This is a genomic window from Spirochaetota bacterium, from assembly GCA_025061835.1.
Taxonomy (GTDB): Bacteria; Spirochaetota; Brevinematia; order DTOW01; family DTOW01; genus SKYB106.
The window spans coordinates 1-57,671 of record JANXAC010000001.1 but is presented as its reverse complement, the minus strand read 5'-3'; the positions used below and the strand labels follow the sequence as shown (position 1 = coordinate 57,671).

Genomic DNA, 57,671 nt, shown 5'->3' with positions numbered 1-57,671 from the left:
ATATGCTGAAGGAACTAAACAGTAAAGGAATAACAGTCATTATTACAACACACGATGTTGAATACATATCGGAGTATTCAAACAGGATACTCGTAATGATAAAAGGTAGGATAGTATATGATGACACTCCAAAAAACTTATTCATAGATGAAGATATTATCCATCAATCCAATCTTCGCCTACCGTTCATATCAATACTGTTTAGAAAAATCTGTAAGAAGTATAACTTGGATTGTGATAACATACCTACAACGGTTGATGAAGGATTAATGTTTATTGACAAGCTACTATCAAATCGCTCCAGTCTGTTATCACAGAGCAACAATTTCTAGACTATATTCAAACACATTTAGAATTATGCTATGTATAGAGTTGGACAGGGTTTTGATATTCATAGGTTAGTAGAAGGTAGAAAGTTATTGATCGGTGGAGTTGAAATTCCATATCACAAAGGATTTCTAGCACATTCAGATGGTGATGTTTTACTTCACGCAATTACCGACGCTTTACTCGGTTCTATCGGAGAGAGAGACATCGGATACCATTATCCAGACACTTCAGAACATACTAGGAATATGGATAGTAGGCTTATGCTACGAGAAGTTCTTGCGAAGGTTAAGGAGAAAGGTTATAAACTAATAAACATTGATGCAACGATAATAGCCAACAAACCGAAACTCCAACCTTATGTTGAACAGATAAGGGAGAGTTTATCCTCAATCGTAGGTATAAGCAAAGATAATATATCAATTAAGGCAAAGACAACAGAGGGTTTTTTCTTTGACGACGATGGTATGATGGTGTTTGCCGTTGTTCTGATAGAAGAGAGTTAAAAAACTTGTTTGGTTGATCCGTCTTTGTGAAAATGTTATAGAACTTCCTTGAAAATTAAATTTGTATGGATAAATTTGATAAACTGGTTGAAATAGTTGAGGTCTTGAGGTCACCGAATGGTTGTTCTTGGGATAGAGAGCAGACACTTGAAAGTATCGTTGAGAATATCATAGAAGAGGCTTATGAGGTAGTTCATTCTATATCGCTTAAGGATTTTGAGAAGATAAAGGAAGAAACAGGAGATTTGCTTCTTCAGAGTGTTTTCATCTCACAAATAGCGAAAGAGTTAGGTAAATTCACAATACAAGATGTTATAAGTAGTCTTAATGAACGATTGATCTACCGACACCCACATGTTTTCGCAAACGAAACCCTACCAGAAGATAGAGATGAAGCACTCAAAGTCTGGGAAAGCAAAAAGAATTCAAGTTCAAACATTCTAGATGAAATACCACAAAACCTTCCAACACTTCTATTTATCTATAAAGTCATTCAGAAGTTAAGGCGGAGAGATGCTTTGAAAATATCAGAGAGTGAGATTATGCAAAGTATAAATAATATTCTACAAAACCTTGACCTCAACGACAATAAGACTATACAAGAACTTATATTACTACTACTCGTCCTGATTTCTTACAGGAATGTAAGGAGTGAAGTTGAGTTAAGAGAGATATTATTTGACAAACTTGAATCATGGATTTTGAAAAAGTAGTAAGAGGAAGAGACAAGACCCTGTCAAGTATTACAAGGAAGTATAACATTACTTTAGAAGAATTGGTAAGAGTTTTAGAATTCTACTCAAGAGGTATCGTATTTGACTGGTTACTTGTTGATATGTATGGGTTGAGTAGATCTCTTGAAAACTGGTTTCTTTTCTCTCAAACCTTTCTCAGGTATGTTTTGCAGAATAAGTTTGAAGGCAAGGTAAACGTCGGTAGGGAAGTTGAGATAAGAGGGTGTAGATATCTGTGTAGTCTGGGAATGAGAATTGTCATTACAAATTATCGGACTAAAGTAGGTGAAATTGATATAATATGTAGTGATAATAACTTCATCAGGTTTGTTGAGGTTAGAAGTTCGTTTTCATCATTTCTACCGGAGGAGAGACTCGGTAGGGTAAAAACTAACAAAATTCTCAAGGCTTCCGAAGATTTTACCAGTAAGGTATCAACTCAAGAAGTAGGGTATGATGCTCTACTTTTTGATGGTAATAGATTTACTTACCATAGAGACTATTTAGTGTAGAAAACTAGGGAACAAGGATGTTCCTGGAAAATAAACTAAAGGAGGGACAAGGATGTCCAGAGTGAGAGTGAGGCAGTCTAAAAATCGCCTCCGTTCAAGGCTCACGGAGGAGGAGATCAGGGAACTGCGGAGTAAAATACGTGACCCATCTTACATTGATTATGTAACATCTCAACTTGCTTCAATAATTTTTACAAAAATCCGTGGAGACCCAGAAAATCAAGAAGAAAAAAATGAAGAAGATCAAAGAAGTAATTGTTCGCACCAAAACTACTAATTCCCTACCGCTTGTATAAATTCCTATAAAGAGAGGCTCTCTTACGAGAGCTTCTCTATATATTCTTTTAACCAATTTCTTATCTCTAATCTATCTTCGGAAAATTCCAAAGCATACCTTATGAATGATTTTACATACTCATTCGGAGTTCCAGTGTCAAAGAATTCACTTTTATTTACCTCAATCCCTACGACCTTGCCATCAGCACACAATCTGTTTATTGAGGATATGTGATAAAACTCTCCTTCTCTACCGAACATGTGCCACTCTTTCTTGAGTAAGTGTAGCACTTCTGGAGTGAAAAGGTATCTACCAATCGTTATATAACTTGACGGTTCACTGCCTTTATTTGGCTTCTCTACTATACCTCCTACTTCAAAAATTTCACCGTTTCTTTTTGTAATTCTAGCAACACCGAACCTAGATACATCCTCACCAGTCTTGTCAAGAAGCGATAAGACATTCTTACCAGTTTTTCTATAAACCTCAACGAGCCTTTTACTTAAAGAAGGGTTTGATATTACGATATCATCCGGGTAGAGTAGTATAAACTCATTCTCTCCTATGAAATTTCCTGCTTCTAGAAGAGCATCACCAACTCCTTTCATCTGCTTCTGCCTTACAAAAGCGATCTTAACATCGTAAGGTTTGAGTAGTCTTGACTTGTCAGTGTCTTTAAAGAAAGTCTCAAGTTCAAATTCAATATCAAAGTAGTCATCCAAAGACTTCTTACGCCTACTTGTTACGATCACAATCTCTTTGATACCAGCATCCATAAATTCTTGAATAGCGAAATGGATTGACGGTAAGTTGTATAACGGTAGCATCTCTTTAGGAATAGTTTTAGTTATAGGAAAGAATCTACTTCCATACCCAGCGCATAGTATAACTCCTCTCATTCAAACCTCCTGCTTGAAAAAGTAATCCATCTTCTGGAGTAATTCTATATGAATTGAAACATCATATTCAGGATTTTGAAATTTGAATTTTAAGGTTTTATCAACTAGGTGTTTGTAGTTTTATTATTTTGTATTTCTCATAAAGGATAAGTTCTGATATATGAATTAACTCAATATGTTGTTTAATCCATCTAAAGTGTTTTTTGATAGACAACATACTACTTGTTGATTGGTTTAATTGAAAACAAGGGTGTATTAATATAATACTTAATCTAGGGGCGTTGAAGTTGTGTATGGAAAGAACGATAGTTGTGTTAGTTGAAAACAGTGTTGGAGTACTAGCGAGAGTTTCAGGTCTTTTTAGTGCTAGGGGTTTTAACATAAAGAGTTTATCAGTAGGAGAGACGGAAGATCCAGAAGTTTCAGTTATGACAATAGTTGTAGATGAGGATGAGAGAACAGCGGAACAAGTTAGGAAGCAGCTTGCCAAGTTGGTTGAGACTGTTAAAGTAAAGGACATTACCGAATCACCTAGGGTTGAAAGAGAACTAGCACTTCTTAGAATTGCTATACCAAAAGAAAGAAGGGGTGAGGTTATAGAGATTGTTGATGTTTTCAAAGCGAAGGTTGTTGATGTTGCTCATAACTCACTCGTTGTTGAGATCACAGGAGCAAGTGAGAAAGTGGAAGGATTTATTGAACTTATGAAATCTTATGGTATAATTGAGATGGCTAGGACTGGTAAAGTTGCCCTTGAAAGAGGTCTCTACCTAGAAAAGAAAGAAAAAAAGTAAGATGATAAGACTTTCTATAAATATTTTTAGAAACGAAGACTTATCATACCCTATATACATAGGTAATAAAATCTTTGATAATCTCAAGGAGGAGGTTAATAGGCTTACTCCTTCACATATAGTCATAATAACAGATAGTATTATCTCAAGCCTTCATTTAAATTATGTTATTAAGAATATACAAGAATGGAATATACCTGTTAGCACTATAGTTATACCAAGTGGAGAGAAGTTTAAGGATAGAAAAACAAAAGAATATATTGAGAATGAGATGTTTAAGTTAAACATAGACCGCAAAGGTTTGATAATAGGTTTTGGTGGAGGGGTTGTAGGTGATATTTCAGGTTTCGTGGCTGCAACTTATCTAAGAGGTATAAATTTCATCCTAGTTCCGACTACACTTTTGAGTATGGTGGATAGTTCAATAGGTGGTAAGGTAGGTATAGATACACCTTACGGCAAAAATACGATAGGTGCATTCCATCAGCCTAAGGCAGTTATAATAGATGTATCTTTTCTTGATACTCTACCAGAAGTTCAGTTCAGAAATGGTTTGGTTGAGATAATTAAGCATTCAATAATAAGAGACAGAGAGTTGTTTGAATTTTTGAGTCAGAACAAAGGTAGTATTATCTCAAAGAATTATGAATCTTTGGTAAAAGTTATAGAATGGAGTTGTAGGATAAAGAAGGAAGTTGTTGAGAAAGATGAAAAAGAAACTGGTCTTCGCAAAATCCTCAATTTTGGTCATACTATTGGACATGCTATTGAGACAATGTCAAACTATAAAGTTCTACATGGGTTTGCTGTAAGCGTTGGTATGAGTGTTGAATCTCTTATATCAAGAAATATTGGTATTTTGTCTGATGAAGACTATGTGAGTATATTGAAAATTCTTGAGGATTACCAATTGCCTACGAACTTAAGAGATATAAAATATAAGTTGAACGATAAGGATATCATTAAGTTAATAGAACTAATGAAGGGAGATAAGAAGTCTATCAAATTCAACATTAATATGTCTCTTCCTAGAACCATAGGTGAAATGGTGGAAACTTTCACATTAACGGTAGAACCACAGCAAATAATTGAAGCAATAAAATCAGTTAATTAATGTCCTTTAAATGTCTGACTTGCTATTGTTTCGTATAATGTCATAAACCATCCTAGTGAGAGTGACGATATTCCAATGTATTGAAGAATAGTTTTTGTATCACCATTTAATAAAAAACTAACTGGTAGCGCCAAAGAAAGTATCATGACCCAAGAGGATGTTATCGTAAAAAATGTCCTTCTCTTGCCTATCACATATACATTTACAAAGTAAAATAATATTAGTGAAAAGCTTACCAAGAGACCATATATTAGCAACTGCGAGTTATTAGTCAAGAGATAAGATAGTGGAAATAAGATGTTTCCAAAGATCCCGAGAGTTATGTTTTTTATAAACATACCTTAACCTCTAAAAAAATTATAATATCTTGATTGTTTAGTATTCAAAAATCCCCTTTAACCTCTCAATAGGTTGATGATGAATGAAGTATGAAAGCGTCTGTCTTCAAGACAACTTGACACTCTTTGTTAGGTGATTACAATGTAATCTTTTATTCTAGTGATACTCTGTATTCAACTATGGAGATAGTTTTTGAACACTAGAAGTGTCAAAATAGTTTGTCCTAAAAACTCTTTTGATAAAAGAAAGTAGTAATCTGGGATTTGCTATGAACAGGTATAAAAACACAACTATTGCATAATAAGCAAGTATCAATAATCCTATTGTGAAAGGGGATCCCAATCTTAAACTAACTGACAAATCAACACTAGCAAACATTTGGGTTATAATGATGAATATTAAATTGATTAGATTTAATCCTCTAAACATTATCTCACCTAATGTAGATGATAATAAAGATACTAGATACGCTACGACACCATATATGATATTTAATGAAGATAGAGGAACTAACACAATGGATGAAAATATTCCCATAAGTGGTGATTCACCGAACCACATAATTACAACCGGTAGAGTGAATATTACAGCAGTTAGTGAGACTGAAAATAGACTTATTATATTCTTAACTTGTTTGCTTGGTTCAATGTTTAGTTTGTTAAGGTAGAATATAAACACATCATCAACATATTTTGTGAATAATATTATGCTTATGATAGCGAGAAAAGATAGAATGAATCCAACATCAACAGATAGCAGTGGGTCAATCATTAGCATAATGACGCCTACTATTAGAGTTATGTTGAGATAGTTTGGTTTTAGACTAAATGATCTTACAAGAAGTATTATTGATGCTAGTACTGATGCTCTAACAACAGGGGGTTTAAGACCAACTATAAGACTATAACCAGCAAGAAAGATAGAGATTACAATGAACTGAACAAATTTAGGTATCCTCATCAGGCTTAAGAATATGACAAAAGCAATTACAATTATACTAACATGGAATCCTGATACGGAGAATATATGTGAGACACCTGAAAGTCTTATACTCTCCATAAATTCTTTTGATATTTCAGAAGACTCCCCCATTATAAGAGATGAAGATAGAAAACTAGTGTGTGGTAAGTATTCGGAAAACTTATTGTATATGTCCTGCCTTATGGTATTGACAGAGTTCAAAAAAACAGAATCGGGGATTATAACTTCACCTACGGTATCATCTTTTGAATAAACTACGAAGGGTATGTTGTTTTTAAAGAGATATAGGAAATATCCATACATATTCTTATTCGTTAGGTAAGAGTAGGTATGCTTTGCCCTACCTGATATCAGAACCTGTGATCCCAATGAAGTATATTCATAATCAAAATCTCTTAGATAAACAACCACTGTGTAGTTTGATACATTTATGAATATCTTGTTTAGAAAACTCACTGACACAGTGCCGACTATAAAGTTTTGTGAAGGTGTTGTCAGGATAGTATCTAACCTGTTTTTTGAAACTATTGTTGAATAGCAAAATGACAAGAAACCTATGAGAACAATCAACGTCATTATAAGTATTGCTCTCAATCTGAACACAAGACCTAGGATGATTGGAACTAGAAAGAAAGGTAGAACGGTATAGAAATTCTTCAGGACCTCCAGTGATGGCATTTGAGGATAGTAGTATGTTGATAGGAACACACCAAGCCCGGCTCCAACGAGTATAGATATGAAAAGAAATAGAAGATATATCATATTATCTCAACTTGGTAGTCACCTACAATAGTTGGAAATTCTTTGTTTATAAAGTCAAGTATTGAGTATAAGACCGAATTCAGATAGTTGCCATCGTTGGAAACAACCGCTATTCCTATAACTGCATTACTGTGATCATCGTTGTAGTCAACCTCTGCTATAGATGCATTGAACTTATTCCTTGTCTTTTCTTTCAAACTTGATATTATCCTTCTTTTTTCTTTTAGTGTTTTTGTATCAAGATACAAATGTAGCCTGATAGTTCCTATAAGCATTTTCAGTTAATTGTTTTTCAAGACAAATGTTTTTTTCAAATTTATTCGTTTCTAAGTATCTCTGATGGTTTGAGTTTGGATGCTCTCAATGCTGGAACGAGACCAGATAATATTGATACAGTAGTAGCGAACACAGATATGAAAAACAAGTCCCAGAACTCAACCTTTGATGGAAACGATTTTATGTAATATACATTACTCTTAAAGAATTCAAACTTCTCTGGATACATTATGTTAGGAGTTATTAGCTTAGCGACTGGGTAGGATAGATTGAAGATGACATAGTTTATAAAGTCTTCAATACCTAGTGTAATCTCTTCAAGATTTATTGAAATCAGAACGCCTACGATAAGTCCAAACATACTACCGACCATCCCAAGTAATCCACCAGATATTACGAATATGTTTAGAATATCAACATTTCGCATTCCTATTGCCTTAAGGATAGCAATCTCGGATTTCTTGTCAAGTGTGAGCGACATCATAGTGCCAATTATACCAAAGGATACAACAATAAAGAACAGAAAAAGAACTAACATCATTACAGTTTTCTGGTTATACATCGCTTCAAAGAGATTTCTATTCAATTCTTGCCAAGTTAGAACAATAAACCCACCTGAATACTTGTTGAGTATCTGGTACTTGTATTGTTTGACCTTTTCAACATCATCAACCATCACACTTATGCCGTAAGCAAGTCTGCCAACTTGAAAGATAGACTGAGCATCTTCAAGCAAAACAACTGAAAGAATACTATCATACTCTCCGTACCCCGTTGAAAATATTCCTTTGACAACGAAAGTCCTTATCCTAGGTAGTTGTCCTTCAATAGGTGGTTTAACTATAACCTCAATCTCCGCACCTATGTATGCCCTCAAGTTATAAGCGAGTGTTTCAGCAAGGAGTATCTCACCTCTTTTTAGGTTATAGCTACCTTTTAGTAGTTTAAAATGCTTTCTGTATCTATCTATTGAATTTGTAGTAATTCCCATTATCAGAGTTCCTTGAATGTTATCACCCCAGCGCCTCAAAAGTCCCTGACCCTGGTAATATGGTTCTGCTTCCCTGACCCAAGAGAAGTTTGTTTTTATGTCATTGATAAAGAATTCGTAGTCCTTTATACCAAGTCCTCTTCCCACGACCGATATATGAGATTCCTTGCCGATCATCTTCTCCTTTAAATCTTCCCTGAAACCGTTAGTGATTGAAAGAACGACAACAGAGGTTGCTACCCCAACAATGATAGAAAGAAAAGCAACTAGCGAGATTTTTGATATCACATCTCTACCAGAGAAGTTAATATACCTTCCTGCTATGAGTAAAACTACTTTTCTGAATATCATTTAACTCTCTCTACATACCTATTATCTCTTGTATCAACCTTTACCTTGTCACCTATCTGAACGAATAAGGGAACCTGGATCACTAGACCTGTCTCAAGTTTAGCAGGTTTTGACCCGCCACTTACTGTGTCCCCCCTCAGTCCTGGATCTGTATCCACTACCTCAAGTTCTATAAAGTCTGGAGGAAGTATAGTTATTATTCTACCGTTGTTAATATATCCAGTAACATTAACTCCTTCCTTGACGTATAATAGTGTATCACCTAAAGCCTGTTTTGTTATCTCATACTGTTCGTATGTGTCGTTATCCATCACACTTATATTGTCCTGATCAATATAAACAACACTCATTTCCTTTATTTCAACATCTGGTTTCTCTATAAGAGTATCTGAACCGAAGGTTTTCTCAATAATATTTCCTGTCTCAATTGATTTTAGTTTGAGTCTTGAGTTTGCACCACCTCTTCCCAGTTTTATATGTTGGTTGTCAATTACGAGGTAATACTTACCATCAATAAAAACGATATTGTTTCTCCTCAAAGATGCTGCTTCAACGCCTGGCATCAAGTCCTCCTCAATGGCATACAGACATATATAAAATCTTTTTCATCGTCCGACCACATCTTATTCCCTGAGTCGTAATGGTTAAATCCCCAGTAGAACTCTTCAGCGTCTAAAACGGATAGATATTCAAGTATAAACTCGTAGTTGAAATGAACGCTTTCGGGGTTACCAAGATACCTACAAGGAACAAACTCATGAGCATAGCCTAGTATGTTATTCTGAACCTCTATCTTTAGATTGTCTCTATTAAAACTAAATATAACTCTATTTGTTTCCTTGTCTGATATTATGGAAACTCTCTTTATTGCTTCTTCAAGCGATTTGCGGTTTATGATTGCGTAGTTATTAAGCATTGAAGGTATAACCATCTCGTAGTTTGGAAAATTTCCAGATATGACTGAAGAAGAGATTGTCATTGAAGGAACTTTAAAAACGACATTCTTGACGTTACCGTCATCATCATAGTTTATTCCAACATTCAAAGGTCCTTCGTCTAGTAGAGCATCATAGAGAATTTCTAGTGTCTGTTTTGGAACTACAAACTTTATATTTTTGGTATCTTTCTCTGCCTTGTAGGATGACCTATAAACACCCATTCTTTTGGTATCCGTTGTAACGAGTGTAAGATCTCCACTTTCTCTCAAGTCAAACAAGAAACCTGTAAAGATAGCCTGAATTGAAGCGTCAGAAGAACAGAATTTTATAAGTTTCTTTATCGCTTTCTTAATATCGCCTTGAGAGACATCAAAGTTGTAAGTAGTTTCAATCACATCAAGTATCTGTTTAGGATACTCTTCAATTGGAAAGGTTTGAAGCGAAAAATTGATACTATCACCTGCTCTTATTGATATAGAACTATCTTCACTAGTTATTATAATTTCCATATCTGATAGAGACTTTATTATCTGTAAGAACTTATCGCCAAGTATAAGAAAACTTCCATTTGCGTCAATATCTCCTTTTTCTGCGATTTTTACTGTATATTCAGGATTAGCACCAACTATGGTTATTTCATCACCTTTTGCTTCAAAGTATATATGATTAAGTATCTGTAATGTCTTGTTTGAGGATGATGCTTTAACGACCGGTTTCAAAAGTTTTTCTAGATCCTTTGATAGTATCTTAATTTTCATTTACAACCTCCATCTTGATTTAAATTTTAAAAAAATTCTAGAATCTATTTCAAAGTCAGGGTATGGACTTGAGACTTTTGATGTTTTTATGTGCACATTCCAGAGATTATGAAACTGAAGATATTAAAATTTACTTTGAGAATAGATCTAAATGACAAACTCCAAAATTCGGAATCAGGTGTAGGCATAATTAGGTGTAGTCTTATTTCTATGCACAGAACTAAAGTTGGTGCGTAATTAAAGTCAGGAATATTGACTACTCGCCTATTAGAAATTGGAATTTACTGAAAACTAGAAAGAAAATTTGAAATTTATACAGGATTATACTAATTTTATTTAATTTTGTTGATTGTTGAGAGGTCTTTATGGATGGTATTCTTACCATAGGTAGAATATTATTCTGGTTATTTGTTGTGCTTTGGTGGGTTTTGGATATTTATGTGCTATTTGTGAAAAAGAATTTTTACTCAAAGGTTTTAGACAGGAAGAGTAGGTTAGTGGTTATATTTCTTATCCTGACAGGGGTTATCCTAGCGATAGCTCCAGAAGATTTTAGAGCAACCTGGAGGAGTAGAGAATTCGGATTATTTCAACTTATAGGAACATTTGTAATAATGACTGGTGTTTTAGTCAGGCTTTCAGCAATTATAACACTTGGTAAGCATTTTACTCCAGACATAGGGGTTTCCAATGAGAGAAAGATAGTTAAGAAGGGGCTCTACAAGTGGATAAGACATCCAAGTTATACAGGAGAGATAATAGCATTTATAGGAGTAGGTATAGTATTTCAACACATACCATCGTCAATCTTTATAGTTCTGTTCCCAACAATAGCTTTCATATACAGAGCGATGGTTGAAGAGAAAGCCCTGATAAAGGAATTCGGTGATGAATACATACAGTATATGAAAGAAACTAGAATGTTTATATGATAAAAATATGCTGAAAAAACTTTTCATCTTCTACTAAAGCATTCTCGTAAGAATGAGATACAATTAATAGGAACACCATACCGACACCCTGATGTAAATGATATGATACTATTTATTGGCTATATTGTCTAATATTCTTCTAATATCCTTCTAATATCCATTGGATTGTTTAGTATGTAACTAGGTTTATATGATAAAATCTCTTCGTAGTTCTTGAACCCCCAAGATACGCCAACAGGTATCATTTCACAGTTTCTAGCTGTGATGATATCGTTTATACTGTCGCCTACGAACATTATTTTTTGAGGAGGTATTCCCATAGTGTTTGCTATCTCAATGGCTAACCTTGGGTTTGGCTTTCTGTCTTCAGAACTTTCTATACCTCTTACCACAACGAATTTGAAATTACTGAAGAAATGTTTTACCAACTCATTCGTAAAAAAGTGTTGTTTGTTTGATAGAATTGATAATTTGTAGTTATTTCTGTACAAATAATCTAACATTTCATATATACCGTCGTAGGGCCTTGTCTTGTTTAAATAGTTTTTTGAGTATGCTTCTTTCATTAAGGATACACATATTTGGAGTTTTTCTTCCGAGAGAGCTTTTCTGTATTCTAGTAATTTTCTAAATAGTTCATTCACACCATCTCCTATAAATTCCCTATAATGTTCTTTATCTACTGGTGTAATTCCTAGTTGGGATAGCACTGAGTTCCCAGCATCAACTATATCGTCAAGTGTGTCAAGTAATGTTCCATCAAGGTCAAATATAAATCCTTCTACTCTAGGCATATCTCAAATTCTAAATTATACAGACATTGTTTTGACGAATTTAGGATTTTTTATTATATTTTTATACGAATTTTGTGAGTCAGGGGGTGTAATATGGCGAAGATAATCTCATTTGGAGAGACAGCAAGACAGTCTCTACTTAGAGGTATTGAAAAGCTTGCTAACACCGTCAAAGTGACTTTAGGTCCAAGAGGTAGAAATGTGATCCTTGAAAGGAAGTTTGGTGCACCTCTTGTGAGTAATGACGGTGTTACTATTGCTAAAGAGATTGAACTTGAAGAACCTTATGAAAACATGGCTGCTCAACTTGTCAAAGAAGTTGCTACCAAGACTAACGATGTTGCTGGTGATGGAACTACAACCGCGACATTGCTAACATACTCCATAGTCAAGGAAGGTATCAAGAATGTTACTGCTGGAACTAACCCGATGATGATAAAGAGAGGTATTGACAAAGCCTCTGCGAAAATATCAGAAGAGATAAAGAAGATTGCCAAACAAGTTCAATCAAGCGATGATATAAAGAACGTCGCTACGATATCTGCTAACAATGACACAAAGATTGGTGATCTTCTGGCACAGGCAATGGAAAAGGTTGGTAAAGATGGTGTTATAACTGTTGAAGAGGGAAAATCTCTTGAAACAACACTTGAAGTCGTTGAAGGAATGCAATTTGATAGAGGATACATTTCACCATATATGGTTACCAACGCAGAGACGATGACCGCTGAACTTGACAACCCATTTATACTAATCTATGATAAGAAATTGTCTTCTGTTAGGGAGATTGTTCCTCTTCTTGAGAGAGTTGCTCAATCAGGTAAACCTTTACTCATAATTGCAGAAGATGTTGAAGGTGAAGCACTTGCTACTTTGATATACAATAAGCTAAGAGGAGGGCTTTTGAGTGTAGCAGTCAAGGCTCCTGCTTTCGGTGAGAGAAGAAAAGCAATGCTTGAGGATATTGCGATACTCACAGGTGGTCAAGTAATTTCTGAAGAGAAAGGTATGAAACTAGAGAATGCTAGTATAGATATGCTCGGAAGAGCAGAGAAAGTTAAGGTTGATAAGGAAAATACTACCATTATAAATGGTGCTGGTAGCCAGAAAGATATTCAGGCAAGGATAGCACAGATAAAGAAGCAAATTCAAGAAACTACATCTGATTATGATAGAGAGAAATTGCAAGAGAGGCTTGCTAAACTATCAGGTGGTGTTGCAGTTATAAAGGTTGGTGGCGCTACTGAAGTAGAAGTAAAGGAGAGAAAGGCAAGAATAGAAGATGCTCTACACGCAACCAAAGCAGCAGTTGAGGAAGGAATAGTTCCTGGTGGAGGTGTTACATACCTATATCTCGCTTCTAAACTAGACGACATAAAGATTGAATTCCCTGAAGAGAAAGTTGGTATAGAGATTGTTAAGAAAGCGTTAGAAGCACCTCTCTATCAGATATGTGAGAATGCTGGTATTGATGGAGCAGTAGCAGTTGAGAGAGTTAAGAACAACAAGTTTGGTTATGGGTATAACGCACTAACTGATAAGTGGGTTGATGACCTTGCAAAAGAAGGTGTTATTGATCCAGCAAAGGTTGTAAGAAGTGCTATACAGAATGCGATAAGTGTTGCTGCTCTAATCCTAACAACTGAAACACTAGTTTCAGAAAAACCAGAAAAGAAGAAAGAAACTCCTCAACCCGGAATGGGCGGAGATTTTGAATACTAGTCTATAAGGGGGTGCAAGCCCCCTTTTTAGTTTACGCCTTTTCAAATTTAGAAATCATTCACCTTGAAAAACTGATATTGGTCATTATTACCATAAGCTTCCCTATCTCACTAGGTGGTATAGTAAGATTGCCGTATCTTGTAGGTAAAACTATGTTAGGTGATGTTATCGTTCCCTGGAGCATCTCTCCTTTGAGGGTATGAATGCTATGAATATTGTTAGTAACGAGGAGTATCTTCTGGATGGATGTTATATTCATATTTAATTCTCCGTAGTCTGTTCTAACTCTTACAACTATGTTAGTGTATTGCGGTAGCATTGGAACGTTTATAACTGAGCCATCGGTTGTTACGATAGTTAGTTTGTTCCCGTAGGTGACACTGAAAAATATCAATAATATTATGAACACTGAAAGGAATAGTCTCATAGATATCTCCTATATCTAAATATCGGAAAAGTTATAACTAACTCTTCACACTACCTTAATATTCTAATAAAAAGTCTAGAATTTTGACAAAACTTTTTTGATTGTAAAGAACCAAGGTTCGTTTTTTCCTTATGAATGGATAATGTTTCAATATATTCACCCTAAAAAGGGAAAATTTTTAATAATATCAGTTCTTTTTGGTATCAAGATTCTAGCTTCACTTTCAACTATTCGGCTTACTTGAACGAGAATTTTTGCTTCTGTATTTATTTTCTTCTTGGTTTATTGACCAACAGAGTCTGTTTCATCTTAAATCATCCAAACTTTAAACCGACTATTGTAATATTATAATATCTCATAAGGTTTATATATGTCACGATTGGTATTACTCATTGTTTTGATCCTTTGTCTATATTGTCATAACTACTTATACGCTAAAAGTGTTGTATTGTGCTATCATAAGGTAGGTTATTCAATTGATGACATATATTCCATCCTACCAGAGATGTTAGAAGAACAGATTAGGCAAATTAGAAGTTTTGGAATAGATATAGTAGGTATAGATTACTTCACAAACTCATACAGCTTTACAAACTACTCTGTTTCATTCACATTTGATGATGGATGGAGATTACCAAGGAGTGTAATTAATTTCTTCAAGAAGGAAGGCATAAAAACGACCTTCTTTATTTATCCATCAGTTATAGGTGGTAGAGGCTTCTTTTCTTGGAATGAATTAAAGGAACTATCAGAGAATGGGTTTATAATAGGATCTCATGGCTATTCACATATCTTCTTGAAAGGTCTATCCAACAGTGTATTATACAGAGAGGTTGTAATGTCAAAGGAGTATATACAGAAAAAATTAGGCACCGAGGTTTTTGCTTTGGCTTATCCATTTGGTGTTGCGGACACCAAGTCATACACTGTTGCTTCAAAGACTTACAAATTGTCATTTATCGTTGAGGATCAACCAATTAGAGATTTAAGAAAGACTTACAGACTGCCTAGATACATAGTATTCAACCACACTACTCTAGGTCAGTTCAGAGAAATACTGGATAGTCTATACGATGTATCAAATCTTGACTACAAATTCTACCGAATAAGCAGTGTGGTTAAAGGTTCTTCGGCAAAGTTATATCATTTTCCTGTTGATTACCCAGAGATGTCTGTTGTTGTAATACCTTCATTATCCGTTGGTGTTTCGTGGTTTCTACCGATGATTGATAGATTGAGAGAGTTCAACATTGATGTATGGGTGTTTTACAGTGAGGTATACGGGTTCCCGTTCTACAAGTATGAAGTTTATTATGAATCAATACTTGAGTTATCTGCTGATGCTATCAGTCTTTCCCTATCAAAAGCAATAAGTATTATTCCTTCCAAGAGATTGGTTGCAATAACTTGGGGTGATGGCTTTGATCTTCTTGTGTATTCAATATTAACTCACGGATTACAGGAGAGGATATCAAAGATAATATCAATCAATCCTTCACTAGTCGGAGGTACAGACCTGAAGACACTACAAGCAAATGTATTACTATATAAAAAACTGCTATCCGAAAAGAAGTATGATTTTGATAATATCAGAGAAGGTATAAGAACTTCTGTGTTGCTTAACTTAGCATCACTCAGACCTCTATCAAAAACACCGTTCAAGAAGCTCTTTGGTGAAAGAAATAATCTTGAAGTTCTTTTGTATAACTTGAGTGAGAATGTTAATTTAAGATTAAACTCACTTGGTATGACTAATTTTATTGAGATTATACAAAAAATTCAGATGTCACCATTTTATCCATTTGCTTTCGTCCAACCTATACCATACCTTCTAGGGATAAACGAGTTTTGGTTAAGAGTTAGTAAAGTATCCAATAATTTTAGTGAAGTGTTTGTCTTTTACAATGAGATGTTTGAGAAGAATTTTGATAAGATAACAAATGTTTTCGGTGGTGAAGGAGAGAAGGTAAATCTATCAACCGTAGAGATTTTTGTCTCGGATGATGTATCAAGAAAGATATTAAGTCTGGTTAAGAAATCTTCTTCTGAAGACGATAGCCTAACAACTCCTAAAGACTATGAACAGCAAACGAATATCCTAGTTGACAGAAAATGAAATTTTACCATTGATGTTAAGGAAAATACACTATTTTCTATCTACAAAGTCAAACTTGTAGAACTCCTTTGATTGTATGTTTAGTAGTATCCCGCTCAAAGAAAACTTTTTCTCAGTCTTCTTTTCGTCATAAGCACATAGGTATGACCATATCATTATATCTTCACCTTTCTCCGAGAGCCAGTAATCAACTCTTAGGATAGTGTTTTGGGAAACATATATCAGAAGATAAGCATTATCACTATACCAAAGTCCTAAAATCTTTGTATCCCCGAAGTCAGCAACTCCAATCTTTCTAAACTTCGAAAGATAGTCTCTGAAAGCAAAGGATACGAGTGTTTCAATACCTTCAATTAGAGGCACTGGTAATCTTTTGATTGAAAAATTTGTTTGTTGCGTGGATACGAAGAGATACAGTTCTCTGTTTGAGATACTAAAATATGTTGAAGCATTCTCTATATTCCAAGTTTCTTTCAGGAACGATTGAATGTAAGTTGATATAACATTATGGTTGGTAGGAAGAAGGATATTCTTATAAGCATCATCAATAACTCTCTGAACATAATTTGAGTTTGTCTCAACTATGTTAAAAGGTAATCCTTTGCAAACTCCAATGAAAATGAATAGGAACGATACGTGCATTAATGTTAATGTAAGTATCTTCATACTAGTAATTATCATAAAATGGTGTGTCGTTTTCAAAATTGATGAGGGTGCTCAAAATGCATATAAACGATGTAGATTTACTCGTAATTCTGACGAAGTCTCTATGTTTGATCTCTGAATACATAAAGTAGTTTTTTGGACACTCTTTTAGGTTTTGGTTTTTTGAGAGGCATAAATTAATTTATTTAGAATAACTTTCAAATTCTAGGGAGTTAAATATGGTTGTAAATGAAAATGTCATTGCTTGTATTGGAGCTGGATATGTTGGTGGACCAACTATGGCAGTGATTGCATACAAGTGTCCACATCTTAAAGTGATAGTTGTTGATATAAACAAAGATAGAATAGATAGATGGAACTCTGACAATCTACCGGTTTATGAACCGGGATTAGATGATATTGTTAGAGAAGTAAGAGGTAAAAATCTATTTTTCTCAACGGATATACCATCCGCTATAAAGGAAGCTGGTATAATATTCGTCAGTGTTAATACTCCAACCAAAGAGTATGGTGAGGGTAGGGGTATGGCTCCTGACATTAGCAATCTTGAGAACTCTTCAAGACAGATACTTCAGTATGCTGAAGGAGATAAGATTGTAGTTGAAAAAAGCACTGTCCCAGTAAGAGCAGCAGAAGCAATTGAAAAAGTTTTAAGTACTTCAAAAAAGTATCACTTTGAGGTAATCTCAAATCCTGAGTTTTTGGCTGAAGGTAGTGCTATAAGAGATCTTCTATATCCTGATAGAGTTTTGATAGGTTCTAAAGAAACTCCTGAAGGAATAGAAGCAAGAAACAAACTGGTGTCAATTTATGCAAACTGGGTTCCGATGGAGAAGATTATAACATCAAATATCTGGAGTTCTGAACTTTCAAAACTAGCCTCAAATGCATTTCTAGCGCAGAGAATATCATCTATAAATGCTCTGTCGGAATTGTGTGAGAAGGTTGGTGCAGATATTGAAGAAGTTTCAAGAAATGTTGGTTTGGATAGTAGGATTGGTAGTAAGTTCTTGAAGGCTAGTGTCGGTTTTGGTGGCTCTTGCTTCAAGAAAGATATCCTAAACCTTGTTTATATTTGTAAAACCTATGGTCTTGACGAAGTTGCAGACTATTGGCTTAAAGTAGTTGAGATAAATGAACACCAGAAGAGTAGGTTTATTATCAATATGATAAGAGAGATGTCATTTACACTGGCAAACAAGAGGATAGCACTCTTTGGTTTTGCGTTCAAAGCTAATACGAATGATACACGAGAAAGTCCTGCTATAACAGTAGCTAAGAGACTTCTAGAAGAAAAAGCAATTGTAAATATTTACGACCCAAAAGCGATAGAAAATGCAAAAAATGATCTTCACAACGTTAAGGGTTCGGTAAATTACTTTGATGACCCGTATGAGGCGGTTAAGGATGCCGATGCTATCGCAGTTATGACTGAATGGGAATTATTCAAAGAGTTGGACTACGAAAAAGTTTTCTCACTTATGAGGAAACCAGCATATGTATTTGATGGCAGGAATATATTGGATCATAAACTCCTCTACTCAATTGGTTTTAATGTTTATCCAATAGGGAAACCACCCCTTACACATTTTAGCAGGGAGTAGGAGGACTAAATGAATAAGAGGATATTAGTAACGGGAGGAGCTGGATTTATCGGAAGCCACCTGTGTGAAAGGTTGTTGAACGAAGGAAATGAAGTTATATGTGTTGATAATTTCTTCACTGGTCGTAAAGGCAACATATCTCATTTACTTAATAACCCTAGGTTTGAAGTGATAACACATGATATAATAAATCCTTTGAGTTTAGCAGTTGATGAGATTTATAACTTTGCTTCACCTGCTTCTCCACCCCATTACCAATATGACCCTATATTCACTTTGAAAACGAATGTTATTGGAACTCTGAATATGGTAGAACTTGCTAGGATGTATAATGCTAAGATAATGCAGGCATCTACTTCTGAAGTCTATGGAGACCCTCTTGAGCATCCGCAGAGAGAAGAGTATAGAGGAAATGTTAATCCTATTGGACCTAGAGCTTGCTACGACGAGGGTAAGAGAGCAAGTGAGACTATATGTTTTGACTACTGGAGAAAGTATGGAATTAGTATAAAGGTAATAAGGATATTTAATACTTACGGACCTAGGATGCGAGAGGATGATGGTAGGGTAGTTAGCAACTTTGTAGTTCAGGCACTCAAAGGTGAGGATATAACCGTCTATGGTGATGGTAGTCAAACTAGAAGCTTCTGTTATGTATCTGACTTGATTGATGGTATAATTCTAATGATGAATTCTGAAGAAGGTTTTAGAGGACCTGTAAATCTTGGAAATCCTGGTGAGTTTAGAATTATAGAACTTGCCGAGATGGTTTTGAAAATGACAGGTTCAAAATCAAAGATCGTGTATAAGCCTCTACCTGAAGACGATCCAAAGATGAGAAGACCTGATATAACGCTAGCAAAAAATAAACTTGGCTGGGAACCTAAAGTTCCTCTTGTGGAGGGGCTTAAAGAAACAATAGCGTATTTCAAAAAATTCTTAAACATTTAGTGTTGAGTTTTGAAAAATTTAAGATTAAACAAATCCTTCTGAGTAAAATGAAAGATCTTTATAGCAAATTCTAGTCTATCTTATTGAATCTGATGTTTTTCACTATTATAATAGTTTGTGTGTTTCAAGTTGCTGATGTGTAAAACCGAAATTTACTGATAGACTCGGAGGGGTATATGACGAGAGTATCAAAAATGAGCATAATATTACTTTTAATGACATTATTGATGTCTAATATAGGTTTCTCTTTTGGATTTACCGAGATTGGTAGAAAAACTGTTAACTTACAGACAGTGTTAATATCGGATTTTGGTGATGAGTATGACAAATCTAAAGATATAGAGTGGTCTGCTAACTTTTCCTACTTTGCCCCTAGGATAAAAGACCCTCAAACAGGTGAGGAGGTTGTTGATAAAACTTACTGCGACTATAAGTATTTCCCCGGTCATCCCTCAGGACTTTTGGAGACAATAATGGCGAAGCAGACAAATGTCTTTGGAGTTAAATCTGCTTTTTTACGAAGAGGCTTTAACTGGATAGATATTACTCCTAACAAACCTATTGATTTTGTTGGTGTTGCGAAAACTATTGACTTCTGGGTCTGGGGTGGAAACTACAACTGGGTTATGGATATATATGTTAAAGACTACAAAGGCTACACCTATAGGATAGAGGCAGGAACGATAAAACACATAGGTTGGAAGAACTTTTTGGTTACCATCCCTAACTATATTCCTCAATATGAACCTTATGTTCCCTTCTCAAGACCACTAAAGTTAACTAAGATAAGACTTACTGCAGCGCCTACTGAAAGAGCAGATAAGTTTTATGTTTATTTTGACTACTTGCAATTACAGACTGATGTGTATATGGAAAGATTTGACGGTGATGACCTTGGTAAAATTGCTTGGTAATGTTATCTTTTTTCCGATTATTTATGAGAGGGTAAGTGTATGAAAAGGATAACTATTTTGATATTAGCTTTTTCATTGTTCTTCGGTGTTGGGGGATATTCCCAACAGGGACAGAATAACCAACAAAACCAACAGCAGACACAGCAAACAGAAGAGAGTGCAGAATATCTGAAAGGGTTTAAGATATTGGGAGAACCTACTGAAGCAGAGATAAAAGATACCGCAAAACAGATGATACAACCTGTTTTGGTTGAAGATTTTGAAGTTCCTGGAGATTGGGAAGTTCAGATATCAAGAGACTTTGGCGTAGTATCGTTTATGAACAGAGATGGGTTCCCTAAAGCACTGGCTGATATAAAGGACAAAAATAACAAAGTTTTTGGTGTAAAAATAAATTTCTTTAAGCGAGGACCAGCTGAAATATTAATAAGACCTGTAAGGCAGATAAAAATACCTGGAATAACTAAAAAACTCAAATTATGGGTGGTAGGTAGAAATTATACTCATACTCTTAGGGTTGTTGTAAGAGACTACTTGGGTAGAGAAAAAGAAGTGACTATTGGTAAGATTAACTTCTCAGGATGGAAGCTTCTTGAGGTAAATATACCTGAGTTTATTGAACAAGAAAATTACAAAGTATCAGAAGAGAGAGGTCTCAGTCTGACAGGTATAAAAATTGTGTGTGATATGACTGATATAGTTCCTGGGAGACCGTTCTATATATACTTTGATTATCTTACCGCAGAAACTGACTTATTCGTTGAGAAGTTTAGAGAGATTGATGATATGTCAGACCTATGGTAAAAACTATATGGCACAGGAGTAGGAATAATCAACAGTCTTTAGATCCTTAATCTTCTTGTTTTCTCCACATAGAGGACAGTTAGGGTTTTTGTTAATTACATATTTGTTGAATTCGCTATATAGAGCATCATAGACTAATAACTTGCCTACAAGCGGTTCTCCTACACCAGTTATAAGTTTAATAGTTTCTGTTGCTTGTATAGTTCCTATTACTCCAACAACAGCTCCTAAAACACCTACTTCCTTACAACTTGGAGCAAATCCTGGAGGAGGTGCTTCTTCATATATACACCTGTAGCAAGGTGTTGTATTACTAGGAACAAAAACGCTAACCTGTCCCTCAAATCTCAATACCGCTCCGTGAACGAGTGGTTTGTTAAGTAGATAGCAGGCATCGTTTATTAAGAATCTCGTCTGGAAGTTGTCACTACCATCTACTACTACATCGTAGTCTTTTATTATATCAATTGCATTACTACTATCAATGAAGGTCTTGTAAAGCACAACATCAACGTCGGGGTTCAGTGCATTGACCTTTTCTTTTGCAGACTCGCCTTTATGGACACCTAAATGGAGAGTGTCGTGTATTATTTGTCTCTGAAGGTTAGATATATCAACTACATCATTTTCAACGATTCCTATCTTCCCTACACCAGCGGCAGAAAGGTAATAAATCAGGGAAGATCCCAAACCTCCTGCTCCTATTATCAAAACCTTTGAGTTCAATAGTTTTTTCTGACCTTCAACTCCTATTTCATTAAGTATTATGTGCCTAGCATACCTCATTATTTGTTGATCAGTAAAGTTCATTCTGAACCTCCGTTAGATTAAAAAATAACGAAAAAGTTGTAAGTTTTCAATAAATACTATAAGTTCTTAATTACTAGTTCTGCAAACTCCGAACACTTTACTTCCTTTGCTCCTTCCATCTCTCTCGCTAGATCGTAAGTTACAGTCTTATTTTGTATAACTTTCTGTATAGCGTTTATTATCATATCCGAAACCTCTTTCCATCCAATATATTCAAACATTAGACATCCCGAGAGGATCAGTGAGGAAGGATTAACTTTATCTAGTCCTGCGTATTTCGGAGCAGAGCCATGGGTAGGTTCAAAGACAGCATAAGGATTACCTATATTCCCACCTGGAGCCATACCTAATCCACCCACCTGTGCTGCCAAAGCATCTGATATGTAATCTCCGTTCAAGTTAGGGGCTACTATGATCTTAAAATTTTCAGGTTTTGTTAAAACCTGTTGAAACATATTGTCTGCTATAACATCGTTGATAAGAATCTTCCCATCTCTACTAGCACCGTTCTTTAACTCTTCCTCGGTAACTACATAATCTCTATATTCTCCCAACGCCAATTCGTAACACCACTCTCTGAAAGCACCTTCGGTGTATTTCATTATGTTACCTTTGTGCATTATAGTTATTGTGTTCATATTAGTCTTAATTGTGTAATCAAGTGCTACTCTCATTAATCTTTTCGTTCCAAATTCTGACATAACCTTTATACCTATTCCTGTATCCTCTCTTATGTTTATCCCGAAATTGTTTTTCAAAAATTCTTTAATCATACTTGCTTCTTTAGATCCCTTTTGCCATTCAATCCCTGCATATAGGTCTTCAGTTGCTTCTCGGAATATTACTATATCAACGCGTTCAGGATGTTTTACAGGCGTCTCTATACCTTTAAAATATTTAACAGGTCTAACTACCGCAAACAAATCTAACTCTTGTCTTATGGCAACATTGATAGACCTGTATCCACCACCTACAGGAGTTGTCAGGGGACCTTTGATTGAAACGATATACTCTTTGAGAGTATCTAGAGTCTCTTTTGGTAGGTACTCACCATGCTTTTTATACGATTTCTCACCAGCATATACCTCTATCCAATTTACCTTTCGTCTTCCATTGTAAGCCTTTCTTACTGCTTCGTTCCAAACAGGTATGGACGCTTTGAATATGTCCTCGCCAATTCCATCACCTTCTATATAAGGTATTTCAACATCATCAGGAACGGATAATTTACCATCTATCACTTTTATCTTCATAAACCTCTCCAACAATTTTGGATAGAATTTTTATTAGTAAGAGGTCGTTTTTTCAAAATGTAGCATTTTAGATAACCTGTAGGAAATAAAAAATACTCAACAAAGGATTGAAGTTATGGTATTCTTTCGCTAATTGTAATTTGGGGGACTCTATAAATAAAATTTTGTATCAAAATTATATTACTGTTATTTTTGATTTGGGGGATGAAATGGGAGTAAAAATAAGAGGAGTAGGAATGTATGTTCCTACGAGGGTTCTCACAAACTTTGACCTTGAGAAAATGGTTGAAACTAGTGATGAATGGATAAGAACAAGGACTGGAATAGTTGAGAGAAGAATAGCAGACAGAGAAGTCGCTTCATCTGATTTAGCATTTGAAGCGAGTAAAGTAGCAATTGAAAGAGCAGGTATCTCACCTGAAGATATAGATTTGGTAATATGTGCTACTATAACGCCTGATATGGTCTTTCCTGCTACTGCGTACTTGATTTCTGAGAAACTCGGTGTTAAGAAGCCAGGATTTGATATAAACGCTGCTTGTTCTGGTTTCGTATATGGTTCTGTATTGGCAGGATCGCTTCTGAAATCTGGAATGTATAAAAACATTTTAGTAGTTGGAACTGAAGTTTTGTCAAAGATAACTGATTGGACTGATAGGAATACCTGTGTGCTTTTCGGTGATGGTGCTGGTGCAGTTGTTTATACTTATGACGATTCTGAATCAGATGTAATCTCTGTAGAACTGGGTGGTGATGGAGGATGTGCTGATCTACTTTATATGCCAGCAGGTGGATCAAAATTACCAGCAACCGAAGATACTGTTAAAAATAGACTTCACTTTATCAAAATGAATGGAAGAGAAACATTCAAGATGGCGGTTAGGATGATGACAGAGTCCGTTGAAAAAGTTATTCAAAAAGCAGGTATAAGGAAAGAAGATGTAAAATTAGTTATACCTCACCAGGCAAATATGAGGATAGTTGATGCAATCGCAGAATATTTAGGCGTTAAAAGAGAAGAAAAGGTTTTTGTAAATCTTGATAAATATGGTAATACTTCTGCAGCTTCTATTCCTATAGCACTAGCAGAGGCGGTAGAGCAAGGTAGAATTCAAAGAGGAGACATTCTAATACTAGTAGCCTTTGGTGGTGGTTTCTCTTGGGGTGCTATAGCATTAAGATATTGAGGTAGGTGTTATGGATATACTAAAAGCAGTCATAATGGGTTTTATTCAAGGTGTTGCGGAATTTCTACCTATAAGCAGTTCTGGACATCTTGTTCTTATTGACCATTATCTGAAGGATATGGGAAAGACAACGCTATGGTTTGACGTGCTATTACATATAGCAACTTTGATAGTTGTTATTACTTTCTTCTTCAAAGAGTTTATGATGTTAGTTAGAGGTGGGTTGAAGTTCTACAAGTTGTTTAGCGATGTAGAAAGCAAGCTTTTCTGGCTTGTTGTGATAGCAACTGCATTCACTGTCGTTGTAGCACTCATTCTTGAACCTATCTTGCGTGAAGCAGGTGAGACTAACTACAAAATAGTTGGAGTATTTTTGATTGTCAATTCTTTTATTCTACTTATTCCATACATCATTCATATTAGAAAACAACAAAAAACGATTGAAAACATTGGTTTATTTGAAAGCATTGTGGTTGGTATAGCACAAGGTGTTGGTGTTTTACCTGGCATATCAAGGTCTGGTATAACTATCTCTGCTGGATTGGTGGCAGGGCTTGATAGAACCACTGCAGGTGTTTTTAGTTTCTTGATATTCATACCTGCTACGGTAGGTGCTTTTTTCTATGAGACATTCAAAAGTGTGAATTCTGAAGAAATTGCTTTGAGATTTGAGTTGTCATACCTCGTTGGATTTGTCGTTGCTTTAGTAGTTGGATACGTAGCACTATGGTTGCTTATGAAACTACTTAAAGAAGGAAAATTTTATATCTTCTCAATATACACATTTATAATTGGTCTTATTGCTCTTATCTTTTAGTTTGGGGGTTTGTATGGAAGAGGAACTAAAAGAAGTTAATATTGATGTTGTTGAGATACAGAGAGTGCTTCCTCATAGGTTTCCTTTCCTTCTAGTTGATAAGATTGAGAAAATGAGTAAAACTAAGGCAATAGGTTATAAGAACGTTACGATAAACGAGTGGTTCTTTCAGGGACATTTCCCTAACTATCCTATAATGCCGGGTGTCTTGATAATTGAAGGTTTGGCTCAATGTGCTGGAGTTTTGGCACTGAAATCAATCGGCTATAGTTCCGAAAAACCACCTCTCATATTCTTCGCAACGATTGATAATGTCAAATTCAGAAATCCAGTGTTTCCCGGAGACAAACTTATCTATGAGGTAGAAGTATTAAAACTTTCTAGCAAGTTTGGTAAGTTCAAAGGTATTGCGAAGGTAGATGATAAAACCTGTGTTGAAGCGGAAATGATGGCTGTGATACAAACTGAGTAATTCGTTGTATTGCTTCAACATTTGTCAATCTTTTTTATAAGGTCTGGAATTTGAATGTTTGGTCAATAAGGTTATTTGTTTTTGTATTTGGATTTGTCATAGTTTAGGGTTGTCTTTCTACTTCTTCCTTGATCCTTTCGCAAATTTTAGACCTTATTCAAGTATCGTTCGGTAATACAATAAGAGATCAAATACACCTTTTAGTTTATAAATTTGTCAAAGTGTTGTTAGTTGATCCAGAAGTTGTGCCAAGAAGAGATGGATTGTTGATATTGATCCAGTCAGCATTGTTGGTTATCAATCTACTACCCATGAATTCCCTATACAGGTATCTCAACCTATTCGTTATAAACTTGTTATTAACTATCGTGTGAGTGCTTATATCAGCATGGTTTTCATATATACCTATTGAGTCTGTGTTGTTGTTCCCGCCTATGTAGCAGTTTGAGATTAAAAGGTTTATTGCATGATAGTATATGCTTATCACTGAATTTATTGTTGATGCCCAGTTATTCGTTATGTATGAGTCTAGGATTGAGACGTTCGTTGAACTATAAACCAATATTCCACCACCATTAACAAGAGACGAATTATTATAGATATTACCTCTTATCACACTCCAGTGTGATTGGAGTATATAAATTCCACCACCAGAGCTTGAACTATTGTTATACAGGTTACCACTTATGGTGTTGTTGTCAGAGAAGTACAAAAATATCCCTCCCCCGTTGTTTGCAGCACTGTTATTATATACACTTCCACTTATGTTGTTGCTGTGAGAATACTGCAAAGCTATCCCTCCTCCATAGTTTGTAGCAATGTTGTTATATACACTTCCACTTATGGAGTTGTTGTCAGAATAATATAAGTATATTCCTCCTCCATACCAACTAGCACTATTGTTATACACACTACCACTTATGGTGTTGTTGTGAGAATTGGTCAAATATATCCCTCCTCCATAGTTTGTAGCGCTGTTATTATACACACTTCCACTTATGGTGTTGTTGTGAGAACTCTCCAAAAATATCCCTCCTCCGTTGTTTGTAGCACTGTTGCTATACACACTCCCACTTATGGTGTTGTCGTTTGCATTATTAAGCAGAAATACTCCTCCTCCAGAACCACCAGCAAGATTATTCACAATAGGACTTTCAACAACATTAAACGAAGAGCCAAAAATCGTAAATCCTCCACCATTAGCACTCGCAAAGTTCCTACTCACTATCCCTCTCACCAGATTACTGACAGAGTTGTTGTATAAATACACTCCTCCTCCAAACATAGCACTATTACTCACCGCCGTAATGATCAGAATATTGTTGCTGGATGAGTCTAGGAACATGCCTCCACCTCCATTATTAGCACTGTTGTTTGACAACACAACATTACTCACCAAACTATGAGTTACTCTCTCAAAGTATATCCCACCTCCACAATTGTTTATTATCCCAGCACCATTCGCGTTTCCTCCTCTCACTACCAAGTTCCTTATGACGACATCACTCACATTCGTAGCAAGTATGATATGTATCAAACTTCCCCCGCCGTCCAACTCACTGTATCCAACTATAGAACTAAAACTCTCGTTGAAGCCTCCTATATTATCTTGATACCATCGTTCGTTATCACAACACCGCTTGTTTCAGCGCTAAGTCCATTATCTCGTGTATATACACCTGTTGATAAGTAAATGTATGTCAGATTGTTGCTTACATCTATACTGATTGCCTTTTGAATACTCTTCACGGGGCTTGTTTTGGTAAGACCATTATTCGTATCATTTCCATATGTAGATACATAAACACCTGACTCTAGGGTTAAGCCTCCAGTAGAACCTCCTGATCTATTGTTTCCTTCGTTCCTGCGATTATCGCGACTTGAAAGAAGGTCCTCATACTCTCCTGGATAGAAGAACAGATAGCAACCTCCTATTAAGATAGTTAGTAAAACCAAAAGCACATAAACTTTCATAACTATCTCCTATGAAAACTTGACTACTAAAAATAACATAGTGTTGATTAGCAATATTTTCAAACTGAAGTTTATAAGAGAGTTTGTAGAAATTTAATGTGAAAGAACCTTATCTTGCCTCGCAAAATGAAAGCAAAAGAAGGAATATATGACTAACAGAAAAACTATAAGTCGGTTTATCAAAAACTTTCTGACCTTAAAAAATGCCAAACTTCAGTTTTCTCAGTTGAAAAGATATTAACTACACATCCATAATTTTGTTTAGTTTGGTGGTAGTTTATTATGGATACAGTTGGTAAGTATTTGAAAAATCTAAGACTCCAGAAAAGTGTCTCAATAGAGGAGGTTGTAAGAAATACAAATATTCCTAGGAGGTACATTGAAGGGATTGAAAAAGAAGATTTTTCAGATTTTCCTGGTGAGGTGTATATAAAAGGATACATAAAATCCTATACTATGTTCCTTGGGGGTGATCCGGACTATGCCTTAAGTTTGTATGAGAAGAAGAAGATTGAGGAGAAAGATGTTCCGTTTGAAGAACTTATCGGTAAAAGATCTGTTTTTGACAGGTTAGATTTTAGGAAAATCGGAGTTGTATTAGGTATCTTGGTAGTGTTTATAAGTCTTATAGTTATTGTATTGGTATTGGTGTTTCATAGAGGCTATGAAGTTGTAGTTGATAACAATAATGTCAAAACGATCCTTAAACCATTTTCGGAAGGAGAGGAATTCAGAGATACAGTTGGTGATATTAGTGTCAAAATAAAACTTATAGAAGTAAGAAATAACGGTAATGATATAGTTTTGAGCATAAACGACTCTATCTATTCGTTCGTGCTGAGGAATCGTTCAATGATGGATTTCAATATGGATGGCATCGTTGATATGGAGATAAAGTATGAATCATTCATTGACAGAAAACCTAGGTTAAGGATATCGTTTTACAAATCACAAGAGAAAAAATCAAAGCAGGATAGTGTATTCTTAGAAAATGTAACAGTTCCTGTAGAGTTTGAGATACTGTCTCAGGATGTTGTTTGGGTATCGCTTTTAATTGATAACACTGAAGAGACACAGTTTTATCTCAACAAAGATTCTTCTAAAAAATTCTCTGCCAAAAATAAGGTAGTTTTAAAGACATCAGACATAAAAAACCTCAAGATAACTGCTGGAGGTAGTAGCGTTCCGATCAAAGATGAAGGACCTTCTTATTTGGTTCTTGAACTGATTGAAGGACTTAAGGGGGTTGTTGTGAATATATCTTATATGGAGTAAGATGAGAGTATCAGAGATTTTTGAGTCTATTCAGGGAGAAGGTGACACTGCTGGTAGAGTAGCACTCTTCATTAGAGTTCAGGGGTGTCCTCTTGATTGTGTGTGGTGTGATACGAAGTATTCTGTTCCATTTGAAGGAGGAATTGAAAAGAGTGTTTTTGAAATATCAAACATTATAAGCGAGTTCATTGAAAGAAAAGAAGGCATAGTCGTATTCACAGGTGGAGAACCCCTTGCCTTTCAAGATGAAATACATAGAATAATCACTCTTTCACAACCTAGGTTCGTTGAGTTTGAAACATCAGGTATCTACCTACCTAAAAGTGAAATAAGAAAGCATAAATTCAATGTCTCACCTAAACTTCCGAACGCTAAACTATCAGGGGGTGAAAAAGCATACAATAAAATGTATCAAAATCTCAAAGTGTTTTCAGAACTCAAATCAATATTCAAGTTTGTAATCTCCAATGAAGAGGACCTTGAGATTGTGATGGAAATAATAACAAGTTATTCACTTCCGAAAAATAAAGTTTTTCTTATGCCAGAAGGAACATCACCAGAAGAAATTCTATCAAAATCAAAGCTTATACTACCTTTTTGTATAAACAATGGTCTAAACTACTCACCTAGACTCCAAGTCTTTCTAAATGTGAGATAGAAGTAATTTTAGTATATCTAACTAGCAGTATTTTGCTTCTAGCGAGGGTTTAAAAATCCCACCTTGATGTTGTTGGAATTTTATTGATGTTTCCTATCCCTTTATAGTGGATAATCAAAGATATTCTTTTGGTTCTGACTATAGGTATTTCTTCCTTCTAAACAGGTCAGTTTGTGGGTCTTTTATCCTATCAATAAACAATATTCCGTCAAGATGGTCTATCTCATGCTGAAACACTACGGCTTCCATTCCTTCTGTCTCTATCTGAATCTCCTTAAAATTTCTGTCAAATCCCTTAACCACTATTTTTTCTTTCCTTTCAACATTACCAGTGTAGTCAGGAATACTCATACATCCTTCTCTGACTATTATATTTCCTTCGGAATAGACTATCACAGGGTTTATCATAACAACTAGTCCGTGTGATACAGTAGTTTTCTTATTAGGTCTTGCATCAACAACTATTATTCTTTTATGAACTCCTACTTGAGGTGAGGATATTCCTATTCCTCCGGGTGCGTTATACATAGTCTCTATAAGGTTATCAATGAAGTTTTGTATTTCTTCTTCATTCTCTTCATCAAACTTTACTTCTTTGGATAACATCTTAAGACGGGAGTCTGGGAATTTTATAACTTCAAGTATCATTCTACATCTCCACCTCTTCAACTTCTTGAATACTAACCTGTAATCCCATTTCTCTACATATCTTTTCAATTTTATCTTTCAAGATAGTTTCAGATTGGATGTTGCTCGCATCTACGGTTATTGACATTATATACACTTTTTGCCCTTCACTTTCTATAAGGTCTGTGAATAGGTTAGTGATGTTTATGTTATTGAGGTAGAGTATATTTGTAACGCTGAATACTATTCCGGGTTTATCTGCACCATAGACATTAATAACATAAGTTCTTCTTGGCATTTCGTATTTATCTGAATATTCCTCTGGGTCTAACTCTCTTATGTTTATCTCAATATCCATTTCATACTCAACTCTTTTTAACTCCCTCTTGAGAAAGTGAGCATTTTTATCCTCTAGGAGAGTAAATATGAGAATTATAGCGAACTCTCCCTGCAACAAAGACATTCTTGAACCTTCAATTGTTGAACCTGCTTTGAAGAGAACTTCAGAAACTTTGGCAACTATACCGGGCTTGTCTTTACCCATACAGGTAAGCGAATATCTTTTCATATTGGAGTATTCTAAATTGAAGATAGAACTATAATCAATCTATACTTTTCTTTATGATAAAAGTTGAAGATTACAGGAGAACGAAGTTCAAGAAAAGAAAAGTCAGAAATTGGGTATTTCTAGCGCTAATTTTGGTTTTGTCTTTTGTTTTCATAGCATTGTTTGGCAATACTGAAAATAACAGTATTATCTCAAAGTATCCAAATATAACTGTTGAAGGTAAAGATATAATCTTAAACATAACGAGTATTGATACAAATTTTGAACAAATTATTCGTAAAGTAGAGGAAGTTGCGGAGAGTTTAGGTAAGGATGTGAATGTAAAGATCTACCTTGATAGCAAGCTAATCTCATACTACTCGCTACAAAATCCGGAAATATCAGTACTGAATGCGAAGGGGGAGAAGGATTTGGCTATGAATGTCTCTCTTTTTCTAATAGAGAGGGGTATGAATGTTAAAAACTATGGGAACTACGCATCAGAGATTGGCAACTCTCTAATAATAAATAGAACACCTAATAGGAAAGTTTTGGAAGAGTTATCAAGGAGTCTAGGAATAAGTATGGTATCAAATCTTTTCTTTGAACCTTCTTTGGAAGGTGAATTATCTGGGATAGTAGTAGTTCTAGGAAAGGACTTTGAATTAAGAAAACTTAAAAAATAGACAAAGGGGGACTATAGCCCCCTTGAAGTTTAATTACGAAATTTTTATCTTTGTTTCTTTTGAAATTTTCTCTTTAGGAATTCTTATTTCAAGAACTCCATCTTTGTATTCTGCTTTTGCTTCCTCGCTTTTGACATCCGTTGGCATAGGAATGAGTCTCTCAACTCTTCCGTAAAACCTTTCTACTCTGTGTATATTCTCCTTCTTCTCCTCTTTCTCTTCTTTCTTCTCTGCCTTTATGTGAACGAAGTTGTCTTTAACAGTTATCTCAATTTCATCCTTCTTAACACCGGGCATCTCTGCCTTTATAACAACATCCTTGTCAGTCTCATAAACGTCAACTACTGGTGATAGAATGTAATCTTTTGTAGTATCGGGACTACCAAAGAACTCATCAAACAACCTGTCAAACTCTCTTCTTACCCTCTCAATTTCAGAGAAAGGTTGCCAAATGCTTAATCCTTTTCTCATAACCCACCCCCAAATCAAATTTTTCAACTATAATATACCAAAATATTTCCGAATCGTCAAGTCCTAAGATATATTTTTACTATGCTTTTAAATTATAACGGCTTACTAATTTTTAGAACCTGATCTAATATAAATCTAGCAACTTTCAATTTACTGCCTTCGTAATAAATCTTATCACCGTTTCTTGTAAAGATTGTAATCTTATTATTTTTGTTGCCCATAGGGTTGAAAGAAACTTTGCCATCCGATATTTCTATCTTGTTTGCTACGATGAGATCAACATTTTTATCTTTCATCTTCTTAAGTGCATACTCTTCAAGATCACCGCTACCTAATCCAAAACCTACTATGACCCTACTATCCTTGTTTCTTGAAACCGTTTTAAGTATATCTGGTGTTTTAACGAGTTCTATACTCGTTATTTCGTCCTTTGCTAACTTACCACTCAACTTTGTAGAAGGTTTGAAATCTGCGACTGCCGAAGCCATAAATAGTATGTCAGTATTTTCAAACTCTTTTTCAACAACACTTAGCATTTCATCAGTTGAAGAAACTCCTATTGACCTAATGAAAGGAAATGGTTTGAACTTCATATTCCCATAGACCAGACAAACTTCTGCGCCTTCTAGATACGAAACTAATGCTAGTGAAAGTCCCATTAACCCAGATGAGTCGTTTGAGATAAACCTAACATCGTCAATATATTCTTTCGTAGCACCAGCTGTTACAAGAACTTTCTTACCTTTGAGAGAACCATTTGGGTTTCTTAAAAGGTTGTAGATAATAGTTTTTTCGTTTGGTAGTCTTCCTTTTCCTACTCCCTCAAGGGGTGAGGCAAACAGCCCTTCCTCTGGTTCAATAATCTCCCATCCATGGTTCTGTAGTTTGTGTATATTTTCTTGTGTTATCGGGTTTGACCACATTTCTTTGTTCATCGCTGGTATCAGAATTCTTCTCTTGCTAATTGGAAAGGCGAGAGCAATCGTGCTAACTAGGTCATCACATATACCATTTGCAATTTTACCAATGATATTTGCTGTCGCAGGTATAACAACGAATACATCTCCCCATTTTGCTAGGGAAATGTGAATTAATGGATCATCATAATTAAAGTTATCAACGTATACTTTGTTGTAAGATAGTGCTTGAAATAGAATAGGAGATACTAATTTCGTTGCGTTTTCCGTCATAACTACTTTTACTTCATTTTTTCTTTTTGTTAGTCCTCTGACAACATTCAAAACCTTGTATATACTTACGCTACTAGTTACACCAAAAACATACTTCATAAACTTGCTTTCTTGAAAGATTTTTTAGAATTTGATAAGCCATAAGCAAGTTGTATCTTACTTTGTTCGGAAACTATCTAATCAAAAAAGCAAGAAAGGTTCATTAAGAGAGTTTAAAGGATACCTTAATTGAAGTTTGTGTAGTTGGGGAAGGGAAAACAAAAGTTCTTCTAGATATTACTTCAAGGGGGAATCTAAATGAATTTGTGAAGGGACTTTTACAAAAGGAACTCATTTACTTCATTACTATAAGTCTAATAGATTATAATTTCAGGTCGTTAAGGGCGATGTGCTTATGTTAGCGAAGAGAATAATTCCTTGTTTGGATATAGATGCTGGTAGGGTTGTGAAAGGGGTTAGGTTTGTTGATATAGTTGATGCTGGTGATCCTGTTGATAATGCAGTTGCATATAACAACGCCGGTGCTGATGAGATAGTTTTTCTAGATATAACCGCTTCGTATCAGAACCGTAAGACACTAGTGGATGTAGCAAGAAAGGTAGCGGATAATATCTCAATACCATTCACTATTGGTGGGGGGATTAGAAGCGTTGATGATATGAGGGAGATGCTTCTTGCTGGTGCAGATAAAGTTTCTATAAATACTTCTGCTGTTATGACCCCAAACCTGATATCCGAGGGGGCTGAGAGATTTGGTTCTCAATGTATAGTAGTTGCGATTGACACAAAGAAGGTTGGTGAGGTTTATAAAGTATTCATAAGGGGAGGAAGAGATGAGACAAACCTTGAAGCAGTTGAATGGGCTATGAAGGTTGAACAACTTGGAGCGGGGGAGATATTACTCACGAGTATTGATGCTGATGGAACAAAAAATGGATACGACATTGAAATACTAAAGATGGTATCCGAAGCGGTTAGAATACCGGTTATTGCTTCAGGAGGAGCAGGTAAGAAGGAACACTTTTTGGAGTTATTCCAAAAGACAAAATGCACAGCAGGACTCGCAGCGTCAATATTCCACTTCAAAGAGATTGACATACTTGATTTGAAATCATACCTCAAGAAAAACGGAATACCAGTTAGACTTCAGTAAAAAATTTAAATCTCTAACTCTTAAAACTTTTCTACTTTTGGAGTTCTGTAGCATAGTTTTGTGTCAAAAGGATGAGTTTGGTGAGAAAGAATATCATCTAATACCCCCTAAAGGTCAGAAGTTTTCAGATAGTTAGTTTATTACTTCAAATTACTACTTGTTGACGTAATAGATTTTCTTTGAGCTTTCTATATTTAGGATATATAGAATGGATTCTGATGCCATTGAAAGGTTTTCATCTGATGTTGTGAAGATAATTTTTGATTTTTCTTTAAACTCGCCAATCACTTCTAATAGCCTTGCTTTATAGTATCCATCTAATAACGAGAACGGTTCATCAAGGAGTATTATTCTTGGTAATCCTAAAAATGCTCTAGAAAGAGACACTAACCTCGCTTCGGTTGGGCTTAAGTCAAAAGGAGCATCATACTTAAGGTTTTGTATTCCAAAAAGATTAAGTGCCTTATCAACCTCATACTCTATCTCTTTCTTTGACAAGTTCGTATTATACATGAGTGGAAGTGCCAGGTTATTATAAACATCTATATTGCTTATAAGGAAGGTATCTTGGAAATGTATGGATACTTTGGTATGGAGATTCATAAGTTTTGATTTAGGGGCGCTGGAGATGTCAATATCCATTACTATTACATTTCCTCTTGTAGGTTTGAGTATTCCCTTTATGAGTTTTAATAGTGTTGTTTTACCTTTGCCGGGATCAGAAACTACACAAGTTACACCATATCTTTCTAATGTCAGGTTTATACCCTCAAATATGTAATCTCTATTGTTGTATGTAAAATACAGGTTTCTTATCTCAACTAATGGTGATTCCATAATTTAATTCTTTATTCTTCTTCTGACTCATCTTCGTCTTCAAATTCTTCATCATAGTATTGTTGGTCATTATCTTGATAAGAGAAATCGGCTGTTGAAAGGTTCTCAAACTTTCCTATCTCTTTTATGAACATAAGTTCTATCGTGCCAACTGGACCATTCCTTTGTTTTGATATGATTATTTCAACGATGTTTTTCTTGTCAGTGTCAGGCTTGTAATACTCTTCTCTATACAGAAATGCAACCAGATCTGCATCTTGCTCAATACTTCCGCTTTCTCTTAAGTCTGATAGGATTGGTCTTTTGTCAATCCTCTTCTCAACACTCCTTGATAACTGCGATAGAACTATCACCGGAACATTCAATTCTTTTGCCAATGCCTTCAGACTTCTTGATATGAAACCTATCTCTTCATTCCTACTCCTTATAACTGATAACCCTTTAGGAACTTCTATTATCTGAAGGTAGTCAATGATTATAACATCAATGCCTTTTTCCTTTGCGAATATCTTTCTTGCTTTTGACTTTATGTCAGTTATTGATGCAGATGGTGTATCATCAATTATCACATCCAGTGAAGATAGTCTTATTGACGCTTCAAGTATAGACTCCCATTCGTAATCCTTTATATTACCTGTCCTTAAAGACATAAGGTTAATTCTAGACTCTGTTGATAGTAGCCTTTGAACTAGTTGCTCTTTTGACATCTCAAGAGAGAAGAACAGAACCTTCTTAGCGTAAGGTGGTTTAGCCATGTTTAGGCAAAGGTTAAGTGCGAACGCCGTCTTACCCATAGCGGGCCTTCCTGCAAATACCACTAGGTCCCCCCTTTGGAAACCAGATGTCATATCGTCAATCGCTTTGTAACCTGAGGGCACCCCGGTGTATACTGTTTTCTCTTTGGCAAGCATCTGAATACCTTTCAGTGTCTCAATCACTAAATCTCTCAACTTGAAGTAATCGTATTTACCTCTTATGTCAATGGACTCAAGGAGTTTTCGTTCAGTTATCTCTATTGCTTCATTTATATCAACATTATCTCTCATTGCAATTTCAATTATTTCGGAAGATGCTCTTATTATGGACCTGAGGATATATTTCTCGTATATTATTCTAGCGTAATACTCAACATTCGCAGTTGTAGGTATGGAGTCAAGTAGAGAGGATAGGTAAGAAATGCTTACATTCTCTAGTTTGCCCATCTCCTTGAGTTTATTTTGAAGAGTAATTATATCAACAGGGTTTTTCTCATCGTATAATTCCATGATTGCTCTGAATATGTCTCTGTGCTTCTCTAGATAGAAGTGTTCCTCTCTCAAAATATCAATAACTTTGAGTATTTTATCGTTATCAACTATTAAAGCACCTAGACATGCTTTTTCAGCTTCTACATCACTGGGAATAGTCTTCAACATACCTTAATCCAGATTAACATTCTGAATAACATAGAAAACTTAAATCAATTTTGGTAAATCAGTTCAAACCTCAATAAATTTCAATTTCTATTGAGTAGGCGATATTATTAAGCCTTACCTAAAAGTGATAAGTTGTGTAGCATTTATTTAAAATATCTGTTAATGAATAAACTATTCTTAATTATCTTCTTATTTTGGATTGTTTTGGTATCATGCGGCACGAAGGTTGAGAAACTCAAGATACCAGAGCCTTTACTCAAAACGGATATTAAGGTTTCAATATATAGAATAACACCAATATCAACAAACACAAACCTTAACCTGTCTCAAAAACTTGGCTTTCTAAAAAACTTGAAAGATAACATAAACATTTTGGATTTTGACGGTATTGAAGAAATTGAGAGTATCACAAATACAACAAATTTTATAACGAATACCGCAACAAACGCTCCCGATACAAACACAAACTTCAATTTGACTAATCTTTCCGAAGTCTCAACTAATATTGTCTCTACTAATGTTCTTTCAGATAAAACTAACCTCATCCTTCCAACAACAGATAATAAGTTTGATGCTGACTATACTTTAAATTTGGACTCTGTAATAAGGAACAACTTGAGATCAAGTTTGAAAAGTTTTATTAGAAGTTTAACGAAATACAACTACGAACCAAGTGAGATAAGAGTTCTTAACACACCTCAAATAGAAGGTGAATTACTTAAGTTATACACCAACGAAATCATATCCAACAGTATCTTTACGAATTACATAACAAATATTATTTTTGAGACAAATTATTACAGAAGTCAGACTAATACGAACAAGATAGATGTTGAGATACTAGAGACTGAGCTAGTAATCTCTGAACTCAAGATAAGTAATGATACACTTATGAATATACTGACAACGAATTATCCTTGGGTTCTGAAGATCACAAACGGAGTGAAGTTTGATGAAGGAACTCCAAGTGATTACTCAATATCTGTGTTCTACGATATATACGAAAAACCAGTCAGTAAATATCTAACAAATCTCTATGTAGGAATATTTGTTTTGTTATCAAATAACTTGAACTCAAACTATGTGCTATTCAAGACTAATCTTGATCTGGTAGATTTGCTATCATCGGATTATAGAATCTTTAGTAGTTTGAAACCTTTTTTCTACAACTACCGGACAGGATTACTCAAGGTTGAAGTTGAACCAAAAGACTTTGACATATTTGTAGATGACTTCTATGTAGGTAGAGGAGAGACAATACCTGAATACTTTTCAGAAGGTATCCATAAGATAACACTATCAAGAGGATACTTCGTTGTCAATGAGTATGTTATGCTTGAGAAAAATAAGTTAAATATCTACAAAAGGGATTTCACGAAGAAGTATGAAAATATTTCATCTCTCAACATAAACACTATTCCTGTAGGTGCTGATATTTTCGTTGAGAATACTTACATCGGAAAGACACCTACTAACATTAACCTTCCTACTGGCAATTACAGAATATGGCTTAAAAAGGATGCTTTAGAAAAGTTTCTGGCTTTTGAACTCAATGGAGATACAAACATAACAGTTACATTAGAAGATCTAAATCAGAAAACAGGGTATAATGTTATGACAGGTATTACTATTATGTTTGGCGTTGCTACTGCATCTAGCATATTCTTGTATTTCTTCGCTGATTCTCAAGAGAAATACTATGACTTCTTGGTTAGGAGAGAGAACAAGGAAGAATATGTAAGGATGAGAGAGTATTATTATTACTTTAAAGATAACATGAGGACGACTGCTATTGTAGGTGCGGTAGCAACCTTCGTTTTATGGGGTGTTACTCTAGGTCTTGAGTCAGACAAGTTTTTCATAAAGTGGAATTTTAACTTCTAGTTTGCTATTATGTTTTCATACCTTGCATCAACATATCTAACAGGTAATTTTTTCTGAACTATATATCTTGTTGATAGAAACGCTTTTCTAAGTTTTTCCCTACTAATCTCCTCACCAAAGTATATGTTTATCTTAAAGTTTGAGTTGAAACCGTATATTCCATCTCTATCTGTTATAAAGACATTTGGGAAATACTTACTCACTAATATATCCTCATCAAGCAGATGAACTTCTTTGATGATGTTTTCTAATATCTCTTTGCGAATGGTGGTCTTTGGTATTATGGTTATCGCTCTATCAAACGATTCTTTATCGTAACTCTTAACTTCCATGACATCTTCATCATAAAGCGTATAGCCCCTACCAGTGAATACTTTCACAATAGGTTTTCTGTGAATGACACTGATATGCACAGTGTTAGGAGGATATATCAGAACTCTAGCATCCTTAATATCTTCAGATAGGTTCTTGATCGTGTTTTCAAGGATAGGTTTATCAAGAGCTAAAATGTTTTCATTCCTTATCATTGATGAAATCTTTTCATCCAGACTGGTTGGGTAATACCTTATATTGTGTGTTATATTCACATTTTCAACTCTAAGTCTAGGAGTATCGTAATAGATGACTATCGTAGATATGAGGATAACTAATGACAGCGTTACAACAAATACAAGTTTTACAAAATTCATATGCCAAACTTTTTAGATATAATTCTTTTTATTCTCTGTATTGCGTTGTCAACATATTTTTTGGTTTTACCTATTTTGATAGCTATCTCTTCGTACTTGTATCCCATCATTCTAAGGTTAAGTATCTCTATATCTTCTTCAGAAAACAAATCTCTATTAGTCTCAATAAAATTTCGTATCTGTTGCTCTAGAATTTCTAGGTCGTAGTTTGAAGACTTATTGTCAATTATATCAAGATCTTCGGTTAACTCATAGGACTTGTGCTTTGATAGATTCTTTAAATGGTTTATAATCTCGTTTTTAACACACTTTCTTATGAATGTTTTGAAACTCGCTCCTTTGGAGGGATCAAACTTATCAATTGCTTCCATCGCCTTAAGTATTCCTTCCTGTATAAGGTCTGATATGATTGTTTTATATTCAGGGTTGTTTTTTACAGTCGCAAATACAACACTCTTGACAATCTTTTCAATTTCTTGGTGGTTGATAGTCTTATCCTTTTGCATGATAAAATTATCCTCTTTAAAAATATATACTTTAGTTTCTTTTTTCAAATCCTATACTTATTATTATCTTAGGATGTGGTTTTGATACTGTAGAACAATAGTTTTCATTATGTGAGTAGGTCAAACTCCTAAATTCTGATTATTCATGGTATCTGTTAGTCCCCGAATTTAACTTTGTTCCAATTTCTAAAGTGATTGTTAAGAAGGGAATTTAAACTGTAAGTGAAAAAAGAAACTACACCTAGCTGTGAATTTTAGGATCTATTACGATAAGAACTCTTTATTTAGTATCCATAAAACAATATCATTTAGAATCTCTTCTGGAGGTAGAAGTATGGACTTCCTTTTGAGTTTGCTGATAGTTATAGCAGTTAGTGCTGCATTTGGTTTTATCTGGAATTTTGTAAGTGAAAGGTTCTACGGTAAATCGGTTCTACTCGGGTATTGGGGGGCAATAGCCCTCTCCATTTTAGGAGGAGTAATTGGTTTCTACTATCTCGGCTACATTGTGAATTTTTTGGTGATGGGGACAAACATAAACTTCATAGCGGTATTACTTGGTGCTTCCATAGTTCTCTACATAGCAGCAAGGATAAATCCGTCAAATAGATAATGAAGTTACTACTCAAATATTTAGTAAAACACAGAGTCCTTCTAACATTAAGCATTTTTCTTACTCTTATAACTACATTTACAACGGTAATCCTACCGATTTTAGCAGGTAGAGTAATAGGAAGTATTTTCAATCCTAAAACTCTGATTGATAACACATTACAGGTCGTCCTAATTGGTGCTCCTATAATAGTCCTATGGTCTCTTTCAAAATACTTTTCTTCACTCTCAATCGTAGTGCTAGCACAGAAGGTTGTGTTTAGTATAAGAAATGAACTTTTCAATAAACTTACTACCATAAAACCTATACTCTTCAGACAGAAAAGTAGTGGTGAGTTCATTTCAAACATCCTAAACGATGTTCAGGTCCTGGAGAGTTTCATATCTACAGGTTTTCTAGAACTTGTGAAAAACCCCCTTATAATACTTGGATGTATACTACTTCTCTTCTACACGAGTCTAAAATTATCCATAGTTATTCTTGCTATCGCTCCAGTATTCGTAATAGTCCTTGTGGTTGGTAATCTATCCAAAAAAATCTCAGAAGATATCCAAAGCAGGATTTCAGACGCCACATCCCTGATGAGTGAGTCCATAAGAGGAATAGAAACTATAAAAGGGTTCGGTGTTGAGGATAACTTTAGAGAAAAATTCCTAACTTACAGTTCTCAATACACTTCATCACAGATAAAATTCACTAGGTTTAGCGTTTTACCTGTTCCAATTTCAGACTTTTTCGGTGCTTTAGCAGTTGTCGCAGTAATAGTAGTTGGTGCTTTTGAGATAAAAAACGGAGAACTGACTTACGAAAACTTTGCAACGTTTATAGCAACTATCTTCTTTCTATCTCAACCACTATCAATACTGGGAAGTCAGTTCGTCCTCTTTCAGAGGTCTCTTACAGCACTGGAAAGAATACACAAACTTTTACTCCTTGAGGATGAGACTAGTGGCGAAGGATACGAAACCTTAAAGAATGGTGAGATAGAATTTAGAAACTTATACTTTTCATACGAAAGTGAAAATTATGTTCTTAAAGACATCAATCTCAAGATAAATGATGGTGAGATGGTTGCTCTGGTGGGGCCTTCAGGTAGTGGTAAAACTACATTGGTTTCACTCGTTATGGGCTTCATTACACCTACCAGAGGAAACCTGTTTGTAGGAGGTTTGGATATCAGAGATTATGACCTTAAAGAGTATAGAAAACATCTTGCTATCGTGCCACAGGATGTTATAATCTTCTCAACGACAGTTAAAGAAAACATAGCATTCGGAGGGGAATTTAGTATTGACGAAATAGTTGAAGCATCTGTATTAGCAAATGCCCACGAGTTCATAGAAAAACTACCTAGAAAGTATGATACACTTCTTGGTGAGAGTGGTATCAAACTATCCGGAGGAGAAAAGCAAAGAATAGCACTAGCAAGAGCATTGGTTAGAAAACCTAGAATACTTATACTTGACGAACCTACTTCTTCGTTAGACCCTCTCTCCGAGTCTTTTATAGCAGACACTTTCAACAAGATAAAAGGCAGATACACAACTATAATAATAGCGCACAGACTATCAACAATATTTATAGCAGACAAAATAGTAGTCCTGAAAGAAGGTAGGATAGTTGAGATTGGTAAGCATGAAGAATTAATAAGCAGAGGCGGTGAATACTTTAAATTATTTTCTAGTTATGTAAGTTAGGTTTTTGAATTACGTAGAGTATTAAGATATCTACAATACTTGCGGGGAAGGAACTTTACCGAATAGTTATTTAAAAACATTGCTAGACTGTCAAGGATTTTGTTTCTATACTTCCCATCTTACTCGGAAGTTGATAATTTGAATAACTCAAGACACTCTCGTATCTGACCTCATACCCTAAATTTTTCAGAACATCTAACTTAAAACAATACTATATCACCTCTTTTTACATTGATCTTGGTTGAAACATTTGAGAGTATTTCAAGAACATACTTGGAAGGTTTTGATGGATAAACACTGTTGGTTGAGAGAGGTTTTGGGTAGAAAACATCCACAACCTCATTTTCTTCATCAACGAATATTATTGCTAGACTCAAGTAGGTATTCTTCATCCAAAACGGAATATATGAGGAATAAGGGAATATAAAGAGCATACCCTCGTTGGTATTCATTGTTTTTCTATACATAAGTCCCCTTTGCCACTGATCTGGTGATTTTGCAACCTCACATAGAAATATATTCGTTCCTCTCTCATTGATAATATACACATTAGTTTTACTCAAAGGGGAAATAGTTTGGTGGTTGATTAAAACAATAAGGAACAGGCTTAACATCACTCTCTCAATCAAGGACATATTTTTCACTATTTAATTTGATTCCATTCCTTGAAATCAAATAAAAATAAGATTGGTTATTATGCTTGAGAGAAAGATAAGCAAACTGTTAAGACAGAGGATAGTTGATTTACTTAATCAAGAGTATAACCTTGGAGAGACTTTTTTTGATGAGATACAAGGCTTATATGAATCTGTTAGTGACCCAAAGGATAAAGAAAACTTTTTTTCTGCGCTGTTGTATATTATTTCACATCTTGAGTTCTCGGAAGATTTAGCAAAAGAGCATTGGTCAAAGATTATCCAGAGACATAAAGAGTTATCCGCAAAACTAGGAAGGAATATAAGTGTAAGAACTTCTGTGATTGATTACTTTACTTATAACAATGATGTTCTCAAAAATCCTGTTGTAATTGAGATATTCCTGTATGACTCGTCTGAAATGAAGGTGTATGTTGATGAGATGACTGGAGTTTATAATTACAGATATTTCAAGGAAGCTCTGTGGAGTGAGACTAGGCGATCGGAAAGGTATAATTTGGTATTCTCTTTGGCACTCATTGATATTGATGACCTTAAGAGTATAAACGCGAAATACGGGGATGATAAAGGTAATTTAGTCATAAAGACTGTAGCAAAGGTAATAGATTTGAATAAGAGAGCTGAGGACACTATTTGTAGATATGGTGGTGATGAATTTATTATACTACTTCCGGAGACTAGCAAAGCAGGTGCAATAGCATTTATAAGTAGGATAAAGAGGAAACTTGAAGAGGCTCTTAATGAAAAAGGATTGTCTGCTACAGTCAGTATTGGTATAAGTGAATTTCCTACCGATAGTAGGGACCCTGCTCATCTTGTTGAGCTTGCAGATAAGGCTTTATACACTGCAAAACTTAGAGGTAAGAATAGAACAGTAGCATGGAATAAGGATCTATAAAAGTAACGAAAGTAGATGATTTAAGTTATGTCCCATCTCTTCTATTTCCCACACAAAGTCAACTGCTTCGTTTCTTATCGCACTCTTGGGCATACCGAATATTACTGAAGACTTCTCGCCCTGCGCGATAGTTATAGCACCAGCATCGTGAAGTTTTTTAAGCCCCTTACTACCGTCAGACCCCATACCTGTCATAATTATGGCTATAGCATCCTTACCTATGTTTTCGGCAATACTATCAAAGAACAGATCTACAGAAGGTCTGAAAGAGAACCTACCATCATCAACATTTCTAACAAACACCTTGCCTTCCATCAAACCAACTACTATGTGTTTCCCACCCCTAGCAACGATTATCTTATTTGGTAGAATAAGTTCAAAATCTTTGGATTCAACAACTGAAAAATGGGGATACGAGTTTGATAAAGATTTAGCAAACTCTGCTGTAAAAAACTCTGGCATATGCTGTGCTATAACCATTCCTACTGGGAGTTGGTTTCCAATACTAGACAGAAACTTTCTTATTGTTGGAGGACCTCCAGTTGATATACCTATTGCTATAAGTTTAGGTTTTATTCTTTTCTTAGATACAACTTCGTTAATAGGTGGATTCTCAAATGTTATTGGTTTACTTTCAACTACTGCTAACGACGGAGTTATTTCAACTCCTTGTCTTATTGATGAAGTTCTTTTCACACCCCAAACCAGAACTTTTTCTAAAATTTCGTTTCTTACTTTCTCTATATCCATAGATATAGGACCTGATGGTTTGGTGATGAAGTCCTTCGCCCCTAGCGATAATGCCTTGATTGTTATCTCTGCTCCTCTTTTCGCAAACGAGGATAGTATTATTACGGGAAGGTCAATATTAAGTTTCGCATACTCCTCAAGAAACTGTATCCCATCCATATCTGGCATTTCTATGTCAAGTAGAATAACATCGTAAGTGTTCTTCTTTAGTTTATTCAGAGCAACTTTGCCATTTATCGCTGTGTCTTTCGGATTTATCATAGGGTGAGACGAAAGTATATCACTTATCATCTTTCTCATGAGTGCTGAATCATCAACGACAAGAACATCTATCTTGCTCATACTTGCTACTCAAACTATCCTAATGGTGTATAAGGAAAGTATATTTTTTCAAATTGATATAGATCTGAAGTTTAGTCAATAGTTTGGTATTCTGTTGATATCCTGAATACCTCGTGTTCATAAACTTATCCAAACAATTCTCAAATCACAGTGGATGAAGAAAAGCGAATTTTAATTTTTCTTTCCAAAGGTTTCTGGTTTGTAAGGTTAAAACTATCTCCCCGGGAGGGACTCGAACCCCCGACCCGGTGGTTAACAGCCACCTGCTCTGCCGACTGAGCTACCGGGGAAAGTTATAGTTTGTAATTTAGTTTTGGTCTAACAATTAGTTTAAAAAATCAATATAATCTTTGTCAAATTCTGGATTTAACTAGAAGTTTTAAGAAATTGTTGAAAAACTTCGTCTAATTCTTCACAATCATTCTACAAAAGGAGGAGCGTTATGAGGGAAAACCTAGATAGTAACCCTTCTTACCCATTCATACTATTAACAGGAGATGAGGAAGATTTTGAGGATGAGAGCTTTGATGAAGAGGACTTTGACGATGAGTTTGAAAATATTGAGGATGATGAGTTTGAAGATGAAAATCTGTTTGAAGATTATGAAGATGAGGAATTTGAAGACACAAGCGAAGAGTTTGAAGATGAGGAGTTTGAAGACGAAGAAGAATAGTAAAGATCCTCAACAAATATTCATTCGGGGGTACATCCCCCTCCATAAGATTTCATTAAAGTATTAATACTTTCGTCTCTTCAATTTCGGTTTGATTAAATCCTTTTGAATAGGGCTATTCAATTCATTTTTATCTTTGACAGCACTTTTTTAAATGCTTTTATAAACAGGTTTATTTCTTTCTCGGTTATAACAAGTGGTGGTAGTAATCTCAAAGTATTCTCACCTGACCTGAGTGTTAAGATACATTCTTCTATCAATTTATTTATTATATCCATCACCTTAACACTTTCATCAATATCTACACCTATCATAAGTCCCTTACCTCTCACTTCTCTTATGAAAGTGAAAGACTTTTGTAGTTCCTTTAATTCAGAAAATAGTATACTACTATGGTATTCTACTCTTGACAAAATGTTGGTATCCGTAAGTAGTTTCAGAGTAGCAAGAGCAACGGCAGTAGATAGCTGGTTACCCCCCATCGTTGATGCATGCATCCCAACCTCACAGACATTGAAATACTCTCTTCCCAGTATTGTAGCGCCTATCGGTAATCCCCCACCTAATGCTTTTGATAGTGTTATGATAGAAGGTTGGATGTCATAATGTTGATAACCAAAATACTTCCCTGTCCTACCTATACCTGTCTGAACTTCATCAAAAACTATTAAAGCATTATACTTCTTCGCAAGTTGTTCAACCTTCCTGACAAACTCATAACTTAAAGGTCTAACTCCACCCTCTCCTTGTATAGCCTCAAGAAAAATAGCGCATACTCTATCGTTAAACTTACTCTCAAGATCATCACAATCGTTGTATTCAACATACTCAAAACCTGAAGGTAATGGTTCTAGATTTTTTTGATACTTTGCCTGTCCTGTTGCAGTTATAGTCGCAAGCGTTCTACCGTGAAAAGAACCTTTCAATGACAGAATTATATATTTATCCTTGTGGATCGTTTTCCCAAAAAATCTCGCTATTTTAATAGCAGCCTCATTTGCTTCAGCACCACTGTTTGAAAAGAAAACACCTCCATCAAAAGATATATCAACCAAAAGTTTTGCTAACTTAACCCTCTCTTCGGAGTGGAAAAGGTTTGATGTAGTCATTAGTTTAGAAGACTGTTTTCTCAAAGCCTTCAATATAAACTTGTTTGAATGACCGAAATTCATAACTCCTATCGCTGATGTAAAGTCAAGATATTTCTTACCATCATACCCATACAGATAGCACCCTTTCCCTCTTCTAAATCCTATGTTAAACCTAGAATAGAATGGAAGGATATACTCCTTGTCAAGAAAAACAATCTCCTCAAAATTCATAGACTTACTATTTTAACCGCTACTAGAAGGTCATTTCTACAAAAGGTCTTGCATAGGTTATTAGAATAAGTTATCTACTTCCTCAACTGTCTTGACTTCAGGTTTCTTACAAAAGAGTTACCAAACCTATGTGTTTCATCTCTTATCCTTTGGATTAACCTCAACGCATACGAATTTCTAGGTAGCACTATTTCATTACCATCTCTTGTATATATTTTCTCTTCTTGCTTTGCAATAGAGATGATTGGTATGTTTAGCCCGAGTTCTTCTAGTGATGATATTGCTGAATTTAGTTGTCCAATTCCACCATCAATCACTATAAGGTCTGGTAAATTACCCGTCTCAATCTCTCTTTTATACCTTCTATACACTATCTCCTTTATCATCCCAAAGTCGTTTTGTCCAACAACAGTTCTAATCTTGAAGATCCTATAATTCTTCTTTGAGGGCATCCCATCAATGAACCTAACGCTAGAGCCAACTGCAACTTCATCTCCATAGTTCGCTATGTCAAAACCGTCAATTACTGAAACACTTTCAATACCTAAAACTTTACATAGTTCATCTAATTCTTTGTTCTCCATATCCATCCTAGCAGAGTGTTCATTCAGTAGAAGTTCAGAATTTTTCCTACAAATTTCCAGTATCTTCCTGTCGGTCTCGTCAGAGGCTGTGATAACAACTGTATCAGAAAAACCAGAACCTACCTTCTCAAAAAACGAGGAGACTCCATTAAATATCTTACTTTCAACACAAACTCTACTTACAGAAACGGGTTCATCCCTTTCTAGGTAGATTATTGATAAAAACTTCTCAATAGGATTCTCTTCATCATTTTTGTTAAATGTGATACTCTGCTTACCTATAAACTTACCATTTATCATATGTGCTAGGTAAAAATTCACAAGCTCTTCATTCTCTGTTGAAGCGATGTAGTCGGATGTTATTCCTTCATCTGTTGAAAACACAAACTGTTTCTGTGACTCAAGTTCAGAAAGAACCTTTATGCTGTCTCTCAAGTGCGCCGCTTTTTCAAAATTCAACTCCTTTGATGACTTTAACATCTCTTCTTTTAGAAGCGATATTACCTCGTCTATCTCACCTTTTAGAACTTTTTTAGCATTCTCAACATCTTTTGTGTATTCCTCAATTGAGATAATACCTATACAAGGAGCGGAACATCTACCGATATAGTAATTTAGACATGCCTTTTTCGGCATTTTTCTACAAGTCCTCAATTTAAATACCCGCTGTATCACATCAACTAGTTTATAGGGAAGACTACTGTCAGTGTAAGGTCCAAAATATTCAAACACTTTGCTTGGTTCATACTTCCTTGTTGCGTTTATGTAAGGAAAGTCATCTTTTGACATCTTAACGAAAGGATAAAATTTGCTATCTTTCATCAGAATGTTGTATCTAGGTTTGTGTTTTTTTATAAGGTTTGCCTCAAGTATTAATGCTTCTGCTTCATTATTCACAACAATGTAGTCTATCTTCTCAACTCTATTCACTAGATTTTGTATCCTTCTTGAATGGTTTTTTGAAGTAAAATAGGAAGAAACACGGTTTTTCAAATTGATTGACTTACCGATATACACAACCTCTCCAGTCTCACTATACATTATATACACACCTGGACTTTCAGGGAGCGTCCTCAAAACCTCTTTGTCTATCATAGAAACTAATATAAGTATTTTGAGACAAGATTTGTAATGTCTTCTAGTTTCTTACAAATAAGAACAGTCTAGTCTATCTCTAAACGCAACTAGAAAACCTTGGACTAAAAAATCTACTAGGTTCAGTAACTGTTTGTAATCTATTTGTCAAACCTTTGCTTTGTATTTCTCTAGTAGCCTAACAGTTTGTTTTTAGTATCACCATAGTTAATGCTTAGGAAAATGATGAATCTGTATAATATACAAGGTCCCCGTTTTCATTCTGCTAACTACATCTAGAAGAATTAATGAACTTACAGTGTTTGTTGTTTCCTTTTAAGCCCGTATAAACCTTAAAGTTAGGCAAACTGTTATGAATTGACTACTTTTCTGTAGACATTTACCGTTTCGTCTATAAACCTTTCAAACGAATATATATTTGTGTATTTTTTTAACCTTGATAGTGTAGATTCTCTTTTTCCACTATCGTTCAAGAAGGTTTCTAATTTATCTGCTAAATTCTCTGGAGAGTAAGGATCGAAAAATATATCTTCCTCTTCAAAGAATAACTCTCTCATAACAGGTATGTTTGAAACTAAAGGAAGAGTATCATTTGATATTGCTTCAAAAGGCACAAGTCCAAAACCTTCGTCAAATGAAGGAAGAATGACAATTATTGTTTCTCTATAAAGTGATACAATCTCCTCATAAGGGATATTCTCAAGAACGATGATTCTATCTTTAACTTTACTGCTCTCAATTGTTTCATCTAGAAAATCGTATTTATCAAATCTTTTAGCGACTAGGACTAGTTTTAGTTTTGGAAACCTGCTGGATAGGATTTCTAGCGCTTTTACTGGTAAAGATAGATTTTTGTGTTTCTTTCTTATTCCAACGCATAACAAAAATTCATCTAGACCATACTTTGATTTGACATCAACATATTCTACCTTTCCAGCTAGTGGATTAGTTGAAGAGTTATAGACTAGATGGACTTTTGAATGGTCTAGATTTGGTATAAGTTCAAGAAGGTCATTTTTCGTTGAGTTTGAAACACATATAACTGCTCTAGCATTGATAACAGCATTCTTGAGTAATGCTTCTGCAACTTTTCTCTTGAGTTTTGAACCATACTCAAACTTAAACTGTATAAGATCGTGTATTGTGATTATATAAGGCTTTACAGAAAATAGCGATTTATTGTAATTAGTGTAATGAACTATGTCAGCGTCGTTTGACATAATCTCTGCTAGAAGTGTTGAAATCTGCTCTTCAAGCGAGTATATTGAGTTTGAGGTTCTGACGACTTCAAGGTCTCTAAACGAAGAATTTATCTCTTTCTCGTCTCCAATAATCTTAAGATGGATATCCTCCCTTTCTTTGAGACCGAAGATAAGCATTTTGGTGTATGTTCCTATACCAGTTCTGTTGATACTTCTTCCATCTAGTAGTATCTTCATAGAATATTACATTACTCCCACTCTATGGTTGCAGGAGGCTTGGATGTTATATCATAAACCACACGAGTTATTCCATAGATTTCTCTTACAATCCTATTAGCAACTCTGTTCAGAAAGTCGTAAGGTAATCTAGACCAATCGGCAGTCATTCCATCAACGCTATTGACACTTCTTAAGACTGCTACATAACCATAACTCCTTTCATCTCCCATTACACCGACTGCTTTGTCTGACAACAATACTACAAAAGACTGCCAAACTTTTTCATACAAACCTTCTTTTTTCAGTTCTTCAATAAAGATTTTGTCAGCCTTGCGAAGCATATCTAACCTTTCCTTACTTATCTCTCCTATCAATCTCACAGCAAGCCCGGGTCCCGGGAATGGATGCCTGTTGAGTATATCATCTGGAATCCCGAGTATCTTACCTAGTTTTCTTACTTCGTCTTTGAATAGGAATTTGAAAGGTTCTAGTATTCTACCTTGCTTTTCAAGTTGTCTTATTTCTTTTACTCTATTGTGGTGAGTTTTTATAGTTGCGGAAGGACCTTTGACGGAGGATGTCTCAATAACATCGGGGTAGAGAGTGCCTTGTGCTAGTATGTCAAGGTTGCCAAAGTTCCTAAAAAACACTTCAACAAACTTCTTACCTATTATCTTCCTCTTCTCTTCAGGGTCCCTAACTCCTTTAAGCGCTGACAAGAACTCTTCCTGCGCATCAATATACTTGACATCAATACCAAGACTCCTAAAGTTGTCAATAACTTCCTTATCTTCATCTTCTCTCAAAAGACCAGTATTCACAAATATAGGCGTAAGTTGACGACCTAATAGTTTGTTTAGATATACTGCCATTACCGTTGAGTCAACACCACCGCTTACAGCCATTACTACATTTCTATTACCAACAAAACTTCTTATTCTATCCCTCTCTCTATCCATAAACTTCTCAAGAGACCAGTTTTTAGTAGCATTACATATATTGAGAACGAAGTTAGATAAGATTTCTGTTCCATACTGTGTGTGAAAAACCTCTGGGTGAAACTGAACACAATAAAAATTCTCATCCTTCACTTCTACGGAAGCCAATATGCCATTTTTAGTCAATGAAGTAGGTGTGACGTTTTTAGGTATCTCAACGACGGAGTCACCATGACTCATCCAAACTACGATGTTTTTAGGAATACCCTTAAAGAGTTTTGAGTCAGATTTTATCTCAAGTTCAGTGTATCCGTATTCCCTAAGTTTTGATTTTTCTAACTTCCCACCTAGCAACTTACAGATAAGCTGCATCCCATAGCATATTCCTAAAACGGGCACATTGTATCCTCGTAAAAAATCTAAAGACACAGATGGAGCGTTATCATCCAAAACACTTGAAGGTCCTCCTGAAAGGATAATTCCTTCTATCACGTCATCTGCGATGTGTGAATGTAGTTTTCTTTTGTCAACATCAAACGGAAATATTTCTGCGTAAACGCCAATCTCTCTTATCCTTCTGGCTATAAGTTGGGTGTATTGCGAGCCGAAGTCAAGTATAACTATCATAAAATTCTCAAGGATACTACAAAATCCTAACTTCTAGAATTGTTATGAATTTCTTGAGATGGTTTCTCGTTCAGCATCAATTCTTGAGAGTGCAATTCTTCCAAGGTTATCAATTGATATTACCTTTGCAGTTATAGTATCTCCGACACTCAGATAATCTCTTATGTCCTTTACTCTTGACCTAAATAACTTTGAAATATGTATCATACCCTCTTTTCCGGGCATAACCTCAACAAACACTCCGTAATCCTCTATCCTAGTTATTTGTCCTGTTATTATATCTCCAACCTTCACTCCTTCAATTATGGTCATTATAGTGTTGTAAGCCTTCTCTATGTCTCCCTCTCCCGGCTTTGCTGAAATAGTTATCTTGCCTTCAGGTGATATATCAATTTTAACATTGGTATCCTGTATTATCTTCTTTATAACCTTACCTCCGGGACCTATCACATCTGCTAGTTTATCAGGTTCTGTTTTTATAAACTTTATTCTAGGTGCGTGCTCTGATAGTTTGAACTCCTTACCTCTTATTTTCTCTTCCATTATGTCAAGTATTTGATTCCTAGACTCTTTCGCTACATACAAAGCCTCTTTAAGTATCTTAAGTGGTAGCCCCTCTATCTTGAGGTCCATCTGAAATGCAGTTATTTTATCTCTTGTTCCTGCTACCTTGAAGTCCATATCACCAAACTTATCCTCAAGCCCCTGAATATCAACAATCAAGTCATATTTTCCTGTTTTTTCATCAAGGACTATACCAAGTGCTATTCCAGCAACAAGCTCCTTTATCGGAACGCCAGCATCTACAAGTGCTAGAGATGAACTACAAACCGTCGCCATAGACGAAGAACCGTTAGACTCAAGGATTTCAGATACTACCCTTATGGTGTAGGGGAACTCCTCCTCTGACGGAAGAACTGCTTCTATTGCCCGTTCAGCAAGATGCCCATGCCCTATCTCTCTTCTTGAAACTGGTCCTAATTTCTTAACTTCCCCTGTTGAGAATGGGGGAAAGTTATAGTGTAGCATAAACCTCTTAAATCCTTCCTCTTCAATATCGTCAATAAACTGAACATCACTTGCACTACCAAGAGTCGTTATTCCAAGACTCTGTGTCTGTCCTCTTGTGAATATAGCAGAACCATGAGTCCTAGGTAGTATTCCAAGCTCGCACCATATTGGTCGTAGTTCTTTAGGCTTTCTACCATCAATTCTTATTCCTTCTTCCAAAACCTGTCGCCTCAAAATGTCTCTTTCCATCTCCTCTATGTAGAAGTTTACATCTTCCCAGTTTATCTCGCTTGATTTCTCTTCACCAAGAGTTTGAACTATTTCTGACTTTATACTTTCAACTATTGCATCCATATTCCCTTCTCTTGTCTTTTTATCTTGAACATTCATAGCAGTCTTCATCTCCTTCTCATACTTCCAGATAATATCAAAAACTTCCTTTGGTAATTCTTTCTCTTGGATCTGTATCTTTTCTTTACCAGCCGCGTTAGCAACTTCCTTCTGGAACTCTATGAGTTCAAGTATGTATCTGTTTGCGAACTCTAATGCACCATACATCTCCTCTTCATTTACTCCTTTGGTTCCACCTTCAATCATCGTTATTCCTCTCTCGGTTCCTGCTACTACTATGTCAAGCAATGATTCATCAAGCTGTGAAAATGTAGGATTTAGGATGTATTCTCCATTTATGTATCCAACTCTTACACCACCTACAGGCCCTCTGAATGGTAAGGAAGATATCATAAGTGCAACAGAAGATGCAAAAACCGAGACTATATCAACAGGATTTATCTGGTCTGCGGATAGAACCATAGTTATAACTTGAACCTCATTTTTAAAACCTCTTGGGAATAGGGGTCTTATAGGTCTGTCAATTAGCCTTGATACAAGGATTTCTTTATCGGATGATTTGCTCTCTCTTTTTACAAATCCTCCTGGTATTTTACCGGATGCATAGAATTTTTCAACGAAGTTAACAGTAAGTGGGACAAAATCAACACCTTCAACTTCAGCACCATAATTTACTGTTGACAACACAACAACATCACCATATCTTACCAGAACTGAAGCATCAGATTGCTTGGCTAATTCTCCAGTTTCAACGATGATTTTCTTACCTCCAATTTCTTTACTAAAAATCTTCTTTCCAGACATAATGTTACCTCTTTTGATAAGTTTATTGTTCTATTATAAAGGAATAATAAGATATGATACTAGTTTTTGTTTTACTAAAGTTTGTAGGAGAGTTTAGTAAAAATTAATGTAAAAGACTCGCCCTATCTTGATCAAACTTCTTGCTAAACTTATTGACAACTTGGTTTCGTTGATTTATACTACGATTTAGTAATGTTGAGGGGGTATTTATGAGGATACTGATATTAGTTATGACAATCCTTTTTGTTCTTGCCCTTCCGGTTGCTAATTTGGTTTATGCTCAGGAAGAAACAGATGAGGAAGCGGCAGGAGTGGCATTTCAGAGACCTACACCTTCAATGGAAGGTGTGAGAGAAAATCCTGAAAGTGCTATACTGAAAGACAATATTATAGAGAAAGGAACAAGACCAGACCAAGCTAGGATAGTTCTACTTGACCCTGTTGGTGATGATAAGGGACCAGGTTATTACACATATCCAACACATCCTGTTTATGTTGTTGGAGGTTTTGACATAGTTAAGGTTGAGATAGATGCGATGGACGACAGAAATATTACCTTCAAGATAACGGTTAATGCGGACCTCAAGCAAGAGTGGGGAATGGCAGCTGATTTTGATATTCAACACTTCCAGATATATATAGACCAAGACAGACTGCCTGGTTCGGGGTATTTAAGGTCTATCCCTGGCCTTAACATTTACTTTCCACCAGACCAGGGTTGGGAGAAGGCTGTTATAATTTCACCTCAACCTAGAGCGAGAGTTGAGATAGAGGTTAATTCAAAAGCAAAGGATATGGCACAGGATGTTGTCATACCTAGAGTTATAAAAGGTGTTGGTAGGACAATCATAGCTGTTGTATCAAAAAAAGATATTGATTTAACACCTGATAAGGATGTAACCAAGTGGGGGTTCCAAATATTCGCACAATCCAATGAAGGTTTTCCTGATCCTGAAGATGTTTTGACGAGAAATGTTAATGAGTATAGAGGATTACATAGGTGGGGAGGTGGTAGCGACTACTGGGGAGACCCAGAGTTTGTTGATATTGTTGTTTGGCCTGCCAAAGGAACGCTAAAGGAAGCACAGGACCAGTTTGAAATACTTAATGTTTGGGAGTCATATCCTAATCCTATTCAGGATGTGAAGGCGGTAGTACCGATGGTATATTTAGATCAGACAGAACAATGGAAGCCACCGATTGGTTATTATAAATTCGCAAAAGCCATATCCGAAAGATTGAAGCCACAGGCTCCGCCTGATAAGTATGTCTCTGGAAACTTTGACCTATTCGGAAAACTATTTACAAGATGGAACTGGAACTACGATGCAACGAAAGAGAATGTCATCAGAAACTCACTGGAGATAGGAATAGATGGTAAGGTATTCACAGAGGTTATAGACTTCTATCTTAGGTTTGAGCTAACAGATTGGGAGGCTACAAAATGGACCACTTGGGTTAACTCAACACCAGGTCAGGTTCCTATCGCATTGCAGTCAAGAAGAGTGATGCTAAATAGACCGTTACCAACGATTGATGTTGTCAGCATTGGTAACTATGACCTTAACTACAGTCCTTGGACGCTTGGGCAGGCCTGGTATCCTGACAGAGATAAGTTTTTAGGTTTGTTCGTTGATGGTAGTATAGAAGGTTTGTTAGGTTACAACTTCACTATTCACTACCCGCTTAACTGGATAGGTTTTGAGTGGGGTAAAGGTAATAATAGGATATACGACCTAGTTTATGGATATAGGGTAGTTTCTTCTGCGATACCTGGTGTTAAACTGCAACACACCCTGGGATATTATTCTGACTTTGAAATTAATCCTGAGTCTGGTAAAGGTGGTGCTGCTAAAACTATGATTTACAGAGGAGGGAATGCTACTACTGATGGCTACATTGAGGTAAAACTACCACTTGGGTTTGTAGTCAGTGTAGTTGGAGCGCTTTCTTCCGTTGGTGTAAATCCTGACTTCCTAGAGCTAGAAAAAGGACTTGAGCTGGATATAGATGGTAACGGACTTGTTGGAAAACTTGGACAAACTGGTATAAGCCCTGCTTTCCCTACCAAGACTAGCGCTCTTAACATAATAGGTTTCGGTGGAACGTTGCTTCTTAAGAATGACAATTTGTTTGATACTGGTATAGGATTTGCCGTTCAAGGATTTTACATTGATCCAAATTATATCTCTTTCACTGCTGCTAGGGGTGATGATCCTCTTGCATCTGCTGGCTTCGGTGGAGGAACTACGGGTGCGGATGTTTTGATAATGAATGGTTGGCAATCTGTTCACAGAGCTCCACAAGCAGCAGACTTCGTCGGCTCTGCTCCATTGCAACCAGTTCCTTCAGAATTCCTTGTAAATGATCCTGTTACGGGTCTCAATGGAATAGGATGGGTTAATGAAAAATGGGAAGGTATTGCCGCTCTTGGATGGAGAGGTGCTACAGCTAGAGTTGATTACTCTCTTGATGTTTTGAGAATTCAGGCTGAGGGAAGCTACATAGCCTTCGGATACGATCAAGAATCCAATACCATCAGTGTTGTTCCTGTTAATTCAAACTTCCTATCAACAACACTTATTCCTTCGGGTAGCACTATCTCCTTTAGTGTTCCATACACACAAATCTCAAAAATAAGGGCAATGCTACTAGGAACCTACAAGCTCTCTGATATACTATATGGTATTGATATAACTCCTGCAGTTATGCTTGAGATGAATAGTTATCCAACTGTTTCTGGTAAGGGAAGTTTCATACTAGAAAAGATAAAGTTCAGTGGTAATACTATGTTTATTTCTCCAAGTTTGACTTTTGGTATTCAATGGACTAAACTATTCTTTATGAGTGTTGGTTATAAGTATGAAATTGGTTCATATACTACTACTCTTAACTTTGCAGTTGGAAATATCAAAGCTGAAGATATCCAAACCAAAAACTACAGCAGACATAGAGTCATCTTCACTGCAAGAGCTGATACACCAGTTGGATATTATAAATGGAGAGCAGAGATATTCCAAGAAGGCGAGAATAAGGACTTTCCGAGCAGAGCACCGTTTGGAGCGTATAGTGTCCTTGAGTGGGAGTATGGTTTCTAAAGGTGGTTTTACCACCTTCTTGATGTTTAGGAGGGAATTATGAGAAGATTAGTTTGCGGATTGATTATCTTTAATGCTTTGCTTCTGGGTAGTTGTGCTTTCTTACTTACGGAAAATGTTGATTTCTCAAAGCTACCCAAGCCAATAGATGTTAGTGAATCAAACCCGTTTTTCACACCGACTGCTATAAAATTTACAGGTGATCCGAGTGTAGATTTTGGGGCATCCTATGTGTTTTTAAACACTGATGATGGTGGTACATGGAAGGCTCTGAATAAAGTTTATGTTGCGTATTCCAAGAGATTCCTTTTCATAGGACATAAAAACTCTGTTGATGCTAATGACCCCCCAGGTTATCTTAATAGAGGTGCTTTCTATGTATTCATTGACAACAACATTACTAACGGTAACGGTAGTAAAGGAATGGTTAAACTAGCAAACGGCGATAGTGGTATCACAGGCTCATTTGACTTCCTTGATGATGTCCAAATATCAACTACCGGTGGTAGGAAGTTTTCTGTGTTTATTAAGCACTATAGACCATATCAATACTCTGAACCTACGGGAGAGAACTTCAAGGCTTATAGGTTTATAAACGGTAGCGTTGAAAAAGAGGCTAAGGTTGGTCCTGGTGGAGGACTTGCTTGGAGTAGGTATATAACAAATAATGTTACCGAGATAGCAATTCCCTGGTCCTTCATATTTGGTGATAACCCTGCTTATATCCCTGATAAGATATACCTTGAGTTTAGGATAGATGATGGCGCTGGTGGAACAATATTCACGGAATCTGATTTTGGAACAAATGTAACTACTACAAATGTTATTTCAAACTGGTTTGAGTTGAAGAT

General features: G+C 35.6%; 57 protein-coding genes and 1 tRNA gene (1 of these 58 running past the window's edge). 28 read left to right on the top strand and 30 right to left on the bottom strand.

Annotated elements, in window-relative coordinates:
• From NZ579_00290 to NZ579_00270, 5 genes are all read left to right on the top strand, one after another.
• A protein-coding gene (locus NZ579_00290; protein MCS7298389.1) for an energy-coupling factor ABC transporter ATP-binding protein crosses the window boundary here: on the top strand, nt 1-332 show its end. The gene continues 547 nt to the left of window position 1, outside the view; 332 of the gene's 879 nt are visible here — the last part of the coding sequence; the start codon falls outside the window, past its left edge; the stop codon is at nt 330-332.
• A gap of 30 nt (nt 333-362) precedes the next feature.
• Entirely contained in the window at nt 363-833 is a 471-nt protein-coding gene (gene ispF / locus NZ579_00285) for a 2-C-methyl-D-erythritol 2,4-cyclodiphosphate synthase (protein MCS7298388.1), read from the top strand.
• Nucleotides 834-898: 65 nt separating this feature from the next.
• A complete protein-coding gene (locus NZ579_00280) occupies nt 899-1,546 on the top strand; it encodes a hypothetical protein (GenBank protein MCS7298387.1) in 648 nt (215 codons plus the stop codon).
• The gene (locus tag NZ579_00275; GenBank protein MCS7298386.1) at nt 1,528-2,079 is read left to right on the top strand and encodes a YraN family protein; all 552 of its coding nucleotides are present in this window, start codon (nt 1,528-1,530) and stop codon (nt 2,077-2,079) included. Before NZ579_00280 ends, NZ579_00275 begins: the two co-directional genes overlap by 19 nt.
• 52 nt (nt 2,080-2,131) lie before the next feature.
• Nucleotides 2,132-2,356, top strand: a complete 225-nt coding sequence (locus NZ579_00270; protein MCS7298385.1) for a hypothetical protein — start codon at nt 2,132-2,134, stop codon at nt 2,354-2,356.
• 41 nt (nt 2,357-2,397) lie between these two features.
• Here NZ579_00270 and NZ579_00265 read toward each other — a convergent pair whose 3' ends face one another.
• Complete coding sequence (locus NZ579_00265) at nt 2,398-3,255, bottom strand: sugar phosphate nucleotidyltransferase (GenBank protein ID MCS7298384.1); 858 nt, start codon at nt 3,253-3,255, stop codon at nt 2,398-2,400.
• Nucleotides 3,256-3,548: 293 nt separating this feature from the next.
• Here NZ579_00265 and ilvN point away from each other — a divergent pair, with 293 nt between their 5' ends.
• Both ilvN and aroB read left to right on the top strand, forming a co-directional pair.
• Nucleotides 3,549-4,049, top strand: coding sequence for an acetolactate synthase small subunit (gene ilvN / locus NZ579_00260; protein ID MCS7298383.1), 501 nt, complete (start codon nt 3,549-3,551; stop codon nt 4,047-4,049).
• 1 nt (nt 4,050) lies between these two features.
• Entirely contained in the window at nt 4,051-5,163 is a 1,113-nt protein-coding gene (gene aroB / locus NZ579_00255; protein MCS7298382.1) for a 3-dehydroquinate synthase, read from the top strand.
• Here the strand turns inward: aroB and NZ579_00250 are convergent.
• The 6 genes from NZ579_00250 to dnaN all read right to left on the bottom strand — a co-directional run bounded on the left by NZ579_00250 (nt 5,160) and on the right by dnaN (nt 10,559).
• A complete protein-coding gene (locus NZ579_00250) occupies nt 5,160-5,501 on the bottom strand; it encodes a hypothetical protein (GenBank protein ID MCS7298381.1) in 342 nt (113 codons plus the stop codon). The two genes, aroB and NZ579_00250, sit on opposite strands and share 4 nt — an antisense overlap.
• A gap of 178 nt (nt 5,502-5,679) precedes the next feature.
• Nucleotides 5,680-7,245 (bottom strand): ComEC/Rec2 family competence protein, encoded by a 1,566-nt coding sequence (locus tag NZ579_00245; GenBank protein MCS7298380.1) that lies wholly within the window; start codon nt 7,243-7,245, stop codon nt 5,680-5,682.
• Nucleotides 7,242-7,520, bottom strand: a complete 279-nt coding sequence (locus NZ579_00240; GenBank protein MCS7298379.1) for a DUF503 domain-containing protein — start codon at nt 7,518-7,520, stop codon at nt 7,242-7,244. Before NZ579_00240 ends, NZ579_00245 begins: the two co-directional genes overlap by 4 nt.
• 41 nt (nt 7,521-7,561) lie before the next feature.
• Nucleotides 7,562-8,863 (bottom strand): ABC transporter permease, encoded by a 1,302-nt coding sequence (locus tag NZ579_00235; GenBank protein MCS7298378.1) that lies wholly within the window; start codon nt 8,861-8,863, stop codon nt 7,562-7,564.
• Nucleotides 8,860-9,426: an elongation factor P gene (efp, locus tag NZ579_00230; protein ID MCS7298377.1), complete on the bottom strand. Its 567-nt coding sequence runs from the start codon at nt 9,424-9,426 to the stop codon at nt 8,860-8,862. The genes NZ579_00235 and efp overlap by 4 nt, the downstream gene beginning before the upstream one ends.
• The gene (dnaN, locus tag NZ579_00225; protein MCS7298376.1) at nt 9,426-10,559 is read right to left on the bottom strand and encodes a DNA polymerase III subunit beta; all 1,134 of its coding nucleotides are present in this window, start codon (nt 10,557-10,559) and stop codon (nt 9,426-9,428) included. Before dnaN ends, efp begins: the two co-directional genes overlap by 1 nt.
• A gap of 365 nt (nt 10,560-10,924) precedes the next feature.
• On the opposite strand from dnaN, the gene NZ579_00220 reads away from it, so the two are divergent.
• The gene (locus NZ579_00220) at nt 10,925-11,491 is read left to right on the top strand and encodes an isoprenylcysteine carboxylmethyltransferase family protein (protein ID MCS7298375.1); all 567 of its coding nucleotides are present in this window, start codon (nt 10,925-10,927) and stop codon (nt 11,489-11,491) included.
• Between the two features lie 128 nt (nt 11,492-11,619).
• Here the strand turns inward: NZ579_00220 and NZ579_00215 are convergent, their stop codons facing one another.
• Nucleotides 11,620-12,285 (bottom strand): HAD family hydrolase, encoded by a 666-nt coding sequence (locus NZ579_00215; GenBank protein MCS7298374.1) that lies wholly within the window; start codon nt 12,283-12,285, stop codon nt 11,620-11,622.
• A gap of 93 nt (nt 12,286-12,378) precedes the next feature.
• Between NZ579_00215 and groL the strand changes: the two genes are divergently transcribed.
• Complete coding sequence (gene groL / locus NZ579_00210; protein ID MCS7298373.1) at nt 12,379-14,007, top strand: chaperonin GroEL; 1,629 nt, start codon at nt 12,379-12,381, stop codon at nt 14,005-14,007.
• 58 nt (nt 14,008-14,065) lie between these two features.
• On the opposite strand, the gene NZ579_00205 is transcribed toward groL, so the two are convergent.
• Nucleotides 14,066-14,434, bottom strand: coding sequence for a hypothetical protein (locus NZ579_00205; protein MCS7298372.1), 369 nt, complete (start codon nt 14,432-14,434; stop codon nt 14,066-14,068).
• Nucleotides 14,435-14,804: 370 nt separating this feature from the next.
• On the opposite strand from NZ579_00205, the gene NZ579_00200 reads away from it, so the two are divergent.
• Complete coding sequence (locus tag NZ579_00200) at nt 14,805-16,550, top strand: polysaccharide deacetylase family protein (GenBank protein MCS7298371.1); 1,746 nt, start codon at nt 14,805-14,807, stop codon at nt 16,548-16,550.
• Between the two features lie 30 nt (nt 16,551-16,580).
• Here NZ579_00200 and NZ579_00195 read toward each other — a convergent pair whose 3' ends face one another.
• The gene (locus NZ579_00195) at nt 16,581-17,216 is read right to left on the bottom strand and encodes a hypothetical protein (GenBank protein MCS7298370.1); all 636 of its coding nucleotides are present in this window, start codon (nt 17,214-17,216) and stop codon (nt 16,581-16,583) included.
• Between the two features lie 218 nt (nt 17,217-17,434).
• Here NZ579_00195 and NZ579_00190 point away from each other — a divergent pair, with 218 nt between their 5' ends.
• The 4 genes from NZ579_00190 (at nt 17,435) to NZ579_00175 (ending at nt 21,489) form a co-directional block, all read left to right on the top strand.
• The gene (locus NZ579_00190) at nt 17,435-18,820 is read left to right on the top strand and encodes a nucleotide sugar dehydrogenase (GenBank protein ID MCS7298369.1); all 1,386 of its coding nucleotides are present in this window, start codon (nt 17,435-17,437) and stop codon (nt 18,818-18,820) included.
• A gap of 9 nt (nt 18,821-18,829) precedes the next feature.
• Nucleotides 18,830-19,771: an SDR family oxidoreductase gene (locus NZ579_00185; GenBank protein ID MCS7298368.1), complete on the top strand. Its 942-nt coding sequence runs from the start codon at nt 18,830-18,832 to the stop codon at nt 19,769-19,771.
• Nucleotides 19,772-19,947: 176 nt separating this feature from the next.
• Entirely contained in the window at nt 19,948-20,685 is a 738-nt protein-coding gene (locus tag NZ579_00180) for a flagellar filament outer layer protein FlaA (GenBank protein MCS7298367.1), read from the top strand.
• Nucleotides 20,686-20,724: 39 nt separating this feature from the next.
• On the top strand, nt 20,725-21,489 hold the full coding sequence (locus NZ579_00175; protein MCS7298366.1) for a flagellar filament outer layer protein FlaA: 765 nt from the start codon (nt 20,725-20,727) through the stop codon (nt 21,487-21,489).
• A gap of 3 nt (nt 21,490-21,492) precedes the next feature.
• Here NZ579_00175 and moeB read toward each other — a convergent pair whose 3' ends face one another.
• Both moeB and icd read right to left on the bottom strand, forming a co-directional pair.
• Nucleotides 21,493-22,299 (bottom strand): molybdopterin-synthase adenylyltransferase MoeB, encoded by an 807-nt coding sequence (moeB, locus tag NZ579_00170; GenBank protein MCS7298365.1) that lies wholly within the window; start codon nt 22,297-22,299, stop codon nt 21,493-21,495.
• 56 nt (nt 22,300-22,355) lie between these two features.
• Nucleotides 22,356-23,552 (bottom strand): isocitrate dehydrogenase (NADP(+)), encoded by a 1,197-nt coding sequence (gene icd / locus NZ579_00165; protein ID MCS7298364.1) that lies wholly within the window; start codon nt 23,550-23,552, stop codon nt 22,356-22,358.
• A gap of 209 nt (nt 23,553-23,761) precedes the next feature.
• On the opposite strand from icd, the gene NZ579_00160 reads away from it, so the two are divergent.
• The 3 genes from NZ579_00160 to fabZ are packed head-to-tail and all read left to right on the top strand — an operon-like array spanning nt 23,762 to nt 26,028.
• Nucleotides 23,762-24,739, top strand: a complete 978-nt coding sequence (locus NZ579_00160; GenBank protein ID MCS7298363.1) for a ketoacyl-ACP synthase III — start codon at nt 23,762-23,764, stop codon at nt 24,737-24,739.
• Between the two features lie 10 nt (nt 24,740-24,749).
• Nucleotides 24,750-25,556: an undecaprenyl-diphosphate phosphatase gene (locus NZ579_00155; protein MCS7298362.1), complete on the top strand. Its 807-nt coding sequence runs from the start codon at nt 24,750-24,752 to the stop codon at nt 25,554-25,556.
• 1 nt (nt 25,557) lies between these two features.
• Nucleotides 25,558-26,028: a 3-hydroxyacyl-ACP dehydratase FabZ gene (gene fabZ, locus NZ579_00150; protein ID MCS7298361.1), complete on the top strand. Its 471-nt coding sequence runs from the start codon at nt 25,558-25,560 to the stop codon at nt 26,026-26,028.
• A gap of 205 nt (nt 26,029-26,233) precedes the next feature.
• Here the strand turns inward: fabZ and NZ579_00145 are convergent, their stop codons facing one another.
• Together NZ579_00145 and NZ579_00140 are read right to left on the bottom strand one after the other, a co-directional pair.
• On the bottom strand, nt 26,234-27,565 hold the full coding sequence (locus NZ579_00145; protein ID MCS7298360.1) for a right-handed parallel beta-helix repeat-containing protein: 1,332 nt from the start codon (nt 27,563-27,565) through the stop codon (nt 26,234-26,236).
• Between the two features lie 62 nt (nt 27,566-27,627).
• The gene (locus NZ579_00140) at nt 27,628-28,002 is read right to left on the bottom strand and encodes a hypothetical protein (GenBank protein ID MCS7298359.1); all 375 of its coding nucleotides are present in this window, start codon (nt 28,000-28,002) and stop codon (nt 27,628-27,630) included.
• Nucleotides 28,003-28,284: 282 nt separating this feature from the next.
• Between NZ579_00140 and NZ579_00135 the strand changes: the two genes are divergently transcribed.
• Both NZ579_00135 and NZ579_00130 read left to right on the top strand, forming a co-directional pair.
• The gene (locus tag NZ579_00135) at nt 28,285-29,277 is read left to right on the top strand and encodes a helix-turn-helix domain-containing protein (GenBank protein ID MCS7298358.1); all 993 of its coding nucleotides are present in this window, start codon (nt 28,285-28,287) and stop codon (nt 29,275-29,277) included.
• A 1-nt stretch (nt 29,278) separates the two neighbouring features.
• Complete coding sequence (locus NZ579_00130; GenBank protein MCS7298357.1) at nt 29,279-29,935, top strand: 7-carboxy-7-deazaguanine synthase QueE; 657 nt, start codon at nt 29,279-29,281, stop codon at nt 29,933-29,935.
• Nucleotides 29,936-30,073: 138 nt separating this feature from the next.
• Here NZ579_00130 and def read toward each other — a convergent pair whose 3' ends face one another.
• Both def and NZ579_00120 read right to left on the bottom strand, forming a co-directional pair.
• On the bottom strand, nt 30,074-30,583 hold the full coding sequence (def, locus tag NZ579_00125; protein MCS7298356.1) for a peptide deformylase: 510 nt from the start codon (nt 30,581-30,583) through the stop codon (nt 30,074-30,076).
• Nucleotide 30,584: 1 nt separating this feature from the next.
• Nucleotides 30,585-31,130 carry an ACT domain-containing protein gene (locus tag NZ579_00120; protein MCS7298355.1) on the bottom strand — a complete coding sequence of 182 codons (546 nt, stop codon included), beginning with the start codon at nt 31,128-31,130 and terminating at the stop codon, nt 30,585-30,587.
• Nucleotides 31,131-31,183: 53 nt separating this feature from the next.
• Between NZ579_00120 and NZ579_00115 the strand changes: the two genes are divergently transcribed.
• Nucleotides 31,184-31,795, top strand: coding sequence for a LytR C-terminal domain-containing protein (locus NZ579_00115; GenBank protein ID MCS7298354.1), 612 nt, complete (start codon nt 31,184-31,186; stop codon nt 31,793-31,795).
• A gap of 33 nt (nt 31,796-31,828) precedes the next feature.
• Here NZ579_00115 and NZ579_00110 read toward each other — a convergent pair whose 3' ends face one another.
• Both NZ579_00110 and coaBC read right to left on the bottom strand, forming a co-directional pair.
• Nucleotides 31,829-32,266: an Hsp20/alpha crystallin family protein gene (locus NZ579_00110; GenBank protein MCS7298353.1), complete on the bottom strand. Its 438-nt coding sequence runs from the start codon at nt 32,264-32,266 to the stop codon at nt 31,829-31,831.
• Nucleotides 32,267-32,358: 92 nt separating this feature from the next.
• Nucleotides 32,359-33,555, bottom strand: coding sequence for a bifunctional phosphopantothenoylcysteine decarboxylase/phosphopantothenate--cysteine ligase CoaBC (coaBC, locus tag NZ579_00105; GenBank protein ID MCS7298352.1), 1,197 nt, complete (start codon nt 33,553-33,555; stop codon nt 32,359-32,361).
• A 295-nt stretch (nt 33,556-33,850) separates the two neighbouring features.
• Here coaBC and hisF point away from each other — a divergent pair, with 295 nt between their 5' ends.
• Nucleotides 33,851-34,609: an imidazole glycerol phosphate synthase subunit HisF gene (gene hisF / locus NZ579_00100; protein MCS7298351.1), complete on the top strand. Its 759-nt coding sequence runs from the start codon at nt 33,851-33,853 to the stop codon at nt 34,607-34,609.
• Between the two features lie 153 nt (nt 34,610-34,762).
• Here the strand turns inward: hisF and NZ579_00095 are convergent, their stop codons facing one another.
• Both NZ579_00095 and dnaB read right to left on the bottom strand, forming a co-directional pair.
• On the bottom strand, nt 34,763-35,446 hold the full coding sequence (locus NZ579_00095) for an energy-coupling factor ABC transporter ATP-binding protein (GenBank protein MCS7298350.1): 684 nt from the start codon (nt 35,444-35,446) through the stop codon (nt 34,763-34,765).
• Nucleotides 35,447-35,457: 11 nt separating this feature from the next.
• On the bottom strand, nt 35,458-36,861 hold the full coding sequence (gene dnaB / locus NZ579_00090) for a replicative DNA helicase (GenBank protein ID MCS7298349.1): 1,404 nt from the start codon (nt 36,859-36,861) through the stop codon (nt 35,458-35,460).
• A gap of 162 nt (nt 36,862-37,023) precedes the next feature.
• Here dnaB and NZ579_00085 point away from each other — a divergent pair, with 162 nt between their 5' ends.
• A complete protein-coding gene (locus NZ579_00085) occupies nt 37,024-38,745 on the top strand; it encodes a PEGA domain-containing protein (GenBank protein ID MCS7298348.1) in 1,722 nt (573 codons plus the stop codon).
• Here NZ579_00085 and NZ579_00080 read toward each other — a convergent pair.
• Nucleotides 38,742-39,434: a hypothetical protein gene (locus NZ579_00080; protein MCS7298347.1), complete on the bottom strand. Its 693-nt coding sequence runs from the start codon at nt 39,432-39,434 to the stop codon at nt 38,742-38,744. The two genes, NZ579_00085 and NZ579_00080, sit on opposite strands and share 4 nt — an antisense overlap.
• Nucleotides 39,431-39,940, bottom strand: a complete 510-nt coding sequence (locus NZ579_00075) for a sigma-70 family RNA polymerase sigma factor (protein MCS7298346.1) — start codon at nt 39,938-39,940, stop codon at nt 39,431-39,433. The genes NZ579_00080 and NZ579_00075 overlap by 4 nt, the downstream gene beginning before the upstream one ends.
• A gap of 334 nt (nt 39,941-40,274) precedes the next feature.
• Between NZ579_00075 and NZ579_00070 the strand changes: the two genes are divergently transcribed.
• The gene (locus NZ579_00070; protein MCS7298345.1) at nt 40,275-40,553 is read left to right on the top strand and encodes a hypothetical protein; all 279 of its coding nucleotides are present in this window, start codon (nt 40,275-40,277) and stop codon (nt 40,551-40,553) included.
• Nucleotides 40,553-42,250, top strand: coding sequence for an ABC transporter ATP-binding protein/permease (locus tag NZ579_00065; GenBank protein MCS7298344.1), 1,698 nt, complete (start codon nt 40,553-40,555; stop codon nt 42,248-42,250). Before NZ579_00070 ends, NZ579_00065 begins: the two co-directional genes overlap by 1 nt.
• A gap of 200 nt (nt 42,251-42,450) precedes the next feature.
• Here NZ579_00065 and NZ579_00060 read toward each other — a convergent pair whose 3' ends face one another.
• The gene (locus NZ579_00060; GenBank protein ID MCS7298343.1) at nt 42,451-42,885 is read right to left on the bottom strand and encodes a DUF192 domain-containing protein; all 435 of its coding nucleotides are present in this window, start codon (nt 42,883-42,885) and stop codon (nt 42,451-42,453) included.
• Nucleotides 42,886-42,946: 61 nt separating this feature from the next.
• Between NZ579_00060 and NZ579_00055 the strand changes: the two genes are divergently transcribed.
• On the top strand, nt 42,947-43,804 hold the full coding sequence (locus NZ579_00055; GenBank protein MCS7298342.1) for a GGDEF domain-containing protein: 858 nt from the start codon (nt 42,947-42,949) through the stop codon (nt 43,802-43,804).
• Here NZ579_00055 and cheB read toward each other — a convergent pair.
• Complete coding sequence (cheB, locus tag NZ579_00050) at nt 43,799-44,896, bottom strand: chemotaxis-specific protein-glutamate methyltransferase CheB (protein ID MCS7298341.1); 1,098 nt, start codon at nt 44,894-44,896, stop codon at nt 43,799-43,801. The genes NZ579_00055 and cheB overlap by 6 nt on opposite strands.
• 217 nt (nt 44,897-45,113) lie before the next feature.
• Nucleotides 45,114-45,186 (bottom strand) — tRNA-Asn (locus NZ579_00045).
• A gap of 152 nt (nt 45,187-45,338) precedes the next feature.
• On the opposite strand from NZ579_00045, the gene NZ579_00040 reads away from it, so the two are divergent.
• Nucleotides 45,339-45,569, top strand: coding sequence for a hypothetical protein (locus NZ579_00040; GenBank protein MCS7298340.1), 231 nt, complete (start codon nt 45,339-45,341; stop codon nt 45,567-45,569).
• Nucleotides 45,570-45,688: 119 nt separating this feature from the next.
• On the opposite strand, the gene NZ579_00035 is transcribed toward NZ579_00040, so the two are convergent.
• The 5 genes from NZ579_00035 to NZ579_00015 all read right to left on the bottom strand — a co-directional run bounded on the left by NZ579_00035 (nt 45,689) and on the right by NZ579_00015 (nt 53,722).
• Nucleotides 45,689-46,891: an aspartate aminotransferase family protein gene (locus tag NZ579_00035; protein ID MCS7298339.1), complete on the bottom strand. Its 1,203-nt coding sequence runs from the start codon at nt 46,889-46,891 to the stop codon at nt 45,689-45,691.
• A 74-nt stretch (nt 46,892-46,965) separates the two neighbouring features.
• A complete protein-coding gene (gene uvrC, locus NZ579_00030; protein ID MCS7298338.1) occupies nt 46,966-48,570 on the bottom strand; it encodes an excinuclease ABC subunit UvrC in 1,605 nt (534 codons plus the stop codon).
• 350 nt (nt 48,571-48,920) lie between these two features.
• Nucleotides 48,921-50,009 (bottom strand): glycosyltransferase family 4 protein, encoded by a 1,089-nt coding sequence (locus NZ579_00025; GenBank protein MCS7298337.1) that lies wholly within the window; start codon nt 50,007-50,009, stop codon nt 48,921-48,923.
• Nucleotides 50,010-50,020: 11 nt separating this feature from the next.
• Entirely contained in the window at nt 50,021-51,556 is a 1,536-nt protein-coding gene (gene guaA, locus NZ579_00020) for a glutamine-hydrolyzing GMP synthase (GenBank protein ID MCS7298336.1), read from the bottom strand.
• Between the two features lie 42 nt (nt 51,557-51,598).
• Nucleotides 51,599-53,722: a polyribonucleotide nucleotidyltransferase gene (locus tag NZ579_00015; protein MCS7298335.1), complete on the bottom strand. Its 2,124-nt coding sequence runs from the start codon at nt 53,720-53,722 to the stop codon at nt 51,599-51,601.
• Between the two features lie 209 nt (nt 53,723-53,931).
• On the opposite strand from NZ579_00015, the gene NZ579_00010 reads away from it, so the two are divergent.
• A complete protein-coding gene (locus NZ579_00010; protein ID MCS7298334.1) occupies nt 53,932-56,820 on the top strand; it encodes a hypothetical protein in 2,889 nt (962 codons plus the stop codon).
• A gap of 39 nt (nt 56,821-56,859) precedes the next feature.
• Nucleotides 56,860-57,671 (top strand): hypothetical protein (locus NZ579_00005; GenBank protein ID MCS7298333.1); only part of this gene is annotated, 812 nt, incomplete at its 3' end.

Bases quoted from the DNA above. Each gene is read 5' to 3' on its own strand.
- NZ579_00200 (MCS7298371.1), top strand. From the start codon at position 14,805: ATGTCACGATTGGTATTACTCATTGTTTTGATCCTTTGTCTATATTGT.
- moeB (MCS7298365.1), bottom strand. From the start codon at position 22,299: ATGAACTTTACTGATCAACAAATAATGAGGTATGCTAGGCACATAATA.
- guaA (MCS7298336.1), bottom strand. From the start codon at position 51,556: ATGATAGTTATACTTGACTTCGGCTCGCAATACACCCAACTTATAGCC.
- NZ579_00140 (MCS7298359.1), bottom strand. From the start codon at position 28,002: ATGAAAGTTTATGTGCTTTTGGTTTTACTAACTATCTTAATAGGAGGT.
- groL (MCS7298373.1), top strand. From the start codon at position 12,379: ATGGCGAAGATAATCTCATTTGGAGAGACAGCAAGACAGTCTCTACTT.
- NZ579_00075 (MCS7298346.1), bottom strand. From the start codon at position 39,940: ATGCAAAAGGATAAGACTATCAACCACCAAGAAATTGAAAAGATTGTC.
- NZ579_00060 (MCS7298343.1), bottom strand. From the start codon at position 42,885: ATGTCCTTGATTGAGAGAGTGATGTTAAGCCTGTTCCTTATTGTTTTA.
- NZ579_00275 (MCS7298386.1), top strand. From the start codon at position 1,528: ATGGATTTTGAAAAAGTAGTAAGAGGAAGAGACAAGACCCTGTCAAGT.
- uvrC (MCS7298338.1), bottom strand. From the start codon at position 48,570: ATGATAGACAAAGAGGTTTTGAGGACGCTCCCTGAAAGTCCAGGTGTG.
- NZ579_00135 (MCS7298358.1), top strand. From the start codon at position 28,285: ATGGATACAGTTGGTAAGTATTTGAAAAATCTAAGACTCCAGAAAAGT.
- NZ579_00095 (MCS7298350.1), bottom strand. From the start codon at position 35,446: ATGGAATCACCATTAGTTGAGATAAGAAACCTGTATTTTACATACAAC.
- NZ579_00245 (MCS7298380.1), bottom strand. From the start codon at position 7,245: ATGATATATCTTCTATTTCTTTTCATATCTATACTCGTTGGAGCCGGG.
- NZ579_00180 (MCS7298367.1), top strand. From the start codon at position 19,948: ATGACGAGAGTATCAAAAATGAGCATAATATTACTTTTAATGACATTA.
- NZ579_00130 (MCS7298357.1), top strand. From the start codon at position 29,279: ATGAGAGTATCAGAGATTTTTGAGTCTATTCAGGGAGAAGGTGACACT.
- NZ579_00270 (MCS7298385.1), top strand. From the start codon at position 2,132: ATGTCCAGAGTGAGAGTGAGGCAGTCTAAAAATCGCCTCCGTTCAAGG.
- def (MCS7298356.1), bottom strand. From the start codon at position 30,583: ATGATACTTGAAGTTATAAAATTCCCAGACTCCCGTCTTAAGATGTTA.
- aroB (MCS7298382.1), top strand. From the start codon at position 4,051: ATGATAAGACTTTCTATAAATATTTTTAGAAACGAAGACTTATCATAC.
- NZ579_00085 (MCS7298348.1), top strand. From the start codon at position 37,024: ATGAATAAACTATTCTTAATTATCTTCTTATTTTGGATTGTTTTGGTA.
- icd (MCS7298364.1), bottom strand. From the start codon at position 23,552: ATGAAGATAAAAGTGATAGATGGTAAATTATCCGTTCCTGATGATGTT.
- ispF (MCS7298388.1), top strand. From the start codon at position 363: ATGTATAGAGTTGGACAGGGTTTTGATATTCATAGGTTAGTAGAAGGT.
- NZ579_00035 (MCS7298339.1), bottom strand. From the start codon at position 46,891: ATGAATTTTGAGGAGATTGTTTTTCTTGACAAGGAGTATATCCTTCCA.
- NZ579_00015 (MCS7298335.1), bottom strand. From the start codon at position 53,722: ATGTCTGGAAAGAAGATTTTTAGTAAAGAAATTGGAGGTAAGAAAATC.
- NZ579_00055 (MCS7298342.1), top strand. From the start codon at position 42,947: ATGCTTGAGAGAAAGATAAGCAAACTGTTAAGACAGAGGATAGTTGAT.
- NZ579_00175 (MCS7298366.1), top strand. From the start codon at position 20,725: ATGAAAAGGATAACTATTTTGATATTAGCTTTTTCATTGTTCTTCGGT.
- dnaB (MCS7298349.1), bottom strand. From the start codon at position 36,861: ATGTTGAAGACTATTCCCAGTGATGTAGAAGCTGAAAAAGCATGTCTA.
- NZ579_00120 (MCS7298355.1), bottom strand. From the start codon at position 31,130: ATGAAAAGATATTCGCTTACCTGTATGGGTAAAGACAAGCCCGGTATA.
- NZ579_00185 (MCS7298368.1), top strand. From the start codon at position 18,830: ATGAATAAGAGGATATTAGTAACGGGAGGAGCTGGATTTATCGGAAGC.
- NZ579_00110 (MCS7298353.1), bottom strand. From the start codon at position 32,266: ATGAGAAAAGGATTAAGCATTTGGCAACCTTTCTCTGAAATTGAGAGG.
- NZ579_00155 (MCS7298362.1), top strand. From the start codon at position 24,750: ATGGATATACTAAAAGCAGTCATAATGGGTTTTATTCAAGGTGTTGCG.
- NZ579_00235 (MCS7298378.1), bottom strand. From the start codon at position 8,863: ATGATATTCAGAAAAGTAGTTTTACTCATAGCAGGAAGGTATATTAAC.
- NZ579_00115 (MCS7298354.1), top strand. From the start codon at position 31,184: ATGATAAAAGTTGAAGATTACAGGAGAACGAAGTTCAAGAAAAGAAAA.
- NZ579_00195 (MCS7298370.1), bottom strand. From the start codon at position 17,216: ATGAAGATACTTACATTAACATTAATGCACGTATCGTTCCTATTCATT.
- NZ579_00265 (MCS7298384.1), bottom strand. From the start codon at position 3,255: ATGAGAGGAGTTATACTATGCGCTGGGTATGGAAGTAGATTCTTTCCT.
- ilvN (MCS7298383.1), top strand. From the start codon at position 3,549: ATGGAAAGAACGATAGTTGTGTTAGTTGAAAACAGTGTTGGAGTACTA.
- coaBC (MCS7298352.1), bottom strand. From the start codon at position 33,555: ATGAAGTATGTTTTTGGTGTAACTAGTAGCGTAAGTATATACAAGGTT.
- cheB (MCS7298341.1), bottom strand. From the start codon at position 44,896: ATGAGCAAGATAGATGTTCTTGTCGTTGATGATTCAGCACTCATGAGA.
- NZ579_00080 (MCS7298347.1), bottom strand. From the start codon at position 39,434: ATGAATTTTGTAAAACTTGTATTTGTTGTAACGCTGTCATTAGTTATC.
- NZ579_00205 (MCS7298372.1), bottom strand. From the start codon at position 14,434: ATGAGACTATTCCTTTCAGTGTTCATAATATTATTGATATTTTTCAGT.
- NZ579_00220 (MCS7298375.1), top strand. From the start codon at position 10,925: ATGGATGGTATTCTTACCATAGGTAGAATATTATTCTGGTTATTTGTT.
- NZ579_00070 (MCS7298345.1), top strand. From the start codon at position 40,275: ATGGACTTCCTTTTGAGTTTGCTGATAGTTATAGCAGTTAGTGCTGCA.
- NZ579_00240 (MCS7298379.1), bottom strand. From the start codon at position 7,520: ATGCTTATAGGAACTATCAGGCTACATTTGTATCTTGATACAAAAACA.
- dnaN (MCS7298376.1), bottom strand. From the start codon at position 10,559: ATGAAAATTAAGATACTATCAAAGGATCTAGAAAAACTTTTGAAACCG.
- NZ579_00160 (MCS7298363.1), top strand. From the start codon at position 23,762: ATGGGAGTAAAAATAAGAGGAGTAGGAATGTATGTTCCTACGAGGGTT.
- NZ579_00190 (MCS7298369.1), top strand. From the start codon at position 17,435: ATGGTTGTAAATGAAAATGTCATTGCTTGTATTGGAGCTGGATATGTT.
- NZ579_00010 (MCS7298334.1), top strand. From the start codon at position 53,932: ATGAGGATACTGATATTAGTTATGACAATCCTTTTTGTTCTTGCCCTT.
- NZ579_00215 (MCS7298374.1), bottom strand. From the start codon at position 12,285: ATGCCTAGAGTAGAAGGATTTATATTTGACCTTGATGGAACATTACTT.
- NZ579_00025 (MCS7298337.1), bottom strand. From the start codon at position 50,009: ATGAAGATACTACTAGATGGAAGAAGTATCAACAGAACTGGTATAGGA.
- NZ579_00040 (MCS7298340.1), top strand. From the start codon at position 45,339: ATGAGGGAAAACCTAGATAGTAACCCTTCTTACCCATTCATACTATTA.
- hisF (MCS7298351.1), top strand. From the start codon at position 33,851: ATGTTAGCGAAGAGAATAATTCCTTGTTTGGATATAGATGCTGGTAGG.
- NZ579_00250 (MCS7298381.1), bottom strand. From the start codon at position 5,501: ATGTTTATAAAAAACATAACTCTCGGGATCTTTGGAAACATCTTATTT.
- efp (MCS7298377.1), bottom strand. From the start codon at position 9,426: ATGCCAGGCGTTGAAGCAGCATCTTTGAGGAGAAACAATATCGTTTTT.
- NZ579_00065 (MCS7298344.1), top strand. From the start codon at position 40,553: ATGAAGTTACTACTCAAATATTTAGTAAAACACAGAGTCCTTCTAACA.
- NZ579_00280 (MCS7298387.1), top strand. From the start codon at position 899: ATGGATAAATTTGATAAACTGGTTGAAATAGTTGAGGTCTTGAGGTCA.